A 55,186-nucleotide genomic window follows, 5' to 3' on the forward strand; every position below is an offset into this window, starting at 1 on the left:
CGATCGCGGAGTTGATCTTGCGTCGGCTTAAGCGACCGGCATTGGGCCTAGGGCGCGTTCTCAAAGCCCTCGATCGCGGTCTTCGCGCCCAGCCCGCCGCTGGCGGCGTTGTCGGACAGACCGAGTACAACCCGGTACGAGGCCTGCCCTCCGCCTTGCCAGCGACGACCTGGATCACGAAGCCCATCGACCGGGACTTTGAGGACGCGCCCTAGGTCGGACATCCTGATGGAGCCCGAGGTCATCACCGAGTGCTACCCGCTCACCCTGTCCGTCCACGTGGACGGCGGAGCCCTCCGTGTCGCGGTCATCCACGCCGGCCACTACGCCGTCGCGGCGATGGAGTCCCTCGCCGACCACCTGGTGCGCGCGCTCACCGAACCCGCGACCTGACCGCGTCCGCCGGCCCGCCGCTCACTCTGGCGAACCCGACCCACGCCGGTGGACACCGGCCTTGGCGGCGACCACCGCCGCCTCGGCGGCTCGGTCGGCGGCGGTCTCGTCGAGTTCGGCGGTCCCGGTGAGCAGGCGGTAGTACAGGGGCGCCGACACCGCGCGGATGACCTCCTCCGGGTCGGTGTCCGCCGGGACCTCACCCCTGGCGACCGCGTCGGTGACGCACGGGGCCCACTCGGCGATTCTGGTGGTGTAGAACCTCCTCAGCGCGGCGGCGGTGGCCTCGTCCGAGGTGGCGGCGGCGAGCATCGACCTGAACAGCGCGCCCTGCCTGGGGTCGGTCAGCGTCCGCACGACCAGCCTGGCGTTGGCGCGCAGGTCGCCCAGCAGCGTGCCGGTGTCCGCGCGCGGCAGGGACTCCGCCGCCATCTCGAGGAGCAGGTCGGCGACCACCGCGGCGACCGAACCCCAGCGGCGGTAGACGGTCGTCCTGCCGACCTCGGCACGCGTGGCCAGCTCACCGAGGTCGAGAGCCGCGAACCCGCGCTCGGCCAGCATGTCCCCGGCCGCACGCAACACCGACGCACGCACCCGTGCGGTACGCCCGCCTGGCCGCTCCGGCATGCCCGAGACGCTACCGTGCTACCGTTAACGGAACTACAGTCCCATTAAGGAGTGGACATGGAGTACAGGAGGCTGGGCGCGTCGGGTCTCACGGTGCCGGCGCTCGCGTTCGGCGCGGGAACCTTCGGCGGCCGGGGCGAGCTGTTCGGCAACTGGGGCGCGGTGGACGTGGCGCAGGCGCGCCGGCTGGTGGACATCTGCCTCGACGCGGGCGTCACGATGTTCGACACGGCGGACGTCTACTCGGACGGCGCGTCGGAGGAGGTACTGGGCGCCGCGCTGAAGGGCCGCCGCGACCAGGCGCTGATCTCGACGAAGACCACCCTGCCCCTGGGCGAGGACCCGGGTGGCTCGTCCCGCTCCCGGCTGCTGCGGGCGTGCGAGGCGGCGTTGCGCCGACTGGGCACCGACCACATCGACCTCTACCAGCTGCACGCCTACGACGCGGGCACCCCACCGGAGGAGACCCTGTCCACCCTGGACGACCTGGTGCGCGCGGGGAAGGTCCGGTACGTCGGCGTGTCCAACTTCGCGGGCTGGCAGCTGATGAAGTCGCTCGCGGTGGCCGACCGGCACCACCTGACCCGGTACGTGGCACACCAGGTGTACTACTCGCTCGTGGGACGGGACTACGAGTGGGAGCTGATGCCGCTCGGCCTGGACCAGGGCGTGGGCGCGGTGGTGTGGAGCCCGCTCGGCTGGGGCAGGCTGACCGGCCGCGTCCGCCGCGACCAGCCCCTCCCGCCCGGCAGCCGGTTGCACCGGACCGCGTCCTACGGCCCACCCGTGCCCGACGAGCTGCTGTACCGCGTGGTCGACACGCTGACCGACCTCGCGACGGAGACCGGCCGTACCGTGCCGCAGATCGCCCTGAACTGGCTGCTGCGCCGCCCCACTGTCTCCTCGGTCCTGATCGGCGCCCGCAACGAGGCACAGCTACGCGAGAACCTCGGCACGATCGGCTGGACGCTCACCGACGACCAGGCGGCCCGGCTGGACGAGGCGAGCTCGACCACGGCGCCGTACCCGTACTTCCCCTACCAACGACAGGAAGGCTTCGCCCAGCTCAACCCGAGCGTGGTCCGGTAGCACCCGCCGCCGCGTGCATCCCGGACGTCAGCGAGATCAGCGGACGGGTGCGGGGCCGTGATCGGTTGTGTATAAAGCTCCTGTGTCCCGATCCTCCCGCGTCTTCGCCGCCGTGCTCGCGTTGCTCTTCTGCGCGACCCTCGCCTCCCCCGCCGGCGCGAGCGACAGGCACGGTGTGCCACCCGCGTTCGTCGCGCTCCGGGATGTCGATCCGACGATTCGGTACGACATCCGCTACTTCGGGCGGCACAACTTCGTCGGCGAGCGCATCGACGGGTACCGGCAGCCGGAGTGCGTTCTCACCCGGCAGGCGGCGAGGGCCCTGCGCACCGCGCAGCGCACGCTGCTGCGGCGCGGCTACACCCTCAAGGTCTACGACTGCTACCGCCCGCAGCGCGCGGTCGACCACTTCGTCCGCTGGGCCAAGGACCTCGACGACGAACGGATGAAGGCCGAGTTCTACCCCAACGTCGACAAGTCGCGGCTGTTCGCCGACGGCTACATCGCGGAGAAGTCCGGCCACAGCCGCGGCAGTACCCTCGACGTCACGCTGGTCAAGCTTCCCGTCCGTCCGCAACGGCCGTACCTGCCCGGCGAGCCGCTGGTCGCCTGCTTCGCGCCGGTCGGCCAGCGGTTCCCCGACAACAGCGTCGACATGGGCACCGGCTACGACTGCTTCGACCCGCTGTCCCACACGGACAACCCGGCCATCACCGGTGCCGCCCGCCACCACCGCGACCTGCTTCGCTCCACCCTGGCGAATGTCGGCTTCCGCAACCTCCCCGAGGAGTGGTGGCACTTCACGCTCAACGACGAGCCCTTCCCCGACACCTACTTCAACTTCCCCGTCACCCGTCGCGCACTCGGCTGACCGGCGCGTCACCTCCGGGTGGGGTCGATGCGTGCGGACCGACCCCACCTGCCGCTGAACGTCCAGATGTCGGCGGCGTTGCCGGTCAGGCCCCTCGCCCAGTCGACGCCGTCCTCGAGCGTCGGACGCCGCGGCTTGTAGGCCCTGTCGAACGACCAGAACAGCTTCCGCTCCGTCAGCGGCTCCATGGCCAGTTCGGCGACGGCCAACGACGGGGGGACCGCACTGGTGGCCCGGAGGGTGGCCCAGTGGGCACCTCGCGTCCGCAGGTGCCGCAGTCCGACCGCGTCGCCCAGCACGGAGACGTCGGCCTCGGGGGCCTCGGTCAGATCGAGCGCGAACAACGCGGGACAGGACAGCAACGGCCGCAGGTCGACCGGCTTCTCGGTGTGCAGCACCACCCGCCGCAACGTCGGGTGGCCGGCCAGGTCGGCCAGCTCGACGGTGGTCAGGTCGAGGTCGAGCACCTCGACAGGGGTGTCGCGCAGGGGTGAGAGGTCGGCGCCGGGACAGTTCTCCGTGGACACCCACCACAGCGCCTGCGCGCCGCGCAGGCGCTCGAGATCCACCCAGGGCGCGTTGCGCACCGTCAGCTCACGGATCTCCGGGCGCACTCCCCGCACTGGTGCCGCATCCGGACCGACGGCCTCCACCGTGCACACTTCGCGGTAGACGCGCCTGTGGTACTCCAGGTCGCCGGCCTGGATCCACAGTCCACCGTCCTCATGGGTGAACGAGCCGGAGGTCACGGCCTCCACCTGCCTGCGGAGCAGGGTGGTCACGGAGTCCGCGACGTAGGTCGGACCGTCGCTGTGGTCCCGTCCGATGAGGATGACCTGCCCGGATCGGCCGTGTGGACCCGGCGCCATGTCGGCGGCGAGGTAGTTGCCGGCCATGTCGGTGGCGAACGGAACCCATGCCGGATGGTCGCTCAGCCGTCGGATCGCCAGCGGCGGACCGAACTCGGTGATGAACGGCTGGAGCACGTAGCGTCGCCACCCGCGGACGACCCACCAGCGCTCCTCCGGCTCGCAGAGCTCCGCCACCGTGTCCAGACCGAACCAGCTGTAGCCGTGCAGCAGGCCCGTGCCCCCGTCGCCGTCCGCGACCCCGTACAGGGCACGCAGGTCACGCGGCAGCCGGACGCCCAGGCCGAACGCAACCTTCCGCCGGTACCGTTCCGGGAGTGGGGGTGGCAGGTTCGGCCGCGCGTCCGGCCCGAGAATCTCCCCGAGGCAGCGCAGGTAGGCACCCAGCAGGGCGACCGCCTCGTCGGGGTCGCCCGCCTCGGGAGCACCGGAGCCGGGTCCCGGGTCGCCGGGCTCGGGTGGCACCGAGTCCCGGTCGAGCAGGTACCGGAAACCCCCGTCGTCCGCCCGGTCGAGCCGCTCACTCAGCACCGCGCGACAGCGGCCGCGCGACTCCAGCTCCAACTCGACCGTGAGGTTGTCCGAAGCTCCCGTCAGCGCGTGCAGCCGCCGCAGGCTGTCGAACACCTCGATGTCGTTCGCGCCGTGGACGTTCAGCTCGTCCGGCTCGAACCTGAAGCCACGGTGACCGCTTCCGTGCGAGGCGAACGCGTACCCGCGCAGCTCCGCTCGCTTCCACCCACGCGGTGCGGCGGCGGCGATGTCCTCGGCCATCGCCCTGAGCACGGTCTCCCGGCTCTCGCTCACCGGTTGCGCAGCACCGCGAGGGCGAGCGAGTGCTGCTCCGGCGACGGCGGGCGGGTCCAGGTGCAGCCCGGCAGGTGATGCTCCAGCATCCGCCCCATCACGACGGACAGCACGTCGCTCGGCTCGGCGTACCGCAGGTGCGGCCGGGCCGCCCGGTACTGCTCGACCACTCGCTCGAAGCAGAACATCACCGTGTTGACGTACTTGCTCTTCTCCGCCTCCGCCCGTTCGAAGGCGGCGACGTACTCCGGGTTCTCCGGCTCCATGACGTCCAGCACGACGTCGAGCCGGTTGCGGAGCTCCCGTGGCTCTCCCGCCAGGGCGTGCGCGTCGTCGTACAGCTGCCGAACGTGGCCCGGGCTCCGAGCGAGAACACCCATCGTGGCGAAGCCGCGGTTCTCGTCGGCGAACCCGCCGGCGAACTCGCAGTCCACGCCCTGCGCGTGGGTGGCAGCCATGAGGGCATCGGTGAACTCGTACTTGTCCATCCCGTCGACGGTGTCCGTGTCCCCCAACCACTGGCCGCTGAGGTGCAGCACACCGTCCACTTCGGACTGCGCCGCCCGCGTGACCAGCTCGCGGACGGCGCGCGCCGGATCCCGCATGGCGGCCGGCCCCATCGCGACGAACTGCTCGGCCAGGGAGAACAGCGAGATGAGCATCATCGGGTCGTAGACCCGGAGAACTCCCTCCTCGCGCATGGGGTAACACCCCTCGTCGTCGTCGAACGCCTCCAACCCGGCCATGAGCGCCTTCTCCTGCTCGGGTGTCATGGTGAGCTGCCAGGCCCACTTCTGCTCGACGTGGAACTTGTAGAAGTCCTCACCTTTGAGCGGGTCGCGGATCGCGTAGAACCACACGGCGAACCCGCCCACCACGACCACCAGCAGACCGAGCACTCCGAACATGACCATCATTCTCGTCAAACACCTCCAAGACGCGGAGCTTATCGGTGGGCTTCCAACATGCGCTTGTGGCCGGGCGGAGTCGTCTGCTTGTGTCGCGGCATGAACCGCGTGATCGTCCTCCTGACAGCGCTCGGACTCCTGGTCGTGCCGTCGGCCGCGGTCCGCTCCGGGGCGACGATCACCGTGCTCCAGCTCAACATCTGCCACGGCGGGATGGCCGGCTGCTACCGAGGCGACGCGGCGCTGACCAGGGCGGCGGAGGTGATCCGGTCGAGCGAGCCGCAGGTGCTGTCGGTCAACGAGGCGTGCTCCGGCGACGTCGCGCGGCTGCGCCCGGCCATGGGGAACGCCCGGGCGCTGTTCGTGGCCGCACGCAACCTCGACGGCACCCCCGTCCGGTGCCGGGACGGCGACCAGCGGTACGGCAACATCATCATGGTGGCGGACTCGTTCGGGGACCACCGCGGGGAGTCCGGCACCTACACCGCCCAGTACACGGCCGCCGACGGCCACCGGGAGCTGCGGTCCTGGGGGTGCCTGCGCACCCCGGCGCTGCACGCCTGCACCACGCACCTGTCCGCCGACCACGCGCCGACCGCGCTCGCCCAGTGCCGAGACCTGCTCAGGCGCGCGGCCGGGTTCCCGGGACCGGCGGTCGTCGTCGGGGACCTCAACCTGACCGAACACGGCTCGCCCAGCATCCGGCGCTGCGACCCACCCGGGTTCTCCCGCGGAGGTGACGGCGCCGTCCAGCACCTCTACGCCGGCGAGGACCTGTCGTTGCGCGGCATCCGGAGGCTCGACATGGCGGGCACCACCGACCATCCCGGTCTGGTGGTCACCCTGTGCCTGGAACCCCCGGTGAGCAGGGCCCTCACCTGAGGCCGGGCACCGGGCGGAGCGCTCGGCGCATGGCCACCCGCATACACCGCCACAACCCGGTGCCGGCTCTAATGTGCGCCATGAACTCCCCTGCCTCGGCACCGCCCAGGCGTACGCGCACGATCGTGCTCATCGGGCTGGTGGTCCTCGGTGTGGCGGGTGCGGCGTTCCTTCTGCGACGGCCGCTGCTGATGGCCGCCCCGAGCTGCCTGGCCGGGCGGTGGCGCGGCTGCTTCGGCACGGAGAACGGCGTGCTGCTCATGACGCTGGTGGGGCTGCCGCTGGCCGGGCTGGTGACGTGGGTTCTGGCACGCCGTCGCCGCGCGGCCGGTGTCGGCGCGGCGTGGCGGCTGTCGCTGGCCGAGGTGGGCATGGTCTACGGGACCGTGCCGTTCGTGTGGCTGACCACCATGCCGGGTTCGGGGGCGGGCATGGTCCCCGGCCGGCTGAGCCTGGTGCCGCTGCGGGACCTGCTCACGATGGGCCCGCTCGGGATCGTGGGCAACCTGCTGGTCTTCGCGGCGCTGGGGTTCTTCGCCCCGATGCGGTTCGCGGTGCTGGCGTCGGTGCCGCGGATCCTGGCGCTCGGGGCGGGCTGCTCGGTCGTGGTCGAGACCGCCCAGTACGTCCTGCGGTTGGACCGGGTGTCCTCTGTGGACGACGTACTGGTCAACGCCGCCGGCGCGGCACTGGCCGCGCTGGCCTCGCGCCGCTGGTGGCGCAGGCCGCCGGAGGTTCTGCCGGACCACCGTCGCGCCGCGTCCGCGACGGCCGGCGGGAAGAGGACCAGGCCGGAATGAGCGTGCGCACCATCGCATTGCCTTGAGTGACAAGCTCTTCGGTAGCGGGTGTCATCTGATGGACGTCTTTGTGATTATTGGGTGATTTCTGCCGATCATTGTCGTTCCAGGTGATAATCACGACGGGTGGTCCCCCGTGAGGGTGCGGGTGCGGTATACCTGAGAGCTGTCGGGGTTCGGCGATCGACGCGCTTCGAAGTGGGGGAACCATGGTCGAATCGGATACCGTCATGCCCGCGCACGACGGGGGCGTGCTGGACTCCGAGTGGCGACAGGTGCTCCATCGGGTGCCCTTGTTGTCCGGCCGGGAACTGCAGGTGTTCCAACTGCTCGGCGCCGGCCGGGCCAATCGGGAGATCTCCGCCCTGCTGCGCGTCACCGAGCGCACCACGAAGGCTCACGTGGCCCGCATCCTGGCCAAACTCAACGTCGAGTCGCGACTACAGGCAGGGCTCGTCGCGTTCGCGTGGCAGGTGCTCGAACAGAACGGTCGCCGACTCGCCCTGCCCGCGGCGCCCTGCCAGCCCTCACGGGAGCCCGAACAGACGCAGTACCGCCGCGGTGCCGGCGGCGCCGACCACGGCGACGGCGAACGGTGCCTTGTACCACGCCAGCAACCCGCCCACGAGGACTCCGGTAGGGCGCGCCACGCCGGCCAGGACACCGTCCTCCATGAGCCCTGAGGTCACCACCAGCGCCGCCAGCAGCACAACGGACGCGGTCTCCAGCAGCTTCGTCACCTGCGGCGGGAAGGTGATCCGGCTGCGCAGCGCCGGACCCGCGAAGCGGAACGCGAAGGTCCCGACCGCCAGCACGGCGATGGACACGACGAGAAGCATCGGTGAGACAGTCACGCGGCACCAGCTCCCCGCGCGGCCGGGACGCTCAGCAGCACTCCGGCCAGCGCCACCAGGACCGGCAGGCCGGGGGGCAGGAACGGGGTCGCGGCCAGGGCCAGCAACGCGCCGACGACAGCCGAGGACAGCGTGGTCCGGTCGCGCAGCGCGGGCAGGATGAGCGCGAGCAGCACCGCGGGGAACATGGCGTCGAGGCCGAGCGCGTCGGTGTTCGGCACGACGCTGCCGATGAGTCCGCCCGCCGCCGCGCTGAGCGGCCAGATGACCAGGATCCCGAGCCCGCACCCCCAGTACGCGGCCCATTTTCGCTCCTGCTCCTCCTGGGCGATGGCCATCACCACGGTCTCGTCGTTCATCAGGTGCACGCCGAGCACCCGGCGCCAGCCACGCCCGAGCACGTCGGGCACCGACAGGCCGTACGGGATGTGCCGCGCGTTGACCAGCAGCCCGGCGAGCAGTGCCGCCACCGGACTGCCGCCCGCACCGATGATCCCGACGAAGAGGAACTCCGACCCGGCCGCCAGCACGAGCGCGCCGAGCACCACCGGCAGCCACAGGGGGAAGCCGGCCGCGACGGCTGTGGCCCCGTAGGACAGCCCGATCAGCCCGACGGCCACGCATACCAGCGCCACGTCGGTCAGCAGACGACGGTCGAGTGTTCGCCAGACCCCACGCATGCAGACATAGTGGAGGCCGCGACCGCGTTCGTCAAGTCGAACACTTGTATTGTTTGGCGAACGGTCAGTGGCCCATCCCGAGCCCGCCGTCGACCGGGAGAACCGCGCCGGTGACGTAGGCGGCCTCCGGCGACGCCAGGAACAGCACCGCCGCGGCCACCTCCTCCGGCCGCGCCGTGCGACCCACCGGGATCTGCTCGAGCAGGGCGGTCCGCACCCGCTCGGGGAGCCCTCGGGTCATGTCCGTGTCCACGAACCCCGGCGCCACCACGTTGCACGTGACCCCACGCCTGCCCAGCTCCCGCGCGTACGAGCGGGCGAACCCGATGAGGCCCGCCTTGGTGGCGGCGTAGTTGGCCTGGCCGGCGGCGCCACGCATCCCGTTGGCCGAGGACATCAGCACGACCCGCCCGTCCCGGTTGCGGAGCATGCCCGCGGTCGCCCGCCGCACGAGGCGGAAGGTGGCGGTCAGGTTGGTCTCCACGACGGCGGCGAAGTCCTCCTCGCTCATGCGCAGCACCAGGCTGTCCCGCGTGATGCCGGCGTTCGCGACGAGCACCGCCACCGGTCCGTGCGCCTCCTCGACCTCCTTGAACGCGTGCTCCACGTCCTCCCGGTCGGTGACGTCGCAGCGCACCGGCAGCGCGCCGAGCGCGGTGAGGTCGGCAGGGGGCGTCCCCGTCCGGTACGTGTACGCCACCCGGTCTCCGGTCCGCGCGAGCGCGGTCACGATCGCGTGCCCGATGCCCCGGTTGCCACCGGTCACGAGAACCGAACGCGTCATGCGGAGTCCTCCTCCGCGATCGTGTGGACCCAACCGTAGGGGTCGGGCCGCACGCCGGTCTGGATGCCGAGCAGTTCCTCACGCAACCGGGTGGTGACCTTGCCCGGTCCGCCGTCGCCGATGGTGAACCCGCCGTCGGCGGCCCGCACGGCGCCAACCGGGGTGATCATGGAAGAGGTGCCGGACGAGAACACCTCGGTCAGCCGGCCCTGCTCGGCGGCGGCACGCCACTGCGCCACGCCCACCGGACGCTCGGCGACCGGGTGACCGAGGGCGGCGGCGAGCGCCAGCACCGAGTCCCGGGTGATCCCCGCGAGGATCGTGTCGTTCAGCGGGGGTGTGACCACCTCGTCGCCGTAGACGAAGAACAGGTTGCTGGTGCCCAGCTCGTCGACGTGGCCGTCGCGCAACCAGACCACCTGGTCGCAGCCCTGGTCCGCGGCACGCCGCTGAGCCAGCAGCGTGCCCGCGTAGTTCCCGCCGCACTTGGCCGCGCCGGTGCCGCCGGGCGCGGCCCGGGTGTACTCGGTCTCCAGCCACACGGTCATGGGCCGGTCGCCGAAGTAGGCCCCGGCCGGGGCGGCGATCACCACGAACAGGTACTCCTGGGCGGGCCGGTAGAAGCCGAGCGTCGGCTGGGTGGCGATCATGAACGGGCGCAGGTAGAGGCTGTGCCCCTCGACCGCGGGCACCCACTCCCGGTCGGCCGCGACGAGGGTCTCCAGCGCGCCGACGAACAGCTCGGCTGGCACGTCGGGCATGGCCATCCGGGACGCGGAGGCGGCGAACCGCTCGGCGTTGGCGTACGGGCGGAACAGCACCACCGCACCGCCCGCCGTGCGGTAGGCCTTCATGCCCTCGAAGATCTCCTGGCCGTAGTGGAACACCTGCGCCGCGGGCGAGAGCACCAACGGGGCGTGCGCCCGCAGCCGGGCGTCGTGCCAGCCCTGCCCGGCCGACCAGCGGACGGTGACCATGTGATCGGTGAACACCTCGCCGAACGGGGCGTCCGCCATCAGCCGAGCGCGCTCCCTCGCCGGTGTCGGCTCGACCCGCTCGACGGTGAACCCGGCGCTCACGTCCCTGCCCCCACCGGGTGCGCGCGGCACCGCTGCCGCTGGGCCCCGAGGGTCTCCACCTCGACCTCGACCACGTCCCCCGGCCGCAGGTACGGTTCGTCGATCCGGCGCAGGGCCACACCGGCCGGCGAGCCGGTGAGCACCACGTCGCCGGGCCGCAGCACCATGAACCGCGTCAGGTACCGGATCAGCCACGGCACCCCGAAGACCATCTCGCCGGTCTTCGCGTCCTGCATGACCTGGCCGTTGACCCGGGTCGTCAGCCGCAGCGCCGCCACGTCGTCCACCTCGTCCGCGGTGACCAGGTACGGCCCCAGCGGCGCGAAGGTCTCGAAGGACTTGCCCTTCACCCACTGCCCGCCGCGGTCGAGCAGCCACGACCGCTCGGAGACGTCGTTGGCGGTGCAGTAACCGGCGATCGCGGCGCGGGCGGCCTGCTCGTCGGGCAGGTACCTGGCCTCCGTCCCGATGACGACGGCCAGCTCCACCTCCCAGTCGACCCGCTCGGCGCCGGGGGGCAGCAGCAGGTCGTCGTACGGCCCGGCCAACGCCCACGGCGACTTCGTGGAGATCACCGGCTCGGCGGGGACCGCCATGCCGGCCTGCGCGGCGTGGCAGCGGTAGTTCAGGCCGACCGAGATCAGCTGGCCGCCGGCGGGCACCGGCGGGCCGACCCGCACCTCGTCCAACCGCACCTCGGGCAGCTCCTCGGCCGAGCCGGCCAGCCGGCCGGCCAACTCGGCGAGCGAGCCGGGCGAGAGCGCGGCACCGGTCCAGTCCGGCACCCACGCGGACAGGCAGCGCACGACACCGTCTCCGTCCACGGCGCACGGCAGCTCGGCACCGGGCGGGCCGGTTCGCAGCAGTCGCATGATCGTCCCCGGTCCTCAGTTCGTCTCGAGGTACTTCTCGAAGAACGCGATCTCGGCGTCGGTGAGCCGTCTCGGTCGGTTCTTGCGGTAGTCGAACGGAGCCATCACGGTGGAGGCCCGCGCACAGGGGCGGTCGCCGTCGCGGACCTCGTAGGAGACCGTGACGGTGGCCGTCTGCAGGTCCGACACCCACATCTCGATGTCGACCGGCTCGTGCCGGTGGGTCAACCTGCCCAGGTAGTCGATCTCGTGCCGGACCACGACCGAACCGTCCCGGAAGAACGCGTCGCCCTCGGTCGGCGCCATGCGGAAGACGAAGTCGACCCGTGCCTCCTCCAGCAGGCGCAGGTACATCACGTTGTTGACGATCCCGTAGACGTCCATGTCCGCCCAGCGCAGCGGGCAGCGGTACAGGTGGCGGGCCATGTCAGCGCTCCGGTCGGGCGTCGGTGAGGGACTGGAACGCGGTCACGTAGTCCTCCGCCGCGATCGGCGCGCGTACCAGCTCGGGGGTGAGCGCGAAGCCGTCGGCCAGCGCATCGGCGAGCGGCAGAATTCTCGGGCACAGCTCGTCGAGGGTCGCGGGCAGCCGCTCGACCTGCGCGGCGGTCAGCACCCCGCGGGCGAGGTACCAGCCGGCGTCGCGGTGGATCTCGGTCAGCGCGTACAGGGTGGCGAGCAGCCGCAGGCCGGTCGCCGCGTCGCTGTCCTCCGCGCGGGCGACCGCGGCGTGGAACTCCTCCACCGCCAGCCGTACCCCTCGCGTCCTGGCCATGGCCAACGCGGCGTTCATGGTGCCGTTCCACGCCTCGAGGTAGGTCCGCTCGACGGTGTCGTCGTGCATCGCGGACCTGGCCGACTCGCGCAGCGCGCGTTCGCGGTAGCCGAGCAGCGCCTGGTGCAGCGCGGGGTCACCGATGTCGTGGGCCGATCCGTCCGGCGCGGGTGGGGGTGGCTCGGTCTCCTCGGCCGCGAGCAGCTGCGCGGCGACGGTCGCCAGCAGCACCTTGTTGTCGCCCTCCGCGGTGACCAGACCCTGCAGGAGCGAGACGTAGTCGGCGATCCGGTTGACGCTGAACATGCCCTGCGCGCCGCAGCGCTCGCGCATCGAGGTGACCACGTCGGTCAGCTGCCACGTGGACAGCGCCTTGGTGACCGCGATCAACCCGTTCAGGTCGGCGTCCACCGCTCCGCCGGCGGCCAGGTAGGCACGCTTGCCGCGGTTGAGGAGAAAGGACATCGCGTACACGGTGGACATCGCGGTGAACACCGCGAGCTGGTGGCTGCGGTACTCGATGACCGGCATCTCCTTGCGCCCCGGGCCGTTGACCAACCGCTGACGGGCGTACCGAAGTGCGATGTAGACACTCGCCCGTCCCGCGCCGACGGCGGAGGAGGACACGCACAGCCTCCCCGGCTGGATCCGGGTCATGGAGCGCAGGAAACGCTGACGGGCGTTGCCACCCAGTGGCCGGAACGCACCGTCCTCGGCGAACTCCCCCATGTCCCCGAGCAGCAGGCTGCGCCGCGGGAGCCTCACGTTGTCGAACCAGGTCACGCCGTTGTCCAGGCCCTGCACCGGCTTCTCGGGGCACGGCGCGGCGTGCACACCGGGGCGAAGACCGTTCTCGTCGGCGATCCGCACCAGGAAGGGGTACACGCCGTGGTCCCTGCCGTCCGCCCGGAGCCGCGCCAGCACGACCGCGACCTTGGGGACGTCGGTGAAACCGCTGTAGGACATGTACTTCTGGGCGAGTGGACCCGGGGTGTTCAGCGTGAAAGTGCCGTTCTCCCGGTCGTAGGCGGCCTCCGTGCGCAGCGCGGCGACGTTGTTGCCGTAGCCCAGCTCGGTCGCCATGTACGGGCCGAACGCGGCCAGGGAGTCGAGGTCGCCCACCAGGTCGGCCAGGTCGGTGCGACCGGCACCGTGGTCGTGCACGGTGCCGAAGGTGAGGTTGTAGTGCACCATCAGCAGCGAGAACACCGAGACGTCCAGCACCGACGGCCACTCGGCGAGCGCGAACAACCGCGGCGGATCCGCAACGACCGCGCTCGGGCGGCCCAGTCTCGCGTGCAGGAACCGGGACCGCTCGTAGGCCAGCCTGCCCGCCTCGTCCATGGTCAGGCCGGCACGGGGGTCGAAGAGGGGATCGAACAGCGCCGCACGCACGTCCGCGTGGACCCGCTCGTAGTCGCCGTCGAAGACCAGGCGGACGAGTTCGGTCGCGGTCCGTTCACGCGCGCCGGAGGTCCGGGGCGGTGCGGTGGCGATGGCCATCGGAGTTTTCCTTCGCTCTGGTGCTGCTGCTTCCACGGTCGGCGTCCGGCGCCGCGGTCAGGCGGCGATGACGAGGCACACGTTCTGGCCGCCGAAGCCGAACGAGTTGCTCACCGCGATGTCCACGACGGACGGGCGAGGGGCCTTGTGGACGACGTCGACGTCCAGGCCGGGCTCCAGGTCGGTCAGGTTGGCCGTCGGTGGGATGAGCCCGTGCCGGACGGTGAGCGCGGTGTAGGCCGCCTCGACCGCCGCCCCGGCGCCGAGCAGGTGGCCGGTCACGCCCTTGGTGGAGGTGACCTGCGCGTCGGAGCCGAGGAGATCTCGGATCACCGCGGACTCCGTGCGGTCGTTCGCGACGGTCGAGGTGCCGTGGGCGTTGACGTGCCTGACCTCCCGGCCCGCCACCCCGGCGTCGGCGAGCGCGGCGGACAGGGCCAGGCGGGCCCCCAGTCCCTCCGGGTGCGGCTGGGTGACGTGGTGGGCGTCGGCGGAGGCACCGTGGCCGACCACCTTCGCCACCGGCGTCACGCCACGGGCCAGCGCGTGCTCCTCGGACTCCAGCACCAGCACGCCCGCGCCCTCGCCGAGCACGAACCCGTCGCGCGCGGAGTCGAACGGCCGCGACGCCGTCGCCGGGTCGGGGTGGCGGGACAGCGCTCGCATACGGGCGAACGAGGACACGTACAGCGGGCTGATCGGCGCCTCCGAGCCCCCGGCGATGACGATGTCCGCCGCACCGAGCCGCAGGAGGTCCCGGCCGATGGCGATGGCGGAGGCGCCGGACGCGCACGCGGTGCACGGCGCCAGACAGGGTCCCCGCGCACCGAACCCGATCGCCACCTGGCCCGCGGCCATGTTCAGCAGCCCCATCGGCAGCGTCTGCGGGGAGACGTCACCCGGACCGTCGGCGAGCAGCGTTCGGTGCTGTTCCTCGAGGGTCAGCGTGCCGCCCGCGCCGGAGCCGAGGACGACCGCGACGCGCGTGCCGTCCCAGTCCTCCGGGTCCAGCTGGGCGTGGGCCAGCGCCTCCGTGGCCGCGAGCATCGTGAACGTGGTGTACCGGTCCCACTGCCGCGCGCCGCGCAGCCCGTGGTCCCGTGGCTCGAAGTCCGGCACCCGGCAGGAGATGCGGACCGGCAGGTCCGCCAGCGCCGGGTCCACAGCCGCGGCGGTCTCGCCCGCCACGACCCGTGCCCAGTTGTCGGGCACGCCGATCCCCGCGGGGGTCACCAGACCGATACCGGTGACCGCCGCGCCGAACGGCGTCATCAGCTGGTCACGCCCGCGCCGGCGAGCTTGTCCGCCAGGCTGTCGACGACGTCGCCGATGGTGGACATGGCCGCCAGGTCGTCGTCGCTGATCTCGACGCCGAACTTCTTCTTGATCGCGGTTCCCAGCTCGATCTGGGAGAGCGAGTCGAGGTCGATGTCGTCGAACGTGGCCGTCATCGTGACGTTTTCCGGCTCGATGTCGAAACGCGAGGAAAGCAGCTCAACGACTGCGTCGAAAGTATCGGTCATCACATGTCCCTTGTCAGGTTTGCTTGGTCAGGTCGATTACCGGAAAGCGTCGACGGCGAGTTTCGGCCACACCATCGTGGTGGCGCCCCACGAGAGTCCGGCCCCGAACGCGGCCAGCAGGACCCGGTCGCCGGGACGCAGCGCACCCCGCGCGGCGTAGTCGGTGAGCAGCAGCGGTATGGACGCGGCGAGCGTGTTGCCCACCTTGTCGATGTTGACCGCGACGCGCTCCGCGGGCAGGTCGAGCTCCTCGGCGACGGCCGCGACGATGCGGGCGTTGGCCTGGTGCCCGACGAACCAGTCGACGTCGTCCACCCGCCAGCCCGCCCGGGCCAGCGCAGTCCGCGACGACTGGGTCATCCGCTCCACGGCCTGCGTGTAGAGCGCGCGGCCGGACATGTGCAGGTACCAGTCCTCGGTCGGCACGGCGTCGAACCCGAGGCCGCCGCTGGCCGCGCGCTGCCGCGATCCGCCGGCCGGGATCGCCAGCAGGTCGGCCTTCGCCCCGTCGCTGCCGAGGTCGATGGGACCAACGGAACCCAACTGGCCCGGCCGTCCCGCCCGCAGCAGCACCGCGCCACCGCCGTCGCCGAAGATCGGCCTGGTGTTGCGGTCCTCCGGGTTGACCAGCGTGGTGAACGCCTCCGCGCCGATGAACAGGACGCTCTCGGCGGCTCCGGCGGCGATCAGCCCGGCCGAGGTCGCGAGCCCGTAGAGGAACCCGGAGCACGCCGAGGTGATGTCGAACGCGGCGACGGTGTCGAGGCCGAGCAGGTGCGCGACCTCCGGCGCGACGGCAGGGCACAGCCGGTCCGCGGAGGTGGTGGCCACCACGACGGCGTCGGTGGTGGACTCCCCCGCCGACTTCAGCGCACGTGCGCCTGCCTCCACCGCGATGTCCCGTGTGGACAACCCGGCGGTGACGACGCGTCGCTCCTGGATCCCGGTACGGGTCCTGATCCACTTGTCGGACGAGTCCAGGCTTTCGCACAGTTCGTCGTTGGTGACAATTTTCGGTGGCAGCCAGCCCCCGAGCCCGGCAATTACCGCAGCCATGGAGATCCTTTCCGCTGGCGGACCGGCGTTCGGCCCGTTCGATTCTGGAGGTGGGCTGGAGTACCGCTCAATTGTCCCTTCGAACAATGCAGCTGGTTGTCCTTCGGGACAGGGTCGAAAGGACAATGGAATTCCCTGCCGCCACCCCTACGCTTGCGGGACATGACCGCGCTCACGTCCGGCCTCCACGGGGTGCTGCCCGGGACCCGGGTCCTCACCGACCCCGAGGCAGTCGCCGCCTACGCCCACGACGAGGCCGAGGGCGCGCCGTACACGCTGCCGGCCGCGGTGGTGCTGCCGACGTCCACGGCCGAGGTGGCCGCGCTCGTCGCCCACTGTGCCGCCGAGGGGGTCCCGGTCGTGGCACGCGGCGCGGGCACGGGGCTCTCCGGCGGCGCGAACGCCGTCGCGGGCTCGGTCGTGGTGTCGTTCGAGGCGATGACCGGGGTCGTCGCGATCGACCGGGCCGAGCGGCTCGCGCGGGTGCGGCCGGGCACGGTCAACGACGACCTGCGGGCGGCGTGCGCCGAGCAGGGCCTGTGGTATCCGCCGGACCCCGCGAGCTCACCGTGGTCCACGATCGGCGGGAACGTGGCGACCAACGCGGGCGGGCCCTGTTGCGTGAAGTACGGGGTGACCCGCGACTACGTGCTCGGCATGGAGGTGGTCACGGGCCTGGGCGAGGTGGTGCGCCTGGGCAGGCGCACCGCGAAGGGCGTCGCCGGGTACGACCTGGCCGGGCTCATGGTCGGCTCCGAGGGCACGCTCGGGCTGATCACCGAGATCACGGTGCGGCTGCGAACCCCACCCGAGCCGGCGCGGACGGTGGTGGGGTGCTTCGACGACCTGCCGGCCGCGGGCCGGGCGGTGGCCGCGGTGGTGGGGTCGGGCGCGCAGCCGAGCGCACTGGAGCTGGTCGACCGGTTCTGCCTGCGCGCGGTGGACGAGTGGAAGCGGATGGGGCTGTCGGCCGAGGGCGACGTGCTGCTGCTGGCGCGCTGCGACACCCCGGGCGGGGCGGGCGAGGAGGAGGCGGCGGCCATCCGAGCGGCGTTCGACGCGGCCGGCGCGACGTGGAGCGAACGGTCGACCGACCAGGCCGAGGCGGACGCGCTGTTCGCCGCACGCCGGCTGGTGTACCCGGCGCTCGTGCGGCTGGGCGCGGTGCTGACCGAGGACGTCTGCGTCCCCCGCACGGAGGTGACCGAGGTCCTGGCGCGGATCGAGCGGATCGCGGAGCGGCACGACGTCCGCATCGCGTGCCTCGCACACGCGGGCGACGGCAACCTGCACCCGATGGTCGTGGTCCCTCCGGGTGACGAGGGGGCGAGGACCCGCGGCGCGCGGGCCCTCGAGCAGGTGGTGGACCTGGCGGTGGACACGGGAGGCACCGTCACCGGGGAGCACGGTGTCGGCCTGCTGAAGATGCGGGGCCTGGCACGGGAGCTGAGCCCGGCGGTGATGGCCATGCACCGGGCGGTCAAGACGGCCCTGGACCCCGCCGGCATCCTCAATCCCGGCAAGGTCTTTCCCACCGAGTGATCACGGCCGGCTCCGCGCACCCGGATGCCGACGGGCACCAGCGCCCTCAGAACCCGGAGTCCGCCCGCTCGTCGTCGGTCATCTCGAACAGCGTCCTGTCCACCCGTTCGACGTTGCCACCGCTGCCGGCGCCGACCAGACCCGCCTTGGCGTAGTCCGCCGGCCAACTGTCCAGTTCGAACAGCGCGAGCAGGGCCTGCTCCACGTTCCTCGTGTGCTGGTCGACGGCCTCCGGATCGTAGCCACGCTCGGCGGCGAGTCTCTTGCGGACGTAGGCGAGGAAGTCCGCCTCGTCACGTACTTCGAAGTCCCATCTGGCCGTGACACTGAGCCGAACCGGCGCGCGACCGCCCTTCCTGACCAAGCTCATCTCATCCGCCATCGTCGTGATCGTGGATCCGCTGGAGTAGACGGTACCGACGTGTGGGCGGCTCAGCGGTCGGACAGGCCGGCCAGGCGGTTGGCCAGGCGGCGGCGGAACACGGGCAGCGTGGCCAGGCCACGCAGCGCGAGGTTGCGCACCGGGCGGAGTGCTCGGCCCGTCGTGGCCAGTCGGGTGAGCCGGGCGGCGAAGGCCACCACCTCCACCGCCTTCGCCCGTTGGGTGTCGGCGTAGTGGTCCAACCGGGTCTCCGCCGCCCCACCGAGCACGGCGACCAGCTCCCGGGCGAGGGCCACGGCGTCCCGCAGCCCCAGGTTCATGCCCTGCCCACCGGCCGGGCTGTGCACGTGGGCCGCGTCTCCGGCCAGGAGTACGCGCCCCCGGCGGAAGGTCGCGGCGACCTGGTGGCGCACCCGGAACCGTGAGCCCCAGACCACCTCCTCCACGGCCACCTGGACGCTCGCCGGTCCGCGCGTACGGAGCAGGTCCTGGACGTACTCGGCGGTGGGCAGCGCCGGCGGGTCGTCGACCTGGCTCACGATGCGGAAGGAGCCGTCCGGCAGTGGCGCCGAGACCAGCAGCCCGCTGGTGGAGAAGAACAACACGACCTGGTCCGGCGGCAGCCCGCCGTCCACCCGCACGTCGGCCAGTACGAACGTCTCGCCGCCGTCCCCGGAGCCGAAGTCGATCCCGACGAGGTCCCGCACCGTGCTGTGCGTCCCGTCGGCGCCGAGCACGTAGCGGGCCTGGATCGGCTCGCCGTCGCCGAACGTGGCGACCACCGCGTCGTCGCGCTGCTGGAGCCCGACCAGCGTGCGCGGCCGCAGCACGGTCGCCCCCAGTTCCTCCACCCGCTCCGCCAGCACGCGCTCGGTCACCGACTGTGGGATCAGCAGCATGTGCCGGTGGGTGCTCGGCAGCTCGTCGAAGCGCACCGGCACCAGGACGCGGTCCCGGTCCCGGATCGAGAAGCGGGTGGAGGCGATGGCGAGGGCGCCCAGCCGCTCGGTGACGCCGATCTCGTCGAGCGCCTCCAGGGTGCGGGCGTGGATGACCGCGGCGCGCGAGGTGTTGTGCCCCTCCGCCTGCTTGTCCACCACGGTCACCGCCACCCCGTGTGCTGCCAGATACGCGGCCGCGGTCAACCCGACCGGGCCCGCTCCCACGACCAGGACGTCGACGGTCATGATCCTGCCTCCAAAAGTCAACAACCGTTTGCCAACAGACGTTGGCAACGTTAGGCCCGGCGCCGCTTCGATGTCAACACGCGTTGGCCTACACTCGGCCCATGACTGAGGTGGTACGGCGCTCGGACCGCACCCGGTCGGCGATCCTGGCCGCGGCGCGGGAACGCTTCGCGGCCGACGGCTTCGAACGCGCCACCATCCGCGCGATCGCCGCCGACGCGAACATCGACCCCTCGATGGTGATGCGCTACTACGGCAACAAGGAGCGGCTGTTCGCCGCGGCCGCCGAGTTCGACCTGCGGCTGCCCGACCTGGGCGCGGTGCCCCGCACAAGAACCGGCCGGGTGCTCGTCACCCACTTCCTCGACCGCTGGGAGGAGGACGAGACCCTGCAGCTCCTGCTCCGCACGGCCAGCACCAACCAGGCCGCGGTGGAGCGAATGCAGACGATCTTCGCGAGCCAGCTGCTACCGGCCGTGGCCGCCCTGCACCCCCCGTCGACCGAGCCGGCCGACATCGCCCGCCGCGCCGGGTTGGCCGCCGCGCAGATCCTCGGCCTGGCTCTGTGCCGGTACGTCCTGCGCCTGCCCCCCGTCGTCACGATGGACCGCGAGACCGTGCTCGACTGGGTCGCGCCCACCGTGCAGCGGTACCTGACCGGCACCCCGGGCTCGTCCGGAAGGCGAGGCTGAGTCCACCCGGCCGGGCCCCCGCGGGTCAGGTGGACGAGGGCCCGCGCATCCCGTCGAAGAGGACGGTCAGTGCGCGGTGGCGGAACCGTTCGCTCCACCGGCCGGTGATCGCCTCCTGGCAGAGCGCCGCGAGCAGGGCGATCACCTCGGCGGTCCGCAGGTCGTCCCGGACGGTGCCCGCTGTCCGGGCACGTTCGAGCAGAAGGTCGACGGCGGGCTGGAGGCGGGTGAGGGCGTCGCCAACGTGCACCCGGCTGCCGGTTTCGGCCAGCCGCTCGAACACAGCCCGATTCTGCGCACCGAGCGCCATGACCCGGGTGCAGAACCGGAAGAGGGCGCCCACGTCGTCGGTGGCGTTGACCAGTTCGTCCACGTCGGACACCAGCCGGTCCCACACGTTCATCACGACGGCCTGGAGCAGCTCGGGCTTGGTCGGGAAGTGCCGGAACACCGTGCCGATCGCGACGCCGGCTCGTTCCGCCACGACCTCCGTGGGAGCCGACGCTCCCTGCTCGGCGAACACGGCCTCGGCCACCTCCAGGATGCGCGCCCGGTTGCGGCGGGCGTCGGCGCGCACCGGTCGCACCGCACCATCTCGATCCATCAGTCCTCAAATCATCTTGCCAAGGTGAGTCGCGCTCACTATCGTTGATGTCGAGTCACACTCACCTTATTCCGGAGGCCCAGTATGGCACGGTCGGCAACCGACACCGCGGGTCCGCTCTCGGTGTACCGGCGCATGCGGGAGGCGGTCCTGGGCGCGGAAGCCACGCTGCTCCCCGCCGAGCTGCTGGCCGAGGACGTCGTGGTCGAGACGCCGTTCTCGCCGCCGGGAGCGGGCCGGCACGAGGGCCGCGACGCGTGGCTGGAGCACTACCGCACCAACGGCGCGGCGCTGCTGGTCCGCTTCGAACGGTTCCGCGAGCTGGCCACCCATCAGACCGACGACCCCGAGGTCATCGTCGTCGAGTACGAGCTGACCGGAACGGTCACCGCCACCGGCGTGCGGTCCTCGGTGACCTGCATCGGTGTGCTGCGGGTGCGGGACGGCCTGATCAGGCACTGGCGCGAGTACCAGGACGTCCTGGCGATCAGCGAGGCCCTGAGCCGCCGCCCCGAGGACGGTTGAGGCGAAGCCCGGTCAGCCGTCCAGGAGTCGGCGGGTGGTCAGGGCGAGCCGGGCCCGGGTGAGGGCGGTGGGGTCGGTGAGCTCCATGCCGAGGGTCTGTCCTATCTGGTCGAGCCGGCGGGCCACGCTGGTGTGGTGCAGGTGGAGTGCCTCGGCGGCTCGGCGCAGTGACCCGGTGGCGCAGTAGGCCTCCAGGGTGTCGAGGTCGCCGGGGCTCAACCGGGTCAGGGCCGCCACGTCGGGGTTGCGGCGCGCGCACTCCTCGGGGACGTCGGCTAGGAGCGCGAGCGCACCCAGGCTGTCGAAGCGCACCACCGGGTCACGTGCCGTGGTGAAGCGCAGGGCGGTGCGGGCCTCCTGCCAGGAGCGGGCCGGGCTCTCGGCGTGGCCGACGCCGGCCCGTACCCCTTCCGGGAAGCGCGCGGAGTCCACTGTAGTCGCCAGGAGGACGCCGACGTCGGTCAGCGGTGCCGCCTTCACCAGACGGGTGGGGCTGACCAGGGCACCCAGCTGGTCGAGCGGGAGCCGGGACCGCACCGCCACGACCCGGACGGGAACGTCGGCGCCGAAGCCCAGCAGGCGCAGGGCACGGCTTCTCGCCGCCTCGTCGGTGTCGGCGCCGATGACCAGCTCGACCAGGGCCGGATCGGCCATGGTGGTGCTGGCCGGGCCGTACCTCTCGACCACGGCCGCGGCGGCGATGGCGAGGCGGTCCAGCACCACGTCGTCGAGCGGACCCGGCTCGGCGGAGCGTTCCAGCCAGACGGTGCCGATCTCCTCGTCGTCGAGGGTGATGGGGGCCGTGGTGGAGGGGGTCGGTACCGGGGGCGGCGCCTCGCGGCCGTCCGGGGCGAAGCGGGTCACCCGTCCGGTGCCGTGCAGCCGGATGCCGGTCACGCACTCGGCCAGCACGGCCGAGGCCCTGGTCAGCGCCGGAAGGTCTACCCGCCGGCGCATCAGCGTGTCGTAGAACATCACGACGCGGAGCGCGCCCTCGACGTGCGAGTCCAGCTGCGACAGGCGCTCGGCCAGTGCCTCCATGGGCCGAGGATAGCTCCGATCGGTGCGTGAACTCCGCCGATCGCGCGACGGATGGCGGACGACCAGCAGCGCCGTTCCCCACAGGATGGTCGCCATGGACCCCGAACTCGAAGCGTTCCTCCCCTTCTTCCCCAAGGCCGACCTGAGCGACCCCGTCGCCGCGCGCACGCGGTTCGCCGAGCTGGCCGGCGCGGTGCCCGCACCGGACACCTCGGGCATGGACGTCGAGGACCGCACCGTGCCAGCCGACCCCGACGTGCCGGTCCGGGTCTACCGCCCGCACCAGGCACGAGGTGCTGTCGTCTGGATGCACGGCGGCGGCTTCGTCATGGGCGACCTCGACACCGAGCACCCGTGGGCCGCCCGGCTCGCCGAGAACTCGGGCGCCGTCGTGATTTCCGTGGGCTACCGCCTCGCCCCCGAGAACCCCTTCCCGGCCGCGCTGGACGACGCCTACGCCGTGCTGACCTGGGTCGCGGAGCACGCGGCCGAGCTGGGCGTCGACCCGGAGCGGATCGCGGTCGGCGGGCACAGCGCGGGCGGCGGGATCGCGGCAGCGGTGGCGTTACGGGCCCGCGACCAGCAGGGACCGCCGATCCGTTACCAGCTGCTCAACCAACCCGGTCTCGACGACCGGCAGGAGTCCTGGTCCGCGCGGCACTTCACGGACACGCCCTGGATGAACCGGGCCAAGGTCACCTCGGCCTGGGGGCACTACCTGGGGTCCGCACCCGCGTCCCCGTACGCCGCCCCGGCCAGGGCGACCGACCTGTCCGGTCTGCCGCCGGCCTACATCGGCTCCGCGGAGTTCTGCCCGAACCGCGACGAGGACATCGCCTACGCGCAACGCCTGCTGGCCGCGGGCGTCTCGGTCGAGCTGCACCAGTGGCCCGGGACCTTCCACGGCTCCCAGGCGATCCTGTCCGCCGAGGTCTCGCAGCGGCAGAACGCCGAGCTCGGCGCGGCCCTGCGCCGAGCCCTCGCCGGATGAGGCGGCGATGACGAGCGCAGAACCCGCCGGGGTGGGGCTGCTGCGCCCCCACCTGCCGAGCTTCGCCGCCGTGGTCGTCCTGCAGATCGTCGGCGCCGTCGCGGGACTGGCACCGCTGCTCGCGGTCGTCGAGCTGGGCCGGGCCCTGCTCGCACCCGGGCCGGCGGACCATGCTCGGGTGTGGACGGTCGTGGCCGTGGGTGCCGTCGGCCTGTTCGTCCGGCTGGTGCTCACCTCCGCCTCGTCCGGGATCGGGCACCTCCTCGACGACCGCGTACAGCTGGCGTTCCGCCGGCGGCTGGCCGCCCGGCTGGGGCAGGCCCCGATCGGCTGGCTCTCCCGGCGCCGCACCGGCGAACTGGCGAAGGTCGTGGGTGCGGACGTGAGCGCCGTCCACCCGGTCATCGCCCACACCCCCGGCGAGCTCGTCTCCGCGTTCGTGGTGCCGCTGGTCTCGCTGGTCTACCTGTTCACGGTGGACTGGCGGCTGACGCTGGTCACGCTGGTACCGGTCGTGCTGGCGGTGGCGTTCGTCCCCCTGATGATGACCCCGGCCCGGCTGCGCGAGCAGAAGGAGTTCGACGCCGGCATGGCCCGGATCGCGGACTCGGTGGTGGAGTTCGTGCAGGGGATCGCGGTGGTCAAGGCGTTCGGCGGGGGCGAGCGCGCGCACCGCAGGTTCCTCGCGGCGGTCGACGAGTTCGTCGCCGGCTTCCTGCGGATGGTGCGCGGCCTGGCCCCGCTCGGGGCGGGGATGCAGGTGGTGCTGTCGCCGCCGTTCGTGCTGCTGGTCGTGCTGGTCGGCGGGACCCACCTGGTGACGACCGGCGGCATGGCCCCGGCGGACGTGCTCCCCTTCCTGCTCCTCGGGCTGGGCCTGACGGCTCCGATCGCCGCGCTCGGCCACGGTTTCGACGACCTGCAGGCCGCTCGCCGCGCGGTGGACCGGATCCGCGAGGTACTCGCGGTGCGGCCGCTGCCCGAACCAGCGCATCCGGTCCCGCCGCGGGGCCACCGGGTGGAGCTGCGCGAGGTCCGGTTCGGCTATGAGGCCGGCCATGAGGTGCTGCGCGGGATCGACCTGGTGCTCGAGCCGGGCACGGTCACCGCGGTCGTCGGGCCCTCGGGCAGCGGGAAGTCCACGCTGGTCCAGCTGTTGCCGCGGTTCTTCGACCCGACCGCGGGCCGCGTCGTGCTGGGCGGGGTCGACCTGCGGGAGATCGGCGGCCGGCAGCTGCACCGGATGGTCTCCTTCGTCTTCCAGGACGTCCGGCTGCTGCGTGCCTCGGTCGCGGACAACATCGCGCTCGCCGTTCCTCACGCCGACCTCGACGACGTGGTCCGCGCCGCCAGCCTGGCGGGCATCCACGAGCGGGTCCTCGAGCTCCCCAGGGGCTACGACACGGTCATCGGCACCGAGGTGGGGCTGTCCGGCGGTGAGGCGCAGCGGGTCGCGATCGCCCGCGCGCTGCTCGCCGACACACCGGTCCTCGTGCTCGACGAGGCGACGGCGTTCGCCGACCCGCACACCGAACAGGCGGTGCGCCGGGCGCTGACGACGCTCGGGGACGACCGGACGGTCCTGGTCATCGCCCACCGGCTGGAGACGGTCGCCGGCGCCGACACGGTCGTCCTGCTGGAGGACGGGTCGATCGTGGAGCGTGGCCGGCCGGCCGACCTGTTGGCGGAGAACGGGAAGTTCGCCGCGTTCTGGAACGCCCGGAGTGGACTGTCACAAGGAGACGAAGCGCGATGATCTCAACGCTGCTGCGCGTACTGGGACCCGACTACGCCCGGCCGGTGCGACGCACCATCGCCCTGATGACCACCACGGCGGTCGCCGAGGGACTGTCCTACGCGCTGCTGGTCCCCGTGCTGACGGCGCTGTTGGGCAGCGACCCCGGTGGTGCCTGGCCCTGGCTGGCCACGTTCGGGGCCGCGGTCGCGGCCTACGCGGCGCTGCGCTACCGCGCCGACCGGTCGGGGTTCACCACCGCGAGCATCCTGTTGCACGGAACGTACCGCCGTCTCGGGGACCACCTCGCTCGCCTGCCGGTCGGCTGGTTCCACGGCGCCCGGGTCGGGGAGGTGTCGGTCCTGGCCAGCAGCGGTGTCCTGCAGGTGCTGAGCGTGATCGCACACCTGCTGGCCCCGTTCGTCACCGCCTGCGTGACCCCGCTGACGATCGTCGCCGTGATGCTCGCCGTCAACTGGCGGCTGGGGTTGGCCGCGTTGGCCGCGGCCCCGGTCGTGGTGGCGATCCAGGTCTGGACGGGACGGTCGATGGCCGCCCACGACGCGGAGCGCGCCGAACGCGCCCACGAGGCCAGCGGACGTGTCATCGAGTACCTCCAGGCCCAGCCGGTGCTGCGGGCGGGCGGGCGCACCGGTGAACGCTTCGGGCTGCTCGACGACTCGCTGCGGGAGATCCAGCGCGTGTCGCGCCGTACCGTGCTGTCGGCGCTGCCCGGTGCGGTGGCGCTGACGCTCGTGGTGCAGGTGGTGTTCACCGTGCTGCTGGTCCTGAGCGCCTACCTCGCGCTCGGCGGCGGCACCGGAGCGGCGGAGGTCCTGGCGGTCCTGGTACTGGCCGCCCGCTGCGCGGACCCGCTGCTGTCCCTGTCGGACATGGGTGGCAAGCTCCGCGGCGCGCGGTCCGAGCTGGTTCGGCTGGAGACGCTGCTGAGCACCGAGCCGCTGCCCGAACCCCGGCACCCGGTCCGGCCGGGCCGCCACGACCTCGAGCTGGACTCAGTCACCTTCCGGCACGGCGACCACCCGGTGCTCGACGGGGTCTCGCTGTCGGTCCGGGAGGGACAGCGGCTGGCCGTGGTCGGGCCGTCCGGTGCGGGCAAGAGCACCGTCCTGCAGCTGCTCGCCCGCTTCTACGACGTGGACGCCGGCGCGGTCCGGGTGGGCGGCGTGGACGTCCGCGCCGTCGACCCCGAGGTTCTGATGGCGCGGATCGCCATCGTCTTCCAGGAGGTCTACCTCTTCGACGGCACGATCGAGGAGAACGTCCGCCTCGGCCGGCCCGACGCCGGCGGGACCGAGGTCCGCGCGGCCGCCGCCGCGGCGCGGCTCGACGAGGTGGTCGCCCGCCTGCCCGACGGCTGGGCGACGAACGTCGGCGAGGGCGGCGCGCGGCTGTCCGGCGGCGAACGCCAACGCGTGGCGATCGCCCGTGCGCTGCTGAAGGACGCGCCCATCGTCCTGCTGGACGAGGTGACCTCGGCCCTCGACCCGGCCAACGAGGCGGCCGTCCACGAGGGGGTCGAGCGCCTGTTGGCCGGGCGGACGGTGGTACTGGTCGCCCACCGGCTGCGCACCGTCCACCGCGCCGACCACATCGCCTTCCTGGCCGACGGGCGGATCGTGGAACAGGGCAGCCACGAGGAGCTGCTGCGCCGAGGCGGGCGCTACGCCGAGTTCTGGCACCTGTCCACGGCAACGGCCAGCGGACAACCACCGGTCAGCTCGGGGCGTTCCAGCGCTGGTTCTCCTCGCCGTGACAGGTCCAGATGATCAGCTGGGTGCCGTCGGCGGTGTTGCTCGCCGGGACGTCGAGGCACTTGCCGGACGGGGGGTTGATGATCCGGCCCTCGGCGGCGGTGGCCCACAGCTGCGCGGGGGTGCCGTTGCAGCCGTAGAGCTGCACCGTCGTGCCGTCGTCGGTGCGGCCGCCGGCGACGTCGAGGCACTTGCCCAGGGCTCGCAGGGTGCCGTCCGGAGAGAACTCCCACTGCTGGGCGTCGTTCCCGGTGCACTCGTGGAGCTGGACGGGGGTGCCGTCGGCGGTGTTGGCACCGGCCACGTCGACGCACTTCCCCGCCAGGCCGGTGATCTCACCGGTCGGCGGGGCCTGGGTCGTGGTGGTCGTGGTCGTGGTCGTGGTGGTGGTCGTCGTGGTGGTCACCGCTGACTCGGTGGTGGGCGGGGACGTCTGCTGGCTCGCCCTGATCGGCCGGTCCGGGGTGAGCACGCTGAACATGATCACGGCGAACAGGACCGTCACCGCGACCGCCCCGCCGGAGACGACAGCCCACATGTCCGGCTTCCAGCGCCGGCGCTCGGGCTCGGGCTCGGGCCGACGGGGGCTGGTCGAGGGCTTGCGGGGCCGCGCGGGAGCGGAGACGGGCGCCGGAACGGGTGCGATGTGGACCGTGGGTGCCTCGACCGAGGGCTGGTCGGCCCCGGGAACGCTGGCCAGCAGGCGGGCGACCTCGATCTCCCGCTCGGCGATCATCGACCCGACCAAGGACGGCCACGGGGCCGGCGGGACCGGGCCGATCATCACCGGCAGCTGGTCCGGGCTGGGACGCTGCCGCGGGTCGGCGGCGAGGCACCCGGCCAGCAGCCGGCGAACGCGCTCGGGCAACGACGCGGGGATGTCCGGCTGGGACCACCCCCGGACCGACGGGGTGCGTCCCGTGGCCGCGACGTGCAGCACCGCGCCGAGCGAGAACACGTCGCTCACCGGGGTGATCGGCTGGCCGCTCCCCTGCTCGGGCGAGCTGAACTCCCGGGGCCCGACCCCGGCCTCGGCGGCCGCGCGGCCGATGCCGAAGTCGAGCACGCGCACGCCCTGCCCGGTGAGCCATGCGGTGGCCGGGGTCAGGTCCAGGTGTGGCAGACCGGCCCGGTGCAGCTCGCCGAGCGCCGCCGCCAGGCCGGTCGCCAGCTGGAGCAGGGCGTCCTCGCCGAGCAGGACCCCGCGTTCGACCAGCTCCCGAAGCGACAGTCCCGGCGGGAGCTCCGCGGCGACCCAGGGCGTGGCCGCGGCCGGGTCGGCGCCGACGACCGGCATGGTGAGCGTCGCGGGAACCTGGCGCAGTGCCGCGACCTGGTGGGCGAACCGCTGCGGGAAGCCCTCGTGGGCGGCCAGGGTCGCGTCGACCAGCTTCACCAGCGCCGGCCGCGCGTGCGGGCCGCTGACCAGCAGTACCCGGCCCGTCTCGTCCGTCTCGAGCCCGGCGAGCACGGGGTAGGGCCCCACCTGTCTCGGGTCCGAGTCCCCGAGTGACCTCACTGTCCACCTCCTGTGCCGCAGCCACCCGCGCTGGGGAGCCTGCCACAGTCGATCAGGACGGGTCAGGACAACCGGGATCCAGGTCGGGCGAGCCGAGCGCGGCGAGGTCGGCGCGCACCTCCTCGGCCTCGGGCATGCCGAGCTCGAGGTAGAGCGCCAGCGCCTCGCGGTAGTGGGACCGGGCGGTGTCGGGGTCGTCGAGGGCGCGGTGGGCGTGGCCGAGCCCGGCACGAGCCCGCGCCTGCTGATCGCGTGCGCCGATCTCGGTGGCGATGTCGAGCGCCGCGGTGTGGTGGGCGAGCGCCTCGGCGGGTGCTCCGGCGGCGTGGGCGGCGGCGCCGAGGCCGTTGCGGGCCCAGGCCTCGCCCTCCCGGTCACGCGACTCCCGCCGCAGCTCGAGGGAGCGCCGGAGGTGTTCGACGGCCCGTTCGGGCCGGCCGAGGCGGGTGTGCACGATGCCGAGGGTGTCCAGCGCGCTGGCCTCGCCGGCGTGGTTGCCCAGCGTCCGGTACAGCGCCAGGGACTGTCCCAGGTGCTCGAGCGCCGCCTGGTGGTAGCCGCGCTGTTGCTCGAGGATGCCGAGGGTCTCCAGGGCACGCGCCTCGCCGTCCCGGTCGCCGCTGCGCCGGTAGAGCGCCAGCGCCTCGTCGCAGTGGGCGGTCGCGGTGTCGTAGGCACCCAGCCGCCGCTCGATGATGCTCAGGTTGCCCAGCACGCGGGCCTGGCCGTCCTCGTCGCCGGCCTCGCGGAACAGCTCCAGCGCCTGGTGGAGGTACTCCACCGCGGGCCCGTGACGACCCAGCATCCCCTCCACGATGCACAGGCCGTTGAGCACCTGGGCCTGTCCGGTCCGGTCACCGGTGCGCCGGAACAGGGCCAGGGCCTGGTGGAGGTGCTCGAGGGCCGGCTCGTGGCGGCTCAGCTGCCGGTAGGTCTTGCCGATGCCGAGCAGCGCGTGCGCCTGTGCGCCCAGGTCCCCGACCTGGGCGGCGGCCTGGTGGGCGTGGGTGTGCAGGGTCAGCGCGTCGGTGTAGTGGCCGGCGTCGAGGTAGCGGTAGAGCACGGTGGACAGTCCGATCGCGTGGCGCGGCCGGCCGTGTCCGGCCGCGTGTACGGCGGTCGCGACCAGGTTGGCGCGTTCGGCGTCCAGCCACGAGCGGGCTCGGTCCGGATCGGACAGTTCTGGGGCCGGCCGGCCCGCGCTCGGCGTGCGGTGGTGTTCCTCGGCCGGATGGAGGACGTCCATGGCCGCGGCGGCGGTTGCCAGGTAGTAGTCGAACAGCCGGTCGAGCGCCGCCCGGGACTCGTCCGCGGCGTCCTCTCCGGTGGCGAGGCTCGTGGCGTAGGCACGCAGCAGGTCGTGCATGCCGAACCGGCCGTGGTCGGTGGCGTGCACCAGGTGGGCGCGGTCGAGCGTGGTGAGGGCACGTCGGGCGAGGTCGAGGCTGGTGTCGACCAACGCTGCCGCCGCGTACGCGTCGAGGTCGGGTCCGGGGTGCAGGCCGAGGACGGGGAACATCCGGGCGGCGTCGGGTGGCAGGTGCCGCACCGACCAGGAGAAAACCGACGTCACCGCGGCTCGGGGGTCACCCCCCGCGTCCAGGAGATGCAGCCGGCGCCGCTGGTCGGCCAGGTCGTCGGCCAGGTCGGCGAGCGTGCTCGTCGGCCGGGAGACCGCCAGCTCGGCGGCGACGCGCAGCGCCAGCGGCAGGCGGGCGCAGCGCTCCGCGAGGTCGGCGAGGGCACGGGGTTCGGCCTCGGCCCGTTTCCCGATCAGCCGCCGCAGCAGGGCGACGGCGTCCTCGTGCGGGAGCAGGTCGAGGTCCAACCGGCGCGCGCCGTGCAGGGCGACCAGCCCGGCGAGGGAGTCCCGGCTGGTCACCAGGGCGGTGCAGGACAGGGCGCCGGGCAGCAACGGGCGGACCTGCTCGGCGGTGGACGCGTTGTCCAGCAGGACCAGCACCCGCCGGTGGGCGAGCTCGGAGCGGTAGCGGACGGCACGCTCCTCGACGCCGAGGGGGATGTCCTGGGTGGGCACGCCCAGTGCGGACAGGAGCCCGGCGAGGGCGTCGCCGGCGCTGACGGGCTGGTCGGGGTCGTAGCCGCGCAGGTTCACGTACAGCTGACCGTCGGGGAACCGGTCGGCCACCCGGTGCGCCCAGTGCACGGCGAGCGCCGTCTTGCCCACGCCGGCCGTGCCGGACACCGCGGACACGACCACCGTCGCAGCCCGCCCCTCCGCGCCGCTCAACACGCCGTCGAGCTGGGCGAGCTCGCCGGCCCGCCCGGTGAAACCGGGTACGTCCAGGGGGAGCTGTGCCGGACCGGCCGGCCGGGAGGGCGCGGGCGCCTGCCGCAGACCGCCCCGCAGGATCGCCAGGTGCGTGCGCCGGAGCTCGTCGCCGGGCTCCACGCCCAGCTCATCGACGAGGCGCTGTCTCGTCTCGCCGTACCGCTCGAGCGCCTCGGCCTGGCGTCCGGCGGCGTGCAGCGCGCGCATCACGGTGGCGGTGAGCGACTCGACCAGCGGGTGCTCGGCCAGCAGGCGGCTCAGGGGCTCGACGACGCCGACCGCGTTGCCGATCTCGAGCTCCGCACGCGCCCAGGCGACGACGGTGTCGAGGTGCTCGCGGAGCCAGGCGTCGCGGGTACGGGCGGCCCACGCCCCCGGCAGCCCCGACAGGGGCTCTCCCCGCCACAGACCGCGGGCCTCGCGCAGCAGCGACAGCCGCCGGCGCTGGGGACAGGCCGGGTCGCGGGCCTGTTCGACCAGGTCTCGGTACCGGTGGAGGTCCACCCGGGCCGGGTCGATCTCCAGGGCGTAGCCGCCGCCCCGGCGCACCACCGGGGCGGCCTCGCCCTCGGAGGTGCCGGTGCGCTCCAACAGCCGGCGGATCCGCGTCAGATGCGTGTGCAGCGTTCGCCGCGCGCGCTGCGGGGCCGCCGTCCCCCACACCCGGTCGACCAGAACCGGAACCGGGACCGGGCGTCCCGCGTCGACGGCGAGGGCGGCCAACACCTCACAGCACTGCGGTGGGCCCACCGCGACGGTCCGCCCACCGGCGTGCACCTCGACCGGCCCCAACAAGCGAAGTTCCATCTCCGCCTCCGTGCAGCAATTGCTGACACCCGGCGAGTCAACCATTCACCAGAGCGGCGCCGTTGACAACACGTTGACAGCTCGACCGACACGACACCCGCATCCTGTCCGTCGTCACCGACGGAAGGACGCGAACCGTGACCGCCCAAGCCGAACCGATCACGTTTCCGCCGGCGCCGGGCCGGCAGGACCACCGCCGGGAGCTCGCCGAGCTCCTCGGCTTGACCGTCGCGGAGCTGCCCGACGAGGCCCGGTTCGTCGACGATCTCGCGCTGGACAGCCTGGACATGATGAGCCTCGCCGCGTGGCTGGACGAACGGGGTGTGCGGGTCGACCCGGCGCACGCGACGCTTGGCAGCGTCGGCGAGGTGTTGGCACTGCTGGACAACACGGCCGCGCTGGGGCTGACCGGGCTGTCGGTCGAGATGTCGGACGGACGGAGCGAGCTGCCGGGACCTCCCGCGCCGCCGGCCGATCCGCTGGTGCCGGTGCTGGAGACGCGGACGTTCCGGCTGGTTCCGTTGGAACCGAAGGACGTTCCGTTCCTCTACGCGTTGGCCGTGCACCCGCGGAACTGCTTCCGGTGGCGCTACCACGGCGTTCCGCCGTCACCGGAACGCTTCACCGACGAGCTGTGGGCGCACGTCCTCACGCAGTACGTGGTGCGGCGGGTGGACGACAACCAGCCGGTGGGCCACGTCGTCGCCTACGGGGCCAACCAGAACGTCAGCCATGCCTTTCTGGGCGCGGTGTTCCAGGGGAGGTACCCGGGAACCGGTCTCGCCGCCGAGACCGTCGCGCTGTTCGCCAGGCACCTCTTCCGCGTCTTCCCGCTCCGCAAGCTGTACCTGGAGATCCCCGACTTCAACTGGGGCCAGCTGAGCAGCGGGGAGGGCACCTACTTCGAGACCGAGGGCGTGCTGCGCGAGCACGTCTACTACGCGGGCCGCTACTGGGACCAGCGGGTCTGCGCCATCTACGGAGACATGCACGGGCAGAAGCCGAACCCAGCGAAGGGAACCGCACGATGAGGTCCATCACCAGCCGCGCCCCCGCGCTCGCCCTGGCCATCGCCGCCGCGGGCGCCACGACCGCACTCGCACCGACGGCGGCGCAGGCCGACACCGCCGCCCAGGAGCCGCTGGCGCAGCTTCGGATCGCCGGGCCGGACGGCGAGGTCACCGTCCAGGGCACCTGCGGCGACTCGTTCACCCCCGAGATCGTCGACGGGTGGGGGTTCGTGACCGCCCGCGCCTACTGGAGCGTCTGGTGCTCGAACGGCAACGTCTACATGGAAGGCTGGGTCGACGACGCCCGCTCGGACGGAGCCTGCGCCGCGGTACGGGGCGAGTTCCCCAACAACCCGACCCAGGTCGCCCACAACTGCCCCGCCGACAGCCCCCGCACCGAGTTCACGTTCAAGGGCACCGGCCGGATCGTGAACGGGTATCTGTTCCTGGACTGAGAACCGGGGGCGAGGGCGGGTGGCCGGCGGGGGTCGGTCACCCGCCCTTCGGTGCCGCCACGGCCCTGGCGAGGGCGAGCGGGGTGAGTACGGCCAGGCCCGCGCCGATCCACAGCACGCTCGTCGCGGTCAGGGTGTCCACGGTGAGGCCGCCGGCCAGGGAGCCCAGGGCGATGGAGAGGTTGAACGTGGAGACGTAGAGGGACGAGGCGGCCTCGGTGGCGGTCGGGGCGGCCGTGAGGATCCAGGTCTGGAACGTGACCGGGACCGCGCCGTAGCCCAGGCCCCACAGGACGAGCAACGCCCCGGCCGTGGCGACGGTGGTGTCGACGGTGGCCAGGAGCACCATCGCCGAGGCGAGTACCAGGGCGATGCCGACGATCGTCGCCCGCGGGTTCCTGGTGACCAGGGCGCCGGCGAGGAAGTTGCCGCAGATCCCCGCCACGCCGAACACCAACAGGAGCGTGCCGATCAGGTGGTCTGCGACCCCGTGGGCCAGCAGGACCGGCCGGACGAACGTGTAGGCCAGGAAATGGCCGGTGATGACGAGGAACGCCATCAGCAGGCCAGCGCGCACCCCCGCGCTGTCGCGGAACACCCGGGGCAGGTCGGCCAGGCCGAGCACGCGCTCCTGGGGCAGCCGCGGCAGCAGGAAGACCAAGCAGGCCAACGAGACCAGCCCGAGCACCCCGACCGCGGTGAACGCGAGACGCCAGCCGCCGAGGTCGCCCAGCACGGTGCCGGCGGGCACCCCCAGAACCGACGCCGTCTCGACACCGCCGAAGATCACCGCGGTCGCCCGGGGCACCTGGCGCTCGGGGACCAGGCGCAGCGCGATCCCGCCGGCGATCGACCAGAACCCGCCCACGCTGATCCCGATCAGGAAACGGGCGAGCAGCACGACGGCGAAGCTGGTCGCCAGGCCGGAGGCGAGGTTGGCCGCACCGACGAGTCCGATCAGGACGGACAGCACGAGGCGGCGGTCGAGGCGGCCGGTGAGCACGGTGACCAAGGGCGCGGACACGGCGGCGACCAGGCCCGGCACGGTCACCATCAGCCCGGCCACGCCCTCGGACACCGCCAGGTCGGCGCCGACCGGCGTCAGCAGACCGACCGGCAACAGCTCGGAGGTCATCAGGGCGAAGATGCCCAGGGTCACCGCCAGCACCGCGGCCCAGCCCCGGGCCGCCGACCGGCCGGTGCCGGTCGCGGCCGTGTCGAGAGAGCTCACCGGGTCCCCGGTGTCTTGCGGGTGGTGACGTTCATCCGGTTCCACGCATTGACCGTCAGGATCACCGCGACCAGCTGGGCGAGCTCCTCGTCGGCGAAGTGTTCGGCGGCCTGCTCGTAGACCTCGTCCGGCACCCCGTCGGGAAGCCGGGTGACGGCCTCGGTCAACGCGAGCGCCGCCCGCTCCCGTCCGGTGTAGACAGAGGCCTCCTCCCACGCGCTGAGCTGGTAGATCCGGTCCTCGGTCTCGCCGGCCTTGCGGGCGTCGGTGGTGTGGTAGTCGATGCAGTACGCGCAGCGGTTGATCTGCGAGGCCCGGATCTGGACCAGCTCCACCAGCACCGGGTCGACACCGCGCCGAGCCGCGGCGTCCAGCGCGAGGACCGCCTTGAAGACCTGCGGCGCGACCGCGGAGAAGTTCATGCGCTCGGGCACCTGGAACGTTGTCATGGCAGTGACCCTATGACCGGAAAGGCCCACGGGTATGGTGCATTCCCATGGCAAGTACGTGGGCCAATTCGGCGGACCTGCATCTCGAGCTCCAGGGTCCGGGAACCCGCCGGGCTCAGCTCATGCACGCGTTGCGGGAGGCCATCCGGTCCGGCCGGCTCGCCCCCGACACCCGGCTGCCGCCCTACCGCGGCCTCGCCCACGACCTGGGGATCGCCCGCAACACGGTGGCCGCCGCCTACGCGGAGCTCGTCGAGGAAGGCTGGCTGACCGCACGACAGGGCTCCGGAACCCGGGTCGCCCGTCGCGCCGTGCCGGCGCCGGCGGACCCGGTGCGACGCCCGAGCGGTCCGCCGCGGCCGGAGCTCCGCCACGACCTGCGGCCCAGCTCGCCGACCGCCGCCGCCTTCCCGCGCGCGGCCTGGCTCACCTCGGCGCGCCGCGCGCTGACCGCAGCGCCCAGCGAGGCCTTCGGGGTGGGCGACCCGCGCGGCCGGCCGGAGCTGCGCCGCGCTGTGGCCGAGTACCTGGCTCGGGCGCGAGGCGCGCGCACCGACCCGGACCGGATCGTCATCTGCTCGGGGTTCGCGCACGGCCTGCGGTTGCTGGCCGAGGTGCTCGACGGTCCTGTCGCGACGGAGTCCTACGGGCTGGACTTCCACCGGGAGTGCCTGCACAGAGGCGGGCTGCGCACCGTGGCGCTGAGCATCGACGCGCACGGCGCCCGCGTGGACGAGCTGCCGGACACCGGCGCGAGGGCGGTCCTGCTGACCCCCGCGCACCAGTACCCGACCGGCGGCGCGCTCCACCCGCGGCGCCGGGCGGCGGTGGTCGACTGGGCCCGCTCGACGGGTGCGCTGCTCCTCGAGGACGACTACGACGGCGAGTTCCGCTACGACCGCGAGCCGGTGGGCGCGGTCCAGGGGCTCGACCCCGAGCGCGTGGTCTACCTCGGCTCGACCAGCAAGAGCCTGTCCCCCGCGTTGCGGCTCGGATGGCTGGCACTACCGGGGTCGATCATCGACGAGGTCGTCGCCGCCAAGGGGCAGCGGGAGCTGACGGCGGGTGTCGTCGACCAGCTCACCCTCGCCGACCTGATCGCCCACGGCGCCTACGACCGGCACCTGCGCCGTATGCGGCAGAGCTACCGGCGACGGCGGGACCTCCTCGTCCGCACGCTCGCGAGCCGCGCGCCGCGGGTCCGGGTGAGCGGCATCGCGGCGGGGCTGCACGCCGTGCTCGAGCTGCCAGCGGGCACCGAGGACGCCGCGCTCGCCGCCGCCCACCGGCTCGGCATCGCCCTCGACGGGCTGCGCGCCTACCGGCACCCGGACAGCCAAATGCCGGTGCGCGACGGGCTGGTCATCGGCTACGGCACACCGCCCGACCACGCCTTCGCCGCGGCACTGGACGCGCTGTGCCTGGCCCTGGCACGGAGCACCGCCTGAGGGTCACTGGTGTGGTCCCACATGGATGATCACGAACTTGCCGCCCTGGAAGTGGCCGACCACGCAGCGGCGGGGGTTCCTGTTCCGGTCGAAGTAGACGGTGAACGAGGTGGACGCCCCGTAGCGTTCGCTGTCGGCCCGGACCAGCTCGAAGTTCCCGCGCGGCTGGCCGCGCAGCCAGTCCTCGACCGTGGTGTCCGCGAAGAAGTCGATCGTGACCTCGTCGGGGTTCTCGCCCCCTTCGAGGTGGCGGTAGAAGCTGTCCGTGCGCTCGAACTGGGGCTCCTCGTCGAAGGCGGCCCAGAACGGGGTCGCTAGGGCCTCGGCGGCCTCCGTGCGCCTGCGCTCGTCCTCCTGGGCGTCAGCGACGCGCTGCCGGACGCTCTCCGCGGTCCTCTCGCGCACCCTCAGCCCACCCTGGGCGAACAGGCGCGCCGCCGCGCCACCACGTCCCCCGCGCCGGTTGACCTCGTCGCGCGTCTTCTTCGTCGCCCGCTCGGTCACCTCGGCCTTGACCTCATCCCGCTTGCGCTTCCGGTCGTCGCCACCCCGGTCGTCGCGACCGCGGTCGTCGCCCCGACGGTCGTCGCCCCCGCCGGGGTTGGTCGAACCGCTCTGCTCGACGCTGGTCATTCGGCCATCTCCTCGGCGATGTTCTGCCGCACGGTGGCGGCGATCTCGGACAGGTCCTCCGCGCTCAGCGCCTCCGCGCCCTCGACCTCCGAGGCGGCCTCGGCGACGAGCCGCTCGACCAGCGCGTCGACGTCGAGCTCCGCCTCCTCGGCGGGCGTCCCGCCGGAGTCGGGCACCGTGCCGGAGTCGGGCTCGGCGGGGCTCAGCAGCTCGCCGACAAGGTCGGTCAGCCAGGCGAGCTTGTGGTCGTCGGGGTGGGCGTCCCAGCCGCTCCCCCACCGGGGGTCGAGCTGCTGGCCGAGATAGTGGCGCCAGTCCGACCCCCAGGCCTGCGCCAGGCGGCCGCCGATCTCGGCGCCCACCCAGGCGAACCGGTCCCCCGAGTCGGGCTCGGCGGTCTCGGCGGCGGGTTCGGCCGCACCGGTCTCGGCCTGCTGGGCCTCGGCGGCGTCGCCGTAGCGCTGCCAGTACAGCTCCCAGTACGCGCCCGGCAGCTGCGGACGCACCGCGAGCACCCGTTCCACCGGCGCCAGCCCGTCACCGGCCCACCCCACCGCCTCCAGGAACGCCTCCACCGACGCGGTGTCGAGCGCGCCGGCCCCGTCCCGCACCCGCGCGGCGAACCGCGTCAGGTCCTGGTCCTCCTCGCCGGCGGCGTAGGCCGCCTGAAGGAGGTCGAACCAGTAGTCGACCTCCGCGTCGCTGGTCAACGGGACAGCCGCGATCAGCTCCGCGGTGTCGTTGTCGACCCCGCTCGGCAACGCGGTGAAGGGAGTGGCCATGCCACCACAGTCCCCCGACCGGCACGCGGGTGATGCCGCCGCAGGGGTGGGACCGCGGCTGCCGATCCCGTCACGAAGAACCGCCCGAAGGTGCCGGGAGCCCGGCCTTGACCGCGCTCGAGCGGCGCTCGTATGGTCAGTGTTCCACTGTACGAGCATCGTGCCGTGTCACGGCACGTGGCAGGGGACGCGATGACGCTGGCGCTGGAGCACCTGACGATCGTCGACCTGAGCCAGGTGATGGCCGGGCCCTTCTGCTGCCAGCTGCTCGGGGACCTCGGCGCCGACGTGATCAAGGTCGAGCCGGTCGACCGTGGAGACGCGACCAGGGAGGCCACCGGCCACCGGCTGCCCAACGGCGAGAGCGCGGCCTTCGTGGCGGTGAACCGGAACAAGCGGAGCATCGCCATCGACCTGCGCACCCCCGGCGGGCTGGCCGCCTTCCACCGGCTCGTCCGCACCGCCGACGTGGTGGTGGAGAGCTTCCGGCCGGGCGTCGCGGCCCGCCTCGGGATCGACTATCCCTCGCTGCGCGAGGTCAACGAGCGGATCGTCTACGCCTCGATCTCCGGGTTCGGCCAGACCGGTCCGTACGCGCACCGGCCGGGCTACGACCTGATCGCCCAGGCCATGTCCGGGATCATGAGCGTGACCGGGGAGCCGACCGGGGCACCGGTCAAGTCCGGCGTCCCCGTCGCGGACCTGTCCGCCGGGCTGCTGTGCGCGGTGGGCATCCTCAGCGCCTGTCTGGCGCGCACGGTCACCGGCCGCGGCCAGGCCGTGGACACCTCCCTCTACGACGCGGCGCTCGCCATGTCGGTGTGGGAGACAGCCGAGCTGTGGGCGACCGGCCGGGCGCCGGGGCGGCTCGGCTCCGCGCACCGGGTCAACGCGCCCTACGAGGCGTTCCCCACCCGCGACAGCCACCTCACGATCGGCGCCAACAACGCCCGCCTGTGGCAGCGGCTCTGCGTCGCGCTCGACCGGCCGGACCTGCTCGAGGACCCGCGGTTCGCCACCAACACCGACCGGGTGCGCAACCGCGACCAGCTCTCCGGCGAGCTCGGCGCGACGCTGGCCGAGCGCGACACCGACGAGTGGGTCGAGCTGCTGCTGGCAGCGGGTGTGCCGGCCGGACCGATCCGGGACTACGCCCAGTCCTGTTCGGACCCGCACACCCTGGCCAGGGAGATGGTGGTGGAGATGGACCACCCCGCGGAGGGCACGGTGCGCGCGCTCGGCATCCCGGTCAAGCTCAGCGAGAACGCCGGCGCGATCCGTCGGGTGCCGCCGGCCCTGGGCGAGCACACCGACGAGATCCTCGGTGCGGTGGGCTACTCGGAGGCCGACATCGAGGCGCTGCGGGCGAACGGAGCCGTGCGATGAGCGTCGAGGTCAGCGTCGAGGGAGCGGTCGCGACGGCCACGGTGAACCGGCCGTCCGCGCGCAACGCGATGACGATGCCCATGTACGAGGCGCTGGCCGACTTCTGCGCCGCGGTCGACGAGAACCCCGAGGTGCGGGTCGCCGTCCTACGCGGCGCCGGGGGCACGGCGTTCGTCTCCGGCACCGACATCAACCACTTCCGGGGCTTCGAGGGCGCGGAGGACGGTCTGGACTACGAGCGCCGGGTCGAGTCGGTGCTGGCACGGATCGAGCGGGTCCGGGTGCCGACGGTCGCGGTCGTCGAGGGCTACGCGACCGGTGGCGGGCTGTCCATCGCGGCGGCGTGCGACCTGCGGATCTGCACCCCGGCGGCGCGGTTCGGCCTGCCGATCGCCCGCACGCTGGGCAACTGCGTGTCGATGCCGACCTACGCCCGGCTGGTGCACCTGCTCGGCGCCACCCGCACCACCCACCTGATCTTCACGGCCGGTTTCGTGGACGCCGAGGAGGCCGTCCGGATCGGACTGGCCGGCGAGCTGGTCGCCGACGAGGACCTCGAGCCGCGGCTGGCCGAGCTGTGCGAGCAGCTCGCCGGGCACGCACCGCTGACCATGCGCGCCACCAAGACCGCGCTGCGTCGGCTGCGTGAGCACGCGCTGCCGGCCGACGACGACCTGATCTCGCTGTGCTACGGCAGCGACGACTTCCGCGAGGGCGTCAGCGCCTTCCTCGACAAGCGCCGGTCCCGGTGGCGTGGCCGGTGAGCGGGACGCGGTGCGACGCCTCAGGAGCCCGGTGGCCGCCGGTAGCCGAGCGTCGCACTGATCCGCCTGGCCGCCTGCCGCACCAGCGCACCGTAGGACTCGCGCTGCCGCTCGGACATCCGGCTCCCCGGTGCCGACACCGACAGGCTCGCCGAGGCAACACCGCTCTGGTCGAAGATCGCCGAGGCGACGGCGGAGATGTCGGTTCGCCACTCGCCCACGTTCGTGGCGAAACCCCGTTCGCGCACCCGTTCCAGCTCGGCGAGGAACTCCTCCCAGTCCACGATGGTCCGCTCGGTGTGGCGCTCGAGCCGGTCGCCAAGGATTGTCCGGACCTCCTCGGGCGTGCGGTGGGCCAGGATCGCCTTGCCGTTGGACGAGCCGTGCAGCGGCACCGCGCTGCCGAGCTCGATCACCGCGCGGACCGGGTGCTCGGTCTCCACCTTGTCGATCAGCACCGCGTGGTCCCCGCGCAACACCATCAGGTGCGCCGTCTCGCCGGTCTCGCGGCGCAGCTCGCGCATCACCGGCAGGGCCGCGTCCCGGACCCCGATGTCGGCGACCGCGCGCTGTCCGATATGGAGGGCGTGCGGGGAGAGCACCCACCGGGTGGTCTCCCCGCCGTCCGGGTAGATCCACCCGGCGGTCCACAGTGTCTGCAGCGCCCGCTGGACGGAGCTTTTCGGCATGCCCAGCCGGCGGGACAGCTCGCCCACTCCCGCCGGCTGCGCGTACGCCACCTCCTCGAGAACCCGGAAAGCCGCGAGAACCGTGCGCATCCCCTCACCCACTCCCCCAGTGTAGGCAGATCGCGACTACAGCCAGCCCGGCAACACGAAGATCATCCAGGCCAGCACCGGCGCGACGATGATCATGGACATGCCCCAGATCATCAGGCCGCGGAACACCCGGTCCCGGACGTCCTCCGGCGTGCTCGCCACGGTGAGCGCGCCGCTGGTCGAGAACGGCGAGGAGTCGACCACCGACGAGGAGATCGCCAGCGCCACGATCAGGCCCACCGCACCCACCTGACCGGTCAGCAGGAACGGCACGGCGAGCGGGATCAGCGCGCCGAGTATCCCCGTCGTGGACGCGAACGCGGACACGGCGGCACCGATCAGGCAGATCACGAACGCGGCGAGCAGCGGGACACCGATGTCGGCGACGCTGTCGCCGAGCATGTCGATCGTGCCCTGGCGTTCGAGCAGCGCCACGTAGGTCACCACACCGCAGATCAGCAGCACGGTCGGCCAGGCGACCTGCGCCACGCCCGCCTTGGTCTCGCGCGGGAACAGCACGCAGATGACCGTGGCGATGCTCAGGGCGAGCAGGCCCACGTCGATGTCGAACGCGAGTGCGCCGGCCACCAGCACGACCAGGCCGGTGAGGGTGACCACCCGCTGGGCGTTGAGCGTGGTGACCTCGACTGCCGCCGGGGCCGTCCGGGTGGCGGTCGCGGCCCCACCGCCGCCGGTGCTCTCCGGCCGGACGTCGACTTCGGGTTCGGCCTCCGGCGCGGGCGCCGAGTCGTCCGTGCCGTCCTCCGCCCGCCGGTGGAGCAGGTCCCGACCGCCGAACAGCACGAACACCACGAGGCTGAGCAGCACGTTGAACAGGAAGGAGCCCAGCCACAGCAGGGCCGGGTTGCCCGGCAGGTCGCTGCGCTCGACCACGCCATTGGTGATGACGCCGAAGACGCCGATCGGCGAGAAGCCGCCGGCGCTGCCGCCGTTGATGATGAGCAGCCCCATGAGCATCGGGTTGATCCGGTGGCGCACGGCGAAGGTCATGCCCACCGGCGCCATGATCGCCACCGCACCCGGTACCACCGCGCCGACCGAGGTCAGCAGTCCGGTGACCAGGAACATGACCCACGGGATGAGCGCGATACGTCCGCGCACAGCGCGGACTCCCATGTGGATGAGCCAGTCCACGGTGCCGTTGGCCTTGGCGATGGCGAACAACAGCGTGACACCGACGAGTACGACGAACAGATCACCGGGGAAGCCGGAGAACAGGTCGTCCTCGCTTTCCCCGAATACGAGCGTACCGAGCAGAAATGCACCGAGAAATGCGATCGCACCCATGTTCACGGAACGCAGGGTGGCTAACAGGACGATGAGGACCAGGACGACTATCGAGACTATTTGTCCAGCCATATAGGACTCCCCGAGAGACAACGGCGACTCGCGAGAACGGAGGAAGTATGACCTGAAACACAAATTGCAGTCAATAGTTCACGATCACCGACAGGAGTTGGCGATGCCATACCCGGCCGGACGACATTTCCTGCAAATTCCCGGTCCGACGAATGTGCCGGACCGGGTCCTGCGCGCGATTTCCGCGCCGACCATCGACCACAGAGGACCGGAGTTCGCGGAGCTCGCCCGGGAGGTGCTGAGCGCGCTCGGGCCCGTGTTCGGCACCGCGGGCCCGGTGGTGGTCTACCCGTCCTCGGGTACCGGCGCGTGGGAGGCGGCGCTGGTCAACACGCTCAGCCCCGGTGACCGCGTACTGGCCTTCGAGACCGGCCACTTCGCGACCCTGTGGCGGGAGCTCGCGGAGAAGCTCGGCCTGGTGGTGGACTTCGTGCCGGGTGACTGGCGCCACGGTGTCGACCCGGCCGCGGTGGCCGAGCGCCTCGAGCGGGACACCGGGCACTCGGTGCGCGCGGTGTGCGTGGTGCACAACGAGACCTCAACCGGCGTGACCAGCCGGGTCCCGGAGGTGCGGCGGGCGCTCGATGAGACCGGACACCCGGCGCTGCTGCTCGTCGATACCGTGTCCTCCCTCGGCTCGATCGACTACCGGCACGACGAGTGGGGCGTGGACGTCACGATCTCCTGCTCCCAGAAGGGGTTGATGCTCCCGCCCGGGCTCGGGTTCAACGCGGTCAGCGAGAAGGCGCTGCGCGCGGCCGACTCGGCGACACTGCCCCGCTCCTACTGGGACTGGCGACCGATCCTGACCGCGAACGAGCGCGGCTTCTTTCCGTACACGCCTCCGACCAACCTGTTGTACGGGCTGGTCGAGAGCGTGGCGATGCTGCGCGAGGAAGGGCTCGACCAGGTGTTCCAACGGCACCGTCGCCACGCCGCGGCCACCCGGGCGGCTGTTCGCGGCTGGGGGCTGGAGGTGCTCTGCCTCGACGAGCGTGAGCACTCCGCCTCGCTCACCGCGGTCCTGGTCCCCGAGGGGCACGACGCCGACAAGCTCCGCGAGCTGATCCTGGACCGCTTCAACATGTCGCTGGGCACGGGCCTGGGCCGGCTGGCCGGCCGGGTGTTCCGCATCGGCCATCTCGGCGACCTCAACGACCTCTCGCTGGCCGGCACCCTGTCCGGCGTCCAGATGGGACTCCAGCTGGCAGGCGTGCCGATCGACAGCGGCGGCATCACCGCCGCCCTGCGGGTCCTGGAGGAGGCATGAGCAGGGACCTGTTGGAGCGGCTGCGGGCGGACCTGTCCGGGGAGGTCCAGTTCGACGACTACACCCGACAGCTGTACGCCAGGGACGCCAGCATGTACGCGATCACACCCCTGGGGGTTGCGTTCCCGCGGGACGCCGACGACGTGGCGGCGGCAGTAGCGGCCGCCGCCGAGTACGACGTTCCGGTGGTCCCGCGCGGCGCGGGAACCAGCCTCGCCGGGCAGACCGTAGGACCCGGGCTGGTGCTCGACCTGTCCCGGCACCTGAGCCGGATCATCGAGCTGGACCCCGAGGCGAAGGTCGCCCGGGTCCAGCCCGGGGTCGTCCAGGACCAGCTGAACCGGGCCGCCGCGGCGCACGGGCTGATGTTCGGTCCGGACACCTCCACCAGCAACCGGGCCACGATCGGCGGGATGATCGGCAACAACTCCGCCGGCAGCGGCTCGGTGCGCTACGGGATGACCATCGACCACGTCCGCGAGCTCGAGGTGGTGCTCTCCGACGCCTCGACCGCGACGTTCGGGCCTGGTGCTGTTCCGTCCACCACGGACGGCCTGCTCGGCAGGCTGTACCGCGAGCTGCCCCTGCTGCTCGAGGCCAACCGGGACGCCGTGGCGACCGGGTTCCCCTCGTTCTGGCGCAGGGCCGGCGGGTACCGGCTCGACCGGCTGGCCCGCGAGTTCGACCTGGCCAAGTTCGTCGTCGGGTCCGAGGGCACGCTCGTCGTCGCCACCAGCGCGGTGGTCGGCCTGGTGGACAAGCCGCGGCGGACGGTGATCGCGGTCGGGCACTTCGCCTCCACCCGGGCGGCCATCGAGGCGACCGAGGACGCGCTGGCCTGCGAGCCGGCCGCGGTGGAGCTGATGGACCGCACGATCCTGGACCTGTCCCGCGTACGCCCGGAGTACGCCACGCTCGGCACGATCCTGCACGGCGACCCGGACGCGCTGCTGTTCGTCAGCTTCACCGGCGACGACGAGGCCGAGCTGCTCGGCCGGCTGCGGCGGCTGACCTCGTTGTGGGGCAGGCACGGCCACGGCTACCACACCCTGGAGGCCGTCACCCCGGCCCAGCAGGGTGCGCTGCTGAAGGTGCGCAAGTCCGGTCTCGGGCTGCTGATGGCCGCGAGCGTGGGCGGCAGCCGACCGCTGGCCTTCGTCGAGGACACCGCCGTCGACCCGAAGTACCTGCCGGAGTACACGGCTCGGTTCGCCGCGATCCTCGAGCGACATGGCCTGCGGGCCGGCTTCTACGGCCACTGCTCGGTGGGCTGCCTGCACGTCCGCCCGTTCATCGACCTCACCGAGCCGGGCGGGGTGGCGCTGCTGCGCACCGTCGCCGAGGAGATCAAGCATCTGGTCGGCGAGTACGGCGGGGTCAACTCGAGCGAGCACGGCGACGGGCTGGCCCGCAGCGAGTTCAACCGGGAGCTGTTCGGCGACGAGCTGTACGAGGCCATGCGCGCCGTGAAGCAGTTGTTCGACCCCCGGGGCACGCTGAACCCCGGCAAGATCGTCGACGCGCCTGCGATGACCGACAACCTGCGCGACCCGGCCCTGCCGGCGGCGCGACCGTTCGACACGCGACTGCCGTTCGAGGTGGTGGGCGGCATGCGTGGCGCCGCGGACCGGTGCATGAACATCGGCCTGTGCCGCAAGGACGCCGCGGGCGCGATGTGCCCGTCCTACATGGCCACCCACCGCGAGGAGGACTCCACCCGCGGCCGGGCCAACGCGCTCGTCCACGCGCTGTCCACCCCGGACCCGCGCACCGCGCTCGGCGACGACCGGCTGCACGAGGTGCTGGACCTGTGCCTGATGTGCAAGGCGTGCAAGAGCGAGTGCCCGCTGGGCGTGGACATGGCCAAGCTGAAGAGCGAGGCGCTGTCCCACCGCCACGACCGCTACGGCGTGCCGCTGCGCTCCCGCGTGTTCGGGGGCATCCGCACCCTGAACCGGCTCGGTTCGGCGACCGCCCCGCTGTCCAACCGGGTCGGCGCGGTGCGACCGCTGATGGAGCGGTACCTCGGCATCACGGCGCGACGGCCGCTTCCCCGCTTCGAGCGCCGAAACCTCGTGCGCTGGTTCCGCCGCCGCCCGGTGCCCTCGGCCGCACCGCGCGGGCCGGTCGTCCTGCTGGCCGACTCGTTCACCACGTTCACCGAGCCGGCGATCGGTCGGGCGGCGGTGGAGCTGCTCGAGCTGGCCGGGCACCGGGTGCGGCTGGTCTCGGAGGGCTGCTGCGGCCGGTCGAGCCTGTCGAAGGGGTTGCTGGACGATGCCAGGGCCAAGGCCTCGGCGCTGACCGACCGGCTGGCCGCGACCGAGGGCCCGGTCACCGGCTGCGAGCCGTCCTGCCTGCTGACCCTGCGCGACGAGGCGTTGTCGCTGCTGCCCGACGACCCGCGGGCTTCGACCGTCGCGGGGCGGGTGCGTCAGGTCGAGGAGCTGCTGACCGAGGCCATCGACGACGGAGCCCTCCGCCTGGCCGAGGACGCCTGGCCCGCCGGGCACCGGATCCTGTTCCACGGGCACTGCCACCAGAAGGCCGAGGTCGGTACGGCGGCGACCGTCGCGTTGCTCTCCCGCCTGCCCGGCGCCGAGATCGTGGAGCTGGACGCGGGCTGCTGCGGGATGGCCGGCTCGTTCGGTTTCGAGGCCGAGCACTACGAGGTGTCGATGACCATCGGCGAGGACCGGCTGTTCCCCGCGGTGCGGTCCGAACCGGACACGACGGTCCTCGCGGCGACCGGCGTCTCCTGCCGGCAGCAGATCGCCCACGGCACGGCGCGACGCGCCCACCACCCGGTCGAGCTGGTGCTGGCGGCGGTCCGCGGCACGGGGGCCGGGGCGACGCCCCCGTGACGGTGCCGGGGTGTCAGCGGCGACGCGGCCAGGGCTCCGGTACGGTCCCGGCCACCGTCGTCGCCACCGTCATCGTCCAGGTGTGGACGAACGTCCCGTCGGGGCGAGGACGCATCCCGGTCGGCGGGCCGCCGCGCAGCTCCTCGGCGAACCGTGCGCGGATCCGCTCCCGCGTGCCGGGTGGCGTGGCGGTGCGCTCGAGCCAGTCCTCGAGGTCCACGGGCTGGTCGTGCGCCGAGGACGAGACCACCTCGGCGCCGGCGCCGCGGAGCAGCGTGTGGATCTGGGCGAGGGTGAGCGTCGTGCCGTGGCTGGGGTCACGGAGGCGTTCGATGCTGTTGGCCTCCTCGGCCACCGCGGGGTCATCGTCGGCGGTCAGGTCGACCACGGCGACCCGGCCGGCGGTCACCCGGACCATCTCCCGGACCACGCCCGCCGGGTCGGCGACCTGGTGCAGGGCGAGGCGGCACACGGTGAGGTCGAACAGCGCGTCGCGGCAGGGCAGCGCCGTCGCGTCGCCCCGCAGGAAGGTGACGTTCGCGTCGCCAGCCAGGCGGCGGCCCTGGGCCAGCATCTCCGGCGTCAGGTCGAGCGCGAGGACGTGTGCCACGTGCGGGGCGAGTGCCCGGCCGAGGTGCGCGGCACCCGCGGCCACGTCGAGCACCAGGTCGGTCGGGGACGGCTCGAGCTCGGCGAGGATCCAGTCCAGGCCCGCCGCCGCGAAGCCGGTGTCGGTGAAGGTGTGCGCCTGCAGGCGGAACTGTGCACGCACCGCGTCGTTGTGGTGCACGGCCGCCTCCCGGACTCGCCACCGGTGGTGGCGTCTCACTCGGGGTTGGTCACGAAACCCTGTTCTACCAGCCAGTCACGGGCGACGACAGCGGGGTCGTCCCCGTCGCCGTCGATCCTGACCGACAGCTCGAGGATCACGTCGTTGTTCAGCTTCGCCGAGACCGGGTCCAGGACGTCGGCGAGCTGCGGGTAGCGCTCCAGGAACTCGGTGCGCACGGTCACCGCGGCGTTGTACTGGGGGAAGGTCTTCTTGTCGTCCTCGAGCACGGCCAGGTCGAGGGTGAGCACGCGGCCGTCGGTGGTGAAGACCTCGCCGAAGTTGCAGGTGCGACCCGCGGCCAGGGTGGCGTAGATGGCCCCGACACCGAAGGTCTTGATGCTGGCGTCGGGGACGTCGAAGCCGTAGGTCTGCTCCGCGCCCAGCAGCCCGTCCTGGCGGCTGATGAACTCCGACTCCATGCAGAACGTTCCCAGCGACGGGTCCTTCTTCAGCAACGCCACCATGTCCGACATCGTCCGCAGGCCGTGCCGGTCGGCGAACTCGCGGGTCGTGGCCAGCGCGTACTTGTCGTTAACCGGCGAGTAGTCCAGCCACGCGATGCCGAAGCGCTCCGCGTCGGCCTTCTTCACCGCGTCGTACTGGCCCTGCTCGTCGCGGATCGGCTCGGTCTGCTGCTGGAAGTTGATCCAGCTCGTGCCGGTGTACTCCCAGTACAGGTCGACGTCCCCGACCTCCAGTGCCTGCCGCACGCTGGGCGAGCCCTGGATGTTGGTCAGGTCCTCGACGTCGGCACCGGCCGCCTCCAGGGCGACCTGGGCGATGTAGCCGAGCAGGATCTGCTCGGTGAAGTTCTTCGACCCCACCTTGATGTCCACACCGGCCAGCTCCGGCACCGGCCGGATCGACCCCGGACCCACCTCGAACGGCAGGGAGTACCCCGCGGCGAGGCCGCAGCCGCTCAGCAGCAGCGACGTACTGGCGAGGAAACCGGCCAGGCGCCTCATCGCAACCCCTTCGGTCCGAGATAGCGTTCGGCCAACGCACCCAGCCAGTCGACCAGCAACGCCAGTCCGACGGTGAGCGTCGCACCGGTCAGCAGCACCGTCGTGCGGGCCACCCGGTAGCCGGTGTCGATGATGAACCCGAGACCGCCGCCGTTGACGAACAACGCCAGCGTCGCGGTGCCGACCGCCAGCACGAGCGAGGTCCGCAGCCCGGCCAGGATCAGCGGCACGGCGAGCGGCAGCTCCACCCGGCGCAGCACCCCGAACGCGGAGAGACCGATCCCGCGACCGGCGTCCACAAGAGATGGATCGACCTGCTGGATGCCCACCATCGTGTTGCGCAGCACCGGGAGCAGGGACACGAACGCCAGCGGAATCGCGGCCGCCCAGAGGCCTTCCTGTTCGGTGAACAGGAAGTAGAGCACGATGACGCCGATCGCCGGTGCGGCCTGGCCGATCGTGGCGATGCCGAGGAACACCGGTACGACGGCCTTCGCCCACGGTCTGGTGAGGACGATGCCGAGCGGGATCGCCACGACGACGACGAGCACCGTCACCGCGATCGTGATCAGCACGTGCTCCCAGGTCGCCTTGAGCAGGGTGGACGCGTTGAGCGTTACCACCTCGATCGCGTCCAGCTCGGTGTTGAACGCCCACAGCAGCACCGCGGCCACCAGCAGCAGCGCCGCGATCGGCTGCAGGAACAACCGGACCAGCTCCGCACGACGGGAGCCGGAGTCGACGGTGAGAACCGGGTCGGTCGCGGTCATGAGGCGTGTTCCTCACGCAGCTCCCGGATCTTGGCCACCACGGTGTCCAGCTGGACCGTGCCCACGTACTCACCGCGCGACCCGGTGACCACCGCGTCACCGCCCTCGGTGAGGATCGCCTCCAACGCGTCCTGCAGGGTCGACCGCTCGCTCACCGAGTCGCCGACCGGGTTCCCGATTCCGTCGAGCGAGTCGCCGCCGAGCTGACGGTGGTGCACCCAGCGCAGCGGGCGGCGCTGGCCGTCCAGCACCAGCGCGTACTTGCGGCTCTGGGTCTCGAGCCGGCGCCGCACCTCGGCCGGGCTCTCGTCCTCGGCGGCGATCACGGCCTCGGCCATCTCGATGTCCCGCACCCGCAACAGGGTCAGCTGCTTGAGCGAGGCCCCGGCGCCGACGAACCCGGCGACGGTGTCGTCGGCCGGGTTGGCCAGGATCGCCTCGGGCGTGTCGTACTGAAGGATCCGCGACCGGTCGCCGAGAACCGCGATCCGGTCGCCGAGCTTGACCGCCTCGTCGAAGTCGTGGGTGACGAACACGATCGTCTTGCGCAGCTCCGCCTGCAACCGCATCAGCTCGTCCTGCAGGTTGCCGCGCGTGATCGGGTCGACGGCGCCGAACGGCTCGTCCATCAGCAGCACCGGCGGGTCCGCGGCGAGCGCCCGTGCCACGCCGACCCGTTGCTGCTGGCCGCCGGAGAGCTGCCGGGGGTAGCGGTCGCGGAACCGGCCGGGCTCGAGGCCGACCAGCTCGAGCATCTCCTCGACGCGGGCGGCGGTCCGCTGCCGCGACCAGCCGAGCAGCCCCGGCACCATGCCGACGTTCTGCGCCACGGTGAAGTGCGGGAAGAGACCGGCCTGCTGGATCGCGTAGCCGATCCCGCGGCGCAGCTCGTCCGGGTCCAGGCTCAACGCGTCCCGGCCGCCGATGGTGATCCGGCCGCTGGTCGGCTCGATCAGGCGGTTGATCATCCGCATCGTGGTGGTCTTGCCGCAACCGGACGGTCCCACGAAGACTGTCGTCTCCCCTGGGTTGATGGTCATCGTGAAGCGGTCCACCGCGGGATCCTGTTGCCCCGGATAGCGCTTGGTCACCTCGTCGAGCTCGATGCCGACGGACTGTTCAGCCACGAATCCCCCTCGAGGTGGTGAGGCGAGCGATGATCAGGTAGAGCGCGTCGATGGCCAGCGCCATCACCACGATGCCGATCGTGCCGGCCAGCGCCTGGTTGGTGGCGTTGGCCGCACCGGCCCGGTTCAGCCCGGAGAAGATCTCGGTGCCGAGCCCGGGGCCTTTGGCGTAGGCGGCGATCGCGGCGATGCCCATCAGCATCTGCGTGCTGACGCGCATTCCGGCGAGGATCGCCGGCCACGCGAGCCGCAGCTCCACCCTGCCCAGCACCGCCACCCGGTTCATTCCGATGCCCCGGGCCGCGTCGGTGACCGCCGGGTCGACGCCGCCGAGGCCGACGATCGTGTTGCGCACGATCGGCAGCAGCGCGTAGAGCACGAGCGCGGTCACCGTCGGCGCCACGCCCAGGCCCACCAACGGGATCAGCAGGCCGAGCAACGCGAACGACGGGATGGTCAGGACCATGCTGGCCAACGCGGTGGCCGCGATCGAGCCGATCGGGCTCCGGTAGACCGCGACTCCCACCAGGACGCCGATCACCGCGGCCACCAGCGTGCACTGGATCACCACGCTGGCGTGCTGGTAGGCCTCGACGGCCAGCCGGGGCCAACGGTCGACGACGAACTCCCAGAGGGTCACCTCCGGCCACCTCCCCCCGACGACGAACGCGTCCGCCCTCGTCACTCTTCGTCCATTCGCACCCACCGTTTCGTAAAGTTGACCTACCTGGCAAGTGCGGCGCGTCTGTATCCGGCCGGTTACATCGGTCCTGACCTGCCACAACGAACTCAGGTAACAAAATCGCGTAACCGTCGGTTCCACAGTGGATAGGGCGTCAGGACGCCGGTCCAGCGGAGAGGAGCCGCCGCGTCAGCAGGTGCAGTCGTGCGGCGTCGGCGTGGTCGTCCTCACCGACCGCGAGTGGCAGGCGGGTGCCGCGGGCGTACAGGGTGAACGGCTCCTCGGGTGGCGCGGCGATGAGCTCGGCCATCGGTGCGACGGCCCTGTCGGGCGGGCTGCCGAGTACCCGGGCGAGCAGGCGCACCACGGCCCGCGCGGGCCGGCCCAGGGCGCCCTGGTGGCTGGACCGGACGAACCCGGGGTTGAACAGCACGTAGCGCACGTGGTCGCCGCCGATGCGCAGGCCGGACAGGAAACCCATCCGCCGGCTCTGCAGGTTCGCCGCCCGCCAGCTGAACCCCTCGGCGAGTTGGAGGTCCTCCCAGCGGACGGCGGCCGCCGGGGCGCCGGGGACGGTGGTGTCGAGGACCAACGGGGTGGGCGCGGCGGCGAGCGAGCGGCTCAGCCCGGTGGCCAGCAGATGGCGGCTCAGGTAGTAGAGGGCGAAGGTGTGCTCGAACCCCTCCTCGGTGACCACCCGTTCGCGGTGCACGTAGGCGGCGGCGAGGACCAGCGCGTCGATGACCGGGAACCGTTCGGCGATCTCGGCCGTGACGCGCCTGTTCTCGGCCACCAGGCGAAGGTCGGCGGCGACGAAGTGCGGCGTGCCGCCCTCGCCCGCCTCCCGCACGAGCGAGTCGAACTTGCTCCCGTCCCGCCCGACCACGACGACCGTGGCACCTCGTCGGAGCTGGTCCAGGGCCAGTGCCCGGCCGATGCCGTCGGTACCGCCGGAGATCACCACCGTCGTCACGAGCTCTCCCACCTGTTCCGGATCAGTCGTTCCGCTTAAGCGTATCCGGAACGAATGATCCGGAACAAGGTAGGATCGCCGGGTGTCCACCGGGTCTCGACGGCAGCGCTGGGACGCCGCGCGCAACCACGACCAGGTGCTCGCCGCCGCCAGGGACCTGTTCAGCACGCGAGGACTGGCGACCGACGTGCGGGAGATCGCCACGCTGGCGGGCGTCGGCGTGGCGACGCTGTACCGGCACTTCCCCACCAAGGACGACCTCGTTCGGGCGGCGGTCGCGGACGACCTCGCCGAGTGGTGGGCGCTCACCCGGCGCGCGGCGGCCGAGGAAGACGCCTGGAGTGGGCTGTGCGCCTTCGTCGAACAGACGCTGGCCACCATGGCGCGGCACCGCGCCGTCCTGGATGGCGTCATGGCACCGGCCGCGGCGCCGGCGGCGTTCGAGGCCTGTCACACGCACCTGCGGGCGGAGCTCGACGGCCTGGTCCGGCGCGCGCACCAGCAGGGCACGCTGCGACCGGAGGTGTCGGCGGCCGACGTGAGCCTGCTGGTCCTGGCCCTCGGTCAGGTCGTGCGGCACACCGCGGAAAGCCCGGACGCCTGGCGCAGACACACCCACCTCGTCCTCGACGGCCTGCACGTCCGCGCCGCGCGGCGGTGACGCCCGCGGGTCAGGACGTGCCGCCCGCGGGGTGGTCGCGCAGCATCCGCCAGCACAGGTAGAAGCACCCACCGGTCGCCGGCGCGCCGAGCACGGTGCTCGCGATGCCGAGCGGGGTCACCTGGCCGGCGAGGTAGAGCGGGACCAGCACCGCCGCGGCGACGACGTTCTTCGCCAGCAGCAGGGCGGTGCACAGTTGGTAGCGCCGGCGGCGCACCCGGTCTCGTCGCCAGACCCGCCGCTCCCCGCGCGCGGTCGCGACCACGAGCCCGACCACCGGCCAGCCGACCAGCATGGAGCCCAGCAGCACCGCGGCACCGGCGATGTTGAGCAGCATGACCGGGAGGTAGTAGTCCACCGCGTTCCCGGTGCTGACGGCGAGCGCCGCGGACGCCCCGACGACCAGCAGCGCGGCACCGGCCTGCCAGTACTTCCGGTCGGTGCGGAGCCGGAGGACCGCCAGCACGAGCACGCCGCCGACCGCGACCAGAGCCGCCGTCGGCACCTGGCCGGTCACCAGGTAGGCGATGAGGAACAGCGCCCGCGACGTGACGCCCTCGGCGACCGTGCGCCACCCGCCCACCGCGGCGAACACCGACAGCGAGGTGCGGGTCAGCACGTTCACGGGCGCGCCCCCGCGGTCGCGGCGGTGTCCAGGTGCTCCCGGCGCATCGCGTCCTCGTAGGCGCCGATCGCGGCGGTCAACCCGCGCCGCCCGCCGGCGACATCGACCAGCGCGTCCCGCAGGCGGTGTGCGTCGCGCATCGCCAGGTTGGCACCGAAGCCCGGCGCCAGGTGGATCGCGTCGCCGAGGAGGGTCACCGGACCGGGCGACCAGGGCGGCGGCGGTGGGATCACCCCGATCCGGAGCGTGGCCGTCATGGCCGGCCACGCCTGGTCCAGCAGGTGTCGCACCGTCGGGTGCGGGTCGACGGTCGGGTCGGGGTGACCGGGCGCATGGGGCAGTGCCCACATCACGTAGTCCTCGAGCCCCGCCACGGCGCGCGGGGCCAGCGCGGGCAGCCACCGGTCGCGTGCGGCAGCGGGTGGTTCGGTGTACCGCAGCACGCCCAGGGCCATCGTCGTGTCGCCCAGGCGCGCACTGGTGGCGCTGTCCCCGATCAGGTCCGGGAGCCCGGTGCCGGCCGCGAGGCGCAGCGGGGTCGCTCCCATCAGCATGCGCCGGCCGGTGTCGTGGACGCGTACCGCCGGCAGGTACTGGCCGCGGACGACCGAGCCGATCCCGTCCGCGCCGACCAGCACGTCGGCGGTGTCCGTGCCGCCGTCGGCGAACCACGCCCGGACCGTGCCGTCGGGCCGGTGCTCGAACCGGGTGAGCTCGGTGCCGAAGCGCACGGCGTCCTCGAGCCCGGTCAGCAACACCGCCCGCAGCAGCGGCCGGTGGGCCTGGCGGCCGGGCCGGGCGCCGGCCGTGCCGTCGTAGGCGCGCTCGCCGACCACCGCCGGCCTGCCGTCGACTTCGGACAGGAGCAGGGTGCGCTCGCGCGGGCGCCCCATGGTCGCTTCCACCATCGCGAGGTGCCCCGGTGGCAGACATGCCCGCAGCGCCGCCGTTGCCCGGTCGTCGAGGTGCAGGCTCACCCCCTGCGGGCGCCCCCGTGCCCCGTCCCGCTCGTACACGACGACGTCGACACCGACCCGGCGCAGGCCCTGGGCCAGCGTCAGCCCCCCGAGGCCGGCCCCCACCACGATCACCCTCATCCGGACACCTTTCTTCATCAGTTGATGAAGTTCACCGTATCAAACTCCACCGTTCGATGAAGAAACCTGGGCTAGACTGTTCCGGTCATGGCAGAGCGGAGTACGGCCGGTCGCCCCGGGCGTTGGCGGTCCGGTGCGGAGAGCAGGCAGCGGATCCTGGAGACCGCCCGGGCGCTGTTCCGCCAGCACGGGTTCGGCGGGACGACCGTGCGCGCGGTCGCCACCGAGGCCGGTGTCGACCCGGCGATGGTGTTCTACTTCTTCGGCACGAAGCAGGGCCTGTTCAGCGCCGCCCTCGAGATGCCGCCGCACGTGCCACCGGCCATCGAGGCTGTCTTCGAGGGAGGTCTGGCCGGCGTCGGGGAGCGCCTGGTCCGGACGCTGGTGGAGAACATGGACAGGTCCGACCGAAGTCCACTCGCGACCTTGACGAGATCGGCCCCGACCCACGACCAGTCCCAGGCACTGCTCCGCGAGTTCATCGCCCGGGAGATCACCGCGCGGTTGACCGCGCTGCTCGACACGCCGGACGCGGAGGTGCGGGCGGGGATGGTGAACGTGCAGCTCCTCGGGCTGACCGTGGCGCGCTACATCGTCCGCATCGAGCCGATCGCCTCCGCCCCCGTCGAGGAGCTGGTCGCCAGGTTCGGTCCGGTCGTCCAGCACTGCCTGACCGGTCCGCCGGCAGCCTAGGGCGTACTTCGGGAGGGAACAGGTGTCGCTTCCTGGTTGTGGAGACCGGATCGACGAGTTGTCCGGTGCGAGTGGACTGTCGATGACCGGGGAGTTCCCCGCGCGGGCCGACCGGAGCGGGGACGGGCTGTTCGCGGGCACGGTGACGGTCGCCAGTACGGACCGCACGGTCGCGGGGGTGACGACGCCGGCGGCCGAGGTGTACGTGACCGCGGGCGGCGAGGTCGTGGCCGTGCCGCTCGCCCAGGACCTGGTCGGTCGGATGATCCGTCTCGGGCCGGGCGAGCGCCAGGTGTTCCCCGCGGCGGGGTCCCTTCGGCACTGTGCCACGGGCGAGGCTCTGCCCGCGGGGCGCTACGAGGTGTTCGCCGTGGTGGTGGTCAATAGCGGGGACGGGCAGGCGGTGGTCGTCGGGGGACCCTGGCCGCTCGAGGTGGGCTGAACTCGGCTGGGTGCGGCCGGGGGGCGTCACGCGCCCTCCGGCCGCACCGGCTGGTCAGGTCACGATGGAGACACCGAACCTGGCCTGGACCCGGCTCCACAGCTCGGCGTAGCGGGTGTTGCCGCTCGCGGCGATGTTGTGCCCGCGGATGTGCTTGTCGGTGCCGCTCACGCTCAGGGCGTACACCGGTGAGCCGGAGTCGCCGCCCTGGGTGAGGACTCCGCCGGTCCACACCATCACCGGCGACTTGCAGCCGCTCGAGGTGCACACGATGCCGTTGACGCTGTTCACGGTGTGTCCACAGTGTTCACCGGTGGTCCGGCCGCTGTGGCAGTAGTTGGTGAAGCCCACGACCGGGTTCCCCGCGGAGGCGACGTGGTGGCCGGTCGAGCTGTTGACGCCG

At 72.5% G+C, this 55,186-nt stretch carries 56 protein-coding genes and 1 pseudogene (1 of these 57 cut by a window edge); 23 read left to right on the plus strand and 34 right to left on the minus strand.

All coding sequences use genetic code 11. The features are described 5' to 3' along the window. Both BU204_RS41555 and BU204_RS40300 read left to right on the plus strand, forming a co-directional pair. Positions 1–215: hypothetical protein (locus BU204_RS41555; protein ID WP_233160724.1), on the plus strand; the 215-nt coding region annotated here is incomplete at its 5' end. 13 nt (positions 216–228) lie between these two features. Beyond that, the gene (locus tag BU204_RS40300) at positions 229–393 is read left to right on the plus strand and encodes a hypothetical protein (protein ID WP_158073526.1); all 165 of its coding nucleotides are present in this window, start codon (positions 229–231) and stop codon (positions 391–393) included. A gap of 21 nt (positions 394–414) precedes the next feature. Here BU204_RS40300 and BU204_RS28745 read toward each other — a convergent pair whose 3' ends face one another. Next, entirely contained in the window at positions 415–1,020 is a 606-nt protein-coding gene (locus BU204_RS28745; protein ID WP_075128910.1) for a TetR/AcrR family transcriptional regulator, read from the minus strand. Between the two features lie 57 nt (positions 1,021–1,077). Here BU204_RS28745 and BU204_RS28750 point away from each other — a divergent pair, with 57 nt between their 5' ends. Together BU204_RS28750 and BU204_RS28755 are read left to right on the plus strand one after the other, a co-directional pair. Beyond that, positions 1,078–2,109 carry an aldo/keto reductase gene (locus BU204_RS28750; protein ID WP_075128911.1) on the plus strand — a complete coding sequence of 344 codons (1,032 nt, stop codon included), beginning with the start codon at positions 1,078–1,080 and terminating at the stop codon, positions 2,107–2,109. An 82-nt stretch (positions 2,110–2,191) separates the two neighbouring features. Next, the gene (locus BU204_RS28755; RefSeq protein ID WP_233160726.1) at positions 2,192–2,980 is read left to right on the plus strand and encodes a M15 family metallopeptidase; all 789 of its coding nucleotides are present in this window, start codon (positions 2,192–2,194) and stop codon (positions 2,978–2,980) included. Between the two features lie 8 nt (positions 2,981–2,988). Here BU204_RS28755 and BU204_RS28760 read toward each other — a convergent pair whose 3' ends face one another. Then, positions 2,989–4,656 (minus strand): SMI1/KNR4 family protein, encoded by a 1,668-nt coding sequence (locus BU204_RS28760; protein ID WP_075128913.1) that lies wholly within the window; start codon positions 4,654–4,656, stop codon positions 2,989–2,991. Beyond that, a complete protein-coding gene (locus BU204_RS28765) occupies positions 4,653–5,564 on the minus strand; it encodes a hypothetical protein (protein ID WP_143229821.1) in 912 nt (303 codons plus the stop codon). The genes BU204_RS28760 and BU204_RS28765 overlap by 4 nt, the downstream gene beginning before the upstream one ends. A gap of 99 nt (positions 5,565–5,663) precedes the next feature. Here BU204_RS28765 and BU204_RS28770 point away from each other — a divergent pair, with 99 nt between their 5' ends. The 3 genes and pseudogenes from BU204_RS28770 to BU204_RS42320 form a co-directional block, all read left to right on the plus strand. Continuing rightward, on the plus strand, positions 5,664–6,446 hold the full coding sequence (locus BU204_RS28770; RefSeq protein ID WP_075128915.1) for an endonuclease/exonuclease/phosphatase family protein: 783 nt from the start codon (positions 5,664–5,666) through the stop codon (positions 6,444–6,446). An 80-nt stretch (positions 6,447–6,526) separates the two neighbouring features. Continuing rightward, positions 6,527–7,246, plus strand: coding sequence for a VanZ family protein (locus BU204_RS28775; RefSeq protein ID WP_083661728.1), 720 nt, complete (start codon positions 6,527–6,529; stop codon positions 7,244–7,246). 230 nt (positions 7,247–7,476) lie between these two features. Continuing rightward, positions 7,477–7,686, plus strand: a pseudogene (locus BU204_RS42320) (helix-turn-helix domain-containing protein); the annotation flags it as partial. A gap of 87 nt (positions 7,687–7,773) precedes the next feature. Here the strand turns inward: BU204_RS42320 and BU204_RS28785 are convergent. The 10 genes from BU204_RS28785 to BU204_RS28830 all read right to left on the minus strand — a co-directional run bounded on the left by BU204_RS28785 (position 7,774) and on the right by BU204_RS28830 (position 16,372). After that, positions 7,774–8,085 (minus strand): AzlD domain-containing protein, encoded by a 312-nt coding sequence (locus tag BU204_RS28785; protein ID WP_075128917.1) that lies wholly within the window; start codon positions 8,083–8,085, stop codon positions 7,774–7,776. Positions 8,086–8,096: 11 nt separating this feature from the next. Further along, positions 8,097–8,780 carry an AzlC family ABC transporter permease gene (locus BU204_RS28790; RefSeq protein WP_075128918.1) on the minus strand — a complete coding sequence of 228 codons (684 nt, stop codon included), beginning with the start codon at positions 8,778–8,780 and terminating at the stop codon, positions 8,097–8,099. Positions 8,781–8,844: 64 nt separating this feature from the next. After that, on the minus strand, positions 8,845–9,564 hold the full coding sequence (gene fabG / locus BU204_RS28795) for a 3-oxoacyl-ACP reductase FabG (protein ID WP_075128919.1): 720 nt from the start codon (positions 9,562–9,564) through the stop codon (positions 8,845–8,847). After that, positions 9,561–10,643: a branched-chain amino acid aminotransferase gene (locus BU204_RS28800; protein WP_075128968.1), complete on the minus strand. Its 1,083-nt coding sequence runs from the start codon at positions 10,641–10,643 to the stop codon at positions 9,561–9,563. The genes fabG and BU204_RS28800 overlap by 4 nt, the downstream gene beginning before the upstream one ends. Continuing rightward, positions 10,640–11,515 (minus strand): fumarylacetoacetate hydrolase family protein, encoded by an 876-nt coding sequence (locus tag BU204_RS28805; protein ID WP_075128920.1) that lies wholly within the window; start codon positions 11,513–11,515, stop codon positions 10,640–10,642. Before BU204_RS28805 ends, BU204_RS28800 begins: the two co-directional genes overlap by 4 nt. 15 nt (positions 11,516–11,530) lie before the next feature. Then, positions 11,531–11,941, minus strand: a complete 411-nt coding sequence (locus tag BU204_RS28810; protein WP_075128921.1) for an acyl-CoA thioesterase — start codon at positions 11,939–11,941, stop codon at positions 11,531–11,533. Between the two features lies 1 nt (position 11,942). Further along, positions 11,943–13,793: an acyl-CoA dehydrogenase family protein gene (locus tag BU204_RS28815; protein ID WP_075128922.1), complete on the minus strand. Its 1,851-nt coding sequence runs from the start codon at positions 13,791–13,793 to the stop codon at positions 11,943–11,945. Between the two features lie 57 nt (positions 13,794–13,850). Then, positions 13,851–15,065, minus strand: coding sequence for a beta-ketoacyl-[acyl-carrier-protein] synthase family protein (locus BU204_RS28820; RefSeq protein ID WP_075128923.1), 1,215 nt, complete (start codon positions 15,063–15,065; stop codon positions 13,851–13,853). Beyond that, positions 15,065–15,316: an acyl carrier protein gene (locus BU204_RS28825; protein WP_075128924.1), complete on the minus strand. Its 252-nt coding sequence runs from the start codon at positions 15,314–15,316 to the stop codon at positions 15,065–15,067. Before BU204_RS28825 ends, BU204_RS28820 begins: the two co-directional genes overlap by 1 nt. Before the next feature lie 36 nt (positions 15,317–15,352). Further along, positions 15,353–16,372, minus strand: a complete 1,020-nt coding sequence (locus BU204_RS28830) for a beta-ketoacyl-ACP synthase III (RefSeq protein ID WP_075128925.1) — start codon at positions 16,370–16,372, stop codon at positions 15,353–15,355. A gap of 162 nt (positions 16,373–16,534) precedes the next feature. On the opposite strand from BU204_RS28830, the gene BU204_RS28835 reads away from it, so the two are divergent. Further along, positions 16,535–17,914 carry an FAD-binding oxidoreductase gene (locus BU204_RS28835; RefSeq protein ID WP_075128926.1) on the plus strand — a complete coding sequence of 460 codons (1,380 nt, stop codon included), beginning with the start codon at positions 16,535–16,537 and terminating at the stop codon, positions 17,912–17,914. A 46-nt stretch (positions 17,915–17,960) separates the two neighbouring features. On the opposite strand, the gene BU204_RS28840 is transcribed toward BU204_RS28835, so the two are convergent. After that, a complete protein-coding gene (locus BU204_RS28840) occupies positions 17,961–18,296 on the minus strand; it encodes a hypothetical protein (RefSeq protein ID WP_075128927.1) in 336 nt (111 codons plus the stop codon). A gap of 50 nt (positions 18,297–18,346) precedes the next feature. Further along, positions 18,347–19,483, minus strand: coding sequence for an FAD-dependent oxidoreductase (locus tag BU204_RS28845; RefSeq protein ID WP_075128928.1), 1,137 nt, complete (start codon positions 19,481–19,483; stop codon positions 18,347–18,349). A gap of 101 nt (positions 19,484–19,584) precedes the next feature. On the opposite strand from BU204_RS28845, the gene BU204_RS28850 reads away from it, so the two are divergent. Next, positions 19,585–20,175 (plus strand): TetR/AcrR family transcriptional regulator, encoded by a 591-nt coding sequence (locus tag BU204_RS28850; protein ID WP_075128929.1) that lies wholly within the window; start codon positions 19,585–19,587, stop codon positions 20,173–20,175. 25 nt (positions 20,176–20,200) lie between these two features. On the opposite strand, the gene BU204_RS28855 is transcribed toward BU204_RS28850, so the two are convergent. Beyond that, positions 20,201–20,779, minus strand: coding sequence for a TetR/AcrR family transcriptional regulator (locus BU204_RS28855; RefSeq protein WP_075128930.1), 579 nt, complete (start codon positions 20,777–20,779; stop codon positions 20,201–20,203). 84 nt (positions 20,780–20,863) lie between these two features. Here BU204_RS28855 and BU204_RS28860 point away from each other — a divergent pair, with 84 nt between their 5' ends. Further along, the gene (locus BU204_RS28860; RefSeq protein WP_075128931.1) at positions 20,864–21,304 is read left to right on the plus strand and encodes a nuclear transport factor 2 family protein; all 441 of its coding nucleotides are present in this window, start codon (positions 20,864–20,866) and stop codon (positions 21,302–21,304) included. Positions 21,305–21,316: 12 nt separating this feature from the next. On the opposite strand, the gene BU204_RS28865 is transcribed toward BU204_RS28860, so the two are convergent. After that, entirely contained in the window at positions 21,317–22,345 is a 1,029-nt protein-coding gene (locus BU204_RS28865; protein WP_075128932.1) for a PucR family transcriptional regulator, read from the minus strand. 94 nt (positions 22,346–22,439) lie between these two features. Here BU204_RS28865 and BU204_RS28870 point away from each other — a divergent pair, with 94 nt between their 5' ends. From BU204_RS28870 to BU204_RS28880, 3 genes are read left to right on the plus strand one after another with little or no spacing between them, the layout of a single operon-like run. Beyond that, entirely contained in the window at positions 22,440–23,336 is an 897-nt protein-coding gene (locus tag BU204_RS28870) for an alpha/beta hydrolase (RefSeq protein ID WP_075128969.1), read from the plus strand. A gap of 7 nt (positions 23,337–23,343) precedes the next feature. Further along, positions 23,344–25,092, plus strand: coding sequence for an ABC transporter ATP-binding protein (locus BU204_RS28875; RefSeq protein ID WP_075128933.1), 1,749 nt, complete (start codon positions 23,344–23,346; stop codon positions 25,090–25,092). Further along, positions 25,089–26,861, plus strand: coding sequence for an ABC transporter ATP-binding protein (locus BU204_RS28880; RefSeq protein WP_075128934.1), 1,773 nt, complete (start codon positions 25,089–25,091; stop codon positions 26,859–26,861). The genes BU204_RS28875 and BU204_RS28880 overlap by 4 nt, the downstream gene beginning before the upstream one ends. On the opposite strand, the gene BU204_RS28885 is transcribed toward BU204_RS28880, so the two are convergent. Both BU204_RS28885 and BU204_RS28890 read right to left on the minus strand, forming a co-directional pair. After that, the gene (locus BU204_RS28885) at positions 26,809–28,365 is read right to left on the minus strand and encodes an RICIN domain-containing protein (RefSeq protein WP_158073527.1); all 1,557 of its coding nucleotides are present in this window, start codon (positions 28,363–28,365) and stop codon (positions 26,809–26,811) included. The genes BU204_RS28880 and BU204_RS28885 overlap by 53 nt on opposite strands. A 52-nt stretch (positions 28,366–28,417) precedes the next feature. Continuing rightward, a complete protein-coding gene (locus tag BU204_RS28890) occupies positions 28,418–31,465 on the minus strand; it encodes an AfsR/SARP family transcriptional regulator (RefSeq protein ID WP_075128936.1) in 3,048 nt (1,015 codons plus the stop codon). A gap of 137 nt (positions 31,466–31,602) precedes the next feature. Here BU204_RS28890 and BU204_RS28895 point away from each other — a divergent pair, with 137 nt between their 5' ends. Then, complete coding sequence (locus BU204_RS28895) at positions 31,603–32,496, plus strand: GNAT family N-acetyltransferase (protein WP_083661730.1); 894 nt, start codon at positions 31,603–31,605, stop codon at positions 32,494–32,496. Continuing rightward, positions 32,493–32,930 carry a hypothetical protein gene (locus BU204_RS28900; RefSeq protein ID WP_075128937.1) on the plus strand — a complete coding sequence of 146 codons (438 nt, stop codon included), beginning with the start codon at positions 32,493–32,495 and terminating at the stop codon, positions 32,928–32,930. The genes BU204_RS28895 and BU204_RS28900 overlap by 4 nt, the downstream gene beginning before the upstream one ends. Before the next feature lie 37 nt (positions 32,931–32,967). Here the strand turns inward: BU204_RS28900 and BU204_RS28905 are convergent, their stop codons facing one another. Both BU204_RS28905 and BU204_RS28910 read right to left on the minus strand, forming a co-directional pair. Next, a complete protein-coding gene (locus tag BU204_RS28905; RefSeq protein WP_075128938.1) occupies positions 32,968–34,161 on the minus strand; it encodes an MFS transporter in 1,194 nt (397 codons plus the stop codon). Continuing rightward, a complete protein-coding gene (locus BU204_RS28910) occupies positions 34,158–34,610 on the minus strand; it encodes a carboxymuconolactone decarboxylase family protein (RefSeq protein WP_198943027.1) in 453 nt (150 codons plus the stop codon). The genes BU204_RS28905 and BU204_RS28910 overlap by 4 nt, the downstream gene beginning before the upstream one ends. A gap of 47 nt (positions 34,611–34,657) precedes the next feature. On the opposite strand from BU204_RS28910, the gene pdxR reads away from it, so the two are divergent. Next, positions 34,658–36,058, plus strand: a complete 1,401-nt coding sequence (pdxR, locus tag BU204_RS28915) for a MocR-like pyridoxine biosynthesis transcription factor PdxR (protein WP_075128939.1) — start codon at positions 34,658–34,660, stop codon at positions 36,056–36,058. 3 nt (positions 36,059–36,061) lie between these two features. On the opposite strand, the gene BU204_RS28920 is transcribed toward pdxR, so the two are convergent. Beyond that, entirely contained in the window at positions 36,062–36,691 is a 630-nt protein-coding gene (locus BU204_RS28920) for a hypothetical protein (protein ID WP_075128940.1), read from the minus strand. Beyond that, entirely contained in the window at positions 36,688–37,473 is a 786-nt protein-coding gene (locus BU204_RS28925) for a hypothetical protein (protein ID WP_075128941.1), read from the minus strand. The genes BU204_RS28920 and BU204_RS28925 overlap by 4 nt, the downstream gene beginning before the upstream one ends. A gap of 165 nt (positions 37,474–37,638) precedes the next feature. Between BU204_RS28925 and BU204_RS28930 the strand changes: the two genes are divergently transcribed. Together BU204_RS28930 and BU204_RS28935 are read left to right on the plus strand one after the other, a co-directional pair. Beyond that, on the plus strand, positions 37,639–38,859 hold the full coding sequence (locus BU204_RS28930; RefSeq protein ID WP_198943028.1) for a CaiB/BaiF CoA transferase family protein: 1,221 nt from the start codon (positions 37,639–37,641) through the stop codon (positions 38,857–38,859). Further along, complete coding sequence (locus tag BU204_RS28935) at positions 38,856–39,623, plus strand: enoyl-CoA hydratase/isomerase family protein (RefSeq protein ID WP_075128943.1); 768 nt, start codon at positions 38,856–38,858, stop codon at positions 39,621–39,623. Before BU204_RS28930 ends, BU204_RS28935 begins: the two co-directional genes overlap by 4 nt. A 20-nt stretch (positions 39,624–39,643) precedes the next feature. Here the strand turns inward: BU204_RS28935 and BU204_RS28940 are convergent, their stop codons facing one another. Together BU204_RS28940 and BU204_RS28945 are read right to left on the minus strand one after the other, a co-directional pair. Beyond that, complete coding sequence (locus BU204_RS28940; protein ID WP_198943029.1) at positions 39,644–40,414, minus strand: IclR family transcriptional regulator; 771 nt, start codon at positions 40,412–40,414, stop codon at positions 39,644–39,646. A 24-nt stretch (positions 40,415–40,438) separates the two neighbouring features. Next, positions 40,439–41,782, minus strand: a complete 1,344-nt coding sequence (locus BU204_RS28945) for an SLC13 family permease (protein WP_075128945.1) — start codon at positions 41,780–41,782, stop codon at positions 40,439–40,441. A gap of 103 nt (positions 41,783–41,885) precedes the next feature. On the opposite strand from BU204_RS28945, the gene BU204_RS28950 reads away from it, so the two are divergent. Next, the gene (locus BU204_RS28950) at positions 41,886–43,052 is read left to right on the plus strand and encodes a pyridoxal-phosphate-dependent aminotransferase family protein (protein WP_075128946.1); all 1,167 of its coding nucleotides are present in this window, start codon (positions 41,886–41,888) and stop codon (positions 43,050–43,052) included. Next, complete coding sequence (locus BU204_RS28955) at positions 43,049–45,916, plus strand: FAD-binding and (Fe-S)-binding domain-containing protein (protein WP_075128947.1); 2,868 nt, start codon at positions 43,049–43,051, stop codon at positions 45,914–45,916. The genes BU204_RS28950 and BU204_RS28955 overlap by 4 nt, the downstream gene beginning before the upstream one ends. A gap of 13 nt (positions 45,917–45,929) precedes the next feature. Here BU204_RS28955 and BU204_RS28960 read toward each other — a convergent pair whose 3' ends face one another. The 6 genes from BU204_RS28960 to BU204_RS28985 form a co-directional block, all read right to left on the minus strand. Beyond that, positions 45,930–46,706 (minus strand): class I SAM-dependent methyltransferase, encoded by a 777-nt coding sequence (locus BU204_RS28960; RefSeq protein ID WP_075128948.1) that lies wholly within the window; start codon positions 46,704–46,706, stop codon positions 45,930–45,932. 35 nt (positions 46,707–46,741) lie between these two features. Then, on the minus strand, positions 46,742–47,713 hold the full coding sequence (locus tag BU204_RS28965; protein ID WP_075128949.1) for a glycine betaine ABC transporter substrate-binding protein: 972 nt from the start codon (positions 47,711–47,713) through the stop codon (positions 46,742–46,744). Beyond that, positions 47,710–48,483 carry an ABC transporter permease gene (locus BU204_RS28970; RefSeq protein WP_075128950.1) on the minus strand — a complete coding sequence of 258 codons (774 nt, stop codon included), beginning with the start codon at positions 48,481–48,483 and terminating at the stop codon, positions 47,710–47,712. The genes BU204_RS28965 and BU204_RS28970 overlap by 4 nt, the downstream gene beginning before the upstream one ends. Then, entirely contained in the window at positions 48,480–49,610 is a 1,131-nt protein-coding gene (locus BU204_RS28975) for an ABC transporter ATP-binding protein (protein WP_075128951.1), read from the minus strand. Before BU204_RS28975 ends, BU204_RS28970 begins: the two co-directional genes overlap by 4 nt. Next, positions 49,603–50,250, minus strand: a complete 648-nt coding sequence (locus BU204_RS28980) for an ABC transporter permease (protein ID WP_075128972.1) — start codon at positions 50,248–50,250, stop codon at positions 49,603–49,605. Before BU204_RS28980 ends, BU204_RS28975 begins: the two co-directional genes overlap by 8 nt. 196 nt (positions 50,251–50,446) lie before the next feature. Further along, complete coding sequence (locus BU204_RS28985; RefSeq protein WP_075128973.1) at positions 50,447–51,265, minus strand: SDR family NAD(P)-dependent oxidoreductase; 819 nt, start codon at positions 51,263–51,265, stop codon at positions 50,447–50,449. 82 nt (positions 51,266–51,347) lie between these two features. On the opposite strand from BU204_RS28985, the gene BU204_RS28990 reads away from it, so the two are divergent. Beyond that, positions 51,348–51,926: a TetR/AcrR family transcriptional regulator gene (locus BU204_RS28990; protein ID WP_075128952.1), complete on the plus strand. Its 579-nt coding sequence runs from the start codon at positions 51,348–51,350 to the stop codon at positions 51,924–51,926. Between the two features lie 10 nt (positions 51,927–51,936). On the opposite strand, the gene BU204_RS28995 is transcribed toward BU204_RS28990, so the two are convergent. After that, positions 51,937–52,551 carry a DUF3159 domain-containing protein gene (locus BU204_RS28995; protein ID WP_075128953.1) on the minus strand — a complete coding sequence of 205 codons (615 nt, stop codon included), beginning with the start codon at positions 52,549–52,551 and terminating at the stop codon, positions 51,937–51,939. After that, positions 52,548–53,648, minus strand: coding sequence for an FAD-dependent oxidoreductase (locus tag BU204_RS29000; RefSeq protein ID WP_075128954.1), 1,101 nt, complete (start codon positions 53,646–53,648; stop codon positions 52,548–52,550). The genes BU204_RS28995 and BU204_RS29000 overlap by 4 nt, the downstream gene beginning before the upstream one ends. Before the next feature lie 87 nt (positions 53,649–53,735). Here BU204_RS29000 and BU204_RS29005 point away from each other — a divergent pair, with 87 nt between their 5' ends. Next, on the plus strand, positions 53,736–54,341 hold the full coding sequence (locus BU204_RS29005; RefSeq protein WP_075128955.1) for a TetR/AcrR family transcriptional regulator: 606 nt from the start codon (positions 53,736–53,738) through the stop codon (positions 54,339–54,341). A 22-nt stretch (positions 54,342–54,363) separates the two neighbouring features. After that, a complete protein-coding gene (locus BU204_RS29010) occupies positions 54,364–54,783 on the plus strand; it encodes a hypothetical protein (RefSeq protein WP_143229823.1) in 420 nt (139 codons plus the stop codon). 54 nt (positions 54,784–54,837) lie between these two features. On the opposite strand, the gene BU204_RS29015 is transcribed toward BU204_RS29010, so the two are convergent. Next, positions 54,838–55,186 carry the 3' portion of a chymotrypsin family serine protease gene (locus tag BU204_RS29015; RefSeq protein WP_075128957.1) on the minus strand. The gene runs 656 nt beyond the window's last position, so the window shows 349 of its 1,005 coding nt (coding positions 657–1,005); the start codon falls outside the window, past its right edge; the stop codon is at positions 54,838–54,840.

Origin of the sequence: Actinophytocola xanthii (assembly GCF_001921205.1) — a bacterium.
In the GTDB taxonomy this organism is placed as follows: Bacteria; Actinomycetota; Actinomycetes; order Mycobacteriales; family Pseudonocardiaceae; genus Actinophytocola; species Actinophytocola xanthii.

Coding starts and splice junctions, on each gene's coding strand:
- BU204_RS28910 (WP_198943027.1), bottom strand. CDS start 34,610: ATGACAACGTTCCAGGTGCCCGAGCGCATGAACTTCTCCGCGGTCGCG.
- BU204_RS28790 (WP_075128918.1), bottom strand. CDS start 8,780: ATGCGTGGGGTCTGGCGAACACTCGACCGTCGTCTGCTGACCGACGTG.
- BU204_RS28810 (WP_075128921.1), bottom strand. CDS start 11,941: ATGGCCCGCCACCTGTACCGCTGCCCGCTGCGCTGGGCGGACATGGAC.
- BU204_RS28935 (WP_075128943.1), top strand. CDS start 38,856: ATGAGCGTCGAGGTCAGCGTCGAGGGAGCGGTCGCGACGGCCACGGTG.
- BU204_RS28785 (WP_075128917.1), bottom strand. CDS start 8,085: ATGCTTCTCGTCGTGTCCATCGCCGTGCTGGCGGTCGGGACCTTCGCG.
- BU204_RS28850 (WP_075128929.1), top strand. CDS start 19,585: ATGACTGAGGTGGTACGGCGCTCGGACCGCACCCGGTCGGCGATCCTG.
- BU204_RS28900 (WP_075128937.1), top strand. CDS start 32,493: ATGAGGTCCATCACCAGCCGCGCCCCCGCGCTCGCCCTGGCCATCGCC.
- BU204_RS28950 (WP_075128946.1), top strand. CDS start 41,886: ATGCCATACCCGGCCGGACGACATTTCCTGCAAATTCCCGGTCCGACG.
- BU204_RS28775 (WP_083661728.1), top strand. CDS start 6,527: ATGAACTCCCCTGCCTCGGCACCGCCCAGGCGTACGCGCACGATCGTG.
- BU204_RS28880 (WP_075128934.1), top strand. CDS start 25,089: ATGATCTCAACGCTGCTGCGCGTACTGGGACCCGACTACGCCCGGCCG.
- BU204_RS29005 (WP_075128955.1), top strand. CDS start 53,736: ATGGCAGAGCGGAGTACGGCCGGTCGCCCCGGGCGTTGGCGGTCCGGT.
- BU204_RS28845 (WP_075128928.1), bottom strand. CDS start 19,483: ATGACCGTCGACGTCCTGGTCGTGGGAGCGGGCCCGGTCGGGTTGACC.
- BU204_RS28920 (WP_075128940.1), bottom strand. CDS start 36,691: ATGACCAGCGTCGAGCAGAGCGGTTCGACCAACCCCGGCGGGGGCGAC.
- BU204_RS28750 (WP_075128911.1), top strand. CDS start 1,078: ATGGAGTACAGGAGGCTGGGCGCGTCGGGTCTCACGGTGCCGGCGCTC.
- BU204_RS28875 (WP_075128933.1), top strand. CDS start 23,344: ATGACGAGCGCAGAACCCGCCGGGGTGGGGCTGCTGCGCCCCCACCTG.
- BU204_RS28805 (WP_075128920.1), bottom strand. CDS start 11,515: ATGCGACTGCTGCGAACCGGCCCGCCCGGTGCCGAGCTGCCGTGCGCC.
- BU204_RS29000 (WP_075128954.1), bottom strand. CDS start 53,648: ATGAGGGTGATCGTGGTGGGGGCCGGCCTCGGGGGGCTGACGCTGGCC.
- BU204_RS28855 (WP_075128930.1), bottom strand. CDS start 20,779: ATGGATCGAGATGGTGCGGTGCGACCGGTGCGCGCCGACGCCCGCCGC.
- BU204_RS28835 (WP_075128926.1), top strand. CDS start 16,535: ATGACCGCGCTCACGTCCGGCCTCCACGGGGTGCTGCCCGGGACCCGG.
- BU204_RS28815 (WP_075128922.1), bottom strand. CDS start 13,793: ATGGCCATCGCCACCGCACCGCCCCGGACCTCCGGCGCGCGTGAACGG.
- BU204_RS28765 (WP_143229821.1), bottom strand. CDS start 5,564: ATGTTCGGAGTGCTCGGTCTGCTGGTGGTCGTGGTGGGCGGGTTCGCC.
- BU204_RS28890 (WP_075128936.1), bottom strand. CDS start 31,465: ATGGAACTTCGCTTGTTGGGGCCGGTCGAGGTGCACGCCGGTGGGCGG.
- BU204_RS28945 (WP_075128945.1), bottom strand. CDS start 41,782: ATGGCTGGACAAATAGTCTCGATAGTCGTCCTGGTCCTCATCGTCCTG.
- BU204_RS28745 (WP_075128910.1), bottom strand. CDS start 1,020: ATGCCGGAGCGGCCAGGCGGGCGTACCGCACGGGTGCGTGCGTCGGTG.
- BU204_RS40300 (WP_158073526.1), top strand. CDS start 229: ATGGAGCCCGAGGTCATCACCGAGTGCTACCCGCTCACCCTGTCCGTC.
- BU204_RS28970 (WP_075128950.1), bottom strand. CDS start 48,483: ATGACCGCGACCGACCCGGTTCTCACCGTCGACTCCGGCTCCCGTCGT.
- BU204_RS28865 (WP_075128932.1), bottom strand. CDS start 22,345: ATGGAGGCACTGGCCGAGCGCCTGTCGCAGCTGGACTCGCACGTCGAG.
- BU204_RS28965 (WP_075128949.1), bottom strand. CDS start 47,713: ATGAGGCGCCTGGCCGGTTTCCTCGCCAGTACGTCGCTGCTGCTGAGC.
- BU204_RS28925 (WP_075128941.1), bottom strand. CDS start 37,473: ATGGCCACTCCCTTCACCGCGTTGCCGAGCGGGGTCGACAACGACACC.
- BU204_RS28770 (WP_075128915.1), top strand. CDS start 5,664: ATGAACCGCGTGATCGTCCTCCTGACAGCGCTCGGACTCCTGGTCGTG.
- fabG (WP_075128919.1), bottom strand. CDS start 9,564: ATGACGCGTTCGGTTCTCGTGACCGGTGGCAACCGGGGCATCGGGCAC.
- pdxR (WP_075128939.1), top strand. CDS start 34,658: ATGGCAAGTACGTGGGCCAATTCGGCGGACCTGCATCTCGAGCTCCAG.
- BU204_RS28830 (WP_075128925.1), bottom strand. CDS start 16,372: ATGGCTGCGGTAATTGCCGGGCTCGGGGGCTGGCTGCCACCGAAAATT.
- BU204_RS28860 (WP_075128931.1), top strand. CDS start 20,864: ATGGCACGGTCGGCAACCGACACCGCGGGTCCGCTCTCGGTGTACCGG.
- BU204_RS28825 (WP_075128924.1), bottom strand. CDS start 15,316: ATGACCGATACTTTCGACGCAGTCGTTGAGCTGCTTTCCTCGCGTTTC.
- BU204_RS28955 (WP_075128947.1), top strand. CDS start 43,049: ATGAGCAGGGACCTGTTGGAGCGGCTGCGGGCGGACCTGTCCGGGGAG.
- BU204_RS28840 (WP_075128927.1), bottom strand. CDS start 18,296: ATGGCGGATGAGATGAGCTTGGTCAGGAAGGGCGGTCGCGCGCCGGTT.
- BU204_RS28820 (WP_075128923.1), bottom strand. CDS start 15,065: ATGACGCCGTTCGGCGCGGCGGTCACCGGTATCGGTCTGGTGACCCCC.
- BU204_RS28870 (WP_075128969.1), top strand. CDS start 22,440: ATGGACCCCGAACTCGAAGCGTTCCTCCCCTTCTTCCCCAAGGCCGAC.